This window comes from Pseudomonas khavaziana, assembly GCF_019145205.1.
GTDB classification, from domain to species: domain Bacteria; phylum Pseudomonadota; class Gammaproteobacteria; order Pseudomonadales; family Pseudomonadaceae; genus Aquipseudomonas; species Aquipseudomonas khavaziana.
In genome coordinates this window covers 1-56,519 of record NZ_JAHSTT010000005.1, presented here as the reverse complement: position 1 = coordinate 56,519, position 56,519 = coordinate 1, and the positions used below count along the sequence as shown (strand labels likewise).

52 protein-coding genes and 1 pseudogene (1 of these 53 running past the window's edge) are annotated in these 56,519 nt (G+C 60.2%); 18 read left to right on the top strand and 35 right to left on the bottom strand.

The genetic code is table 11. The features are described from left to right. Window positions 1–315, top strand: the end of a protein-coding gene (locus tag KVH01_RS13780; protein ID WP_217881811.1) for a glycosyltransferase family 4 protein. The gene continues 864 nt to the left of window position 1, outside the view; the window shows 315 of its 1,179 coding nt (coding positions 865–1,179); the start codon falls outside the window, past its left edge; the stop codon is at window positions 313–315. Between the two features lie 154 nt (window positions 316–469). Next, on the top strand, window positions 470–649 hold the full coding sequence (locus tag KVH01_RS13775) for a hypothetical protein (RefSeq protein ID WP_217881810.1): 180 nt from the start codon (window positions 470–472) through the stop codon (window positions 647–649). A gap of 49 nt (window positions 650–698) precedes the next feature. Here the strand turns inward: KVH01_RS13775 and KVH01_RS13770 are convergent, their stop codons facing one another. From KVH01_RS13770 to rplU, 7 genes are all read right to left on the bottom strand, one after another. Beyond that, a complete protein-coding gene (locus KVH01_RS13770) occupies window positions 699–1,802 on the bottom strand; it encodes an NADH:flavin oxidoreductase (protein WP_217881809.1) in 1,104 nt (367 codons plus the stop codon). Window positions 1,803–2,022: 220 nt separating this feature from the next. Then, window positions 2,023–2,505 carry a glutathione peroxidase gene (locus KVH01_RS13765; RefSeq protein WP_217881808.1) on the bottom strand — a complete coding sequence of 161 codons (483 nt, stop codon included), beginning with the start codon at window positions 2,503–2,505 and terminating at the stop codon, window positions 2,023–2,025. A 101-nt stretch (window positions 2,506–2,606) separates the two neighbouring features. Next, a complete protein-coding gene (locus tag KVH01_RS13760; RefSeq protein WP_043046770.1) occupies window positions 2,607–3,071 on the bottom strand; it encodes a CreA family protein in 465 nt (154 codons plus the stop codon). Between the two features lie 15 nt (window positions 3,072–3,086). Next, window positions 3,087–4,205: a glutamate 5-kinase gene (gene proB, locus KVH01_RS13755; protein WP_043046769.1), complete on the bottom strand. Its 1,119-nt coding sequence runs from the start codon at window positions 4,203–4,205 to the stop codon at window positions 3,087–3,089. A gap of 109 nt (window positions 4,206–4,314) precedes the next feature. Further along, complete coding sequence (cgtA, locus tag KVH01_RS13750) at window positions 4,315–5,538, bottom strand: Obg family GTPase CgtA (protein WP_005791308.1); 1,224 nt, start codon at window positions 5,536–5,538, stop codon at window positions 4,315–4,317. A gap of 194 nt (window positions 5,539–5,732) precedes the next feature. Then, window positions 5,733–5,990 carry a 50S ribosomal protein L27 gene (gene rpmA / locus KVH01_RS13745; protein ID WP_003176049.1) on the bottom strand — a complete coding sequence of 86 codons (258 nt, stop codon included), beginning with the start codon at window positions 5,988–5,990 and terminating at the stop codon, window positions 5,733–5,735. 34 nt (window positions 5,991–6,024) lie between these two features. Continuing rightward, window positions 6,025–6,339: a 50S ribosomal protein L21 gene (gene rplU / locus KVH01_RS13740; protein ID WP_003176051.1), complete on the bottom strand. Its 315-nt coding sequence runs from the start codon at window positions 6,337–6,339 to the stop codon at window positions 6,025–6,027. 239 nt (window positions 6,340–6,578) lie between these two features. On the opposite strand from rplU, the gene KVH01_RS13735 reads away from it, so the two are divergent. From KVH01_RS13735 to KVH01_RS13725, 3 genes are all read left to right on the top strand, one after another. Continuing rightward, entirely contained in the window at window positions 6,579–7,547 is a 969-nt protein-coding gene (locus KVH01_RS13735; protein WP_043046768.1) for a polyprenyl synthetase family protein, read from the top strand. A gap of 221 nt (window positions 7,548–7,768) precedes the next feature. Then, window positions 7,769–8,110 (top strand): zinc ribbon domain-containing protein YjdM, encoded by a 342-nt coding sequence (locus KVH01_RS13730; protein ID WP_046069494.1) that lies wholly within the window; start codon window positions 7,769–7,771, stop codon window positions 8,108–8,110. Between the two features lie 158 nt (window positions 8,111–8,268). Then, window positions 8,269–8,526, top strand: coding sequence for a PA4570 family protein (locus tag KVH01_RS13725; RefSeq protein WP_043046766.1), 258 nt, complete (start codon window positions 8,269–8,271; stop codon window positions 8,524–8,526). Window positions 8,527–8,589: 63 nt separating this feature from the next. Here the strand turns inward: KVH01_RS13725 and KVH01_RS13720 are convergent, their stop codons facing one another. Further along, complete coding sequence (locus KVH01_RS13720) at window positions 8,590–9,207, bottom strand: FKBP-type peptidyl-prolyl cis-trans isomerase (protein ID WP_003194089.1); 618 nt, start codon at window positions 9,205–9,207, stop codon at window positions 8,590–8,592. Between the two features lie 84 nt (window positions 9,208–9,291). Here KVH01_RS13720 and KVH01_RS30580 point away from each other — a divergent pair. Together KVH01_RS30580 and KVH01_RS30575 are read left to right on the top strand one after the other, a co-directional pair. Beyond that, window positions 9,292–10,551 (top strand): annotated as a pseudogene (locus KVH01_RS30580) (methyl-accepting chemotaxis protein); the annotation flags it as partial. Continuing rightward, entirely contained in the window at window positions 10,543–11,406 is an 864-nt protein-coding gene (locus KVH01_RS30575; protein ID WP_371851119.1) for a methyl-accepting chemotaxis protein, read from the top strand. The pseudogene KVH01_RS30580 and the gene KVH01_RS30575, both read left to right, overlap by 9 nt. 640 nt (window positions 11,407–12,046) lie before the next feature. Here the strand turns inward: KVH01_RS30575 and KVH01_RS13710 are convergent. From KVH01_RS13710 to KVH01_RS13695, 4 genes are read right to left on the bottom strand one after another with little or no spacing between them, the layout of a single operon-like run. After that, window positions 12,047–12,415 carry a glyoxalase superfamily protein gene (locus KVH01_RS13710; protein WP_217881806.1) on the bottom strand — a complete coding sequence of 123 codons (369 nt, stop codon included), beginning with the start codon at window positions 12,413–12,415 and terminating at the stop codon, window positions 12,047–12,049. A 29-nt stretch (window positions 12,416–12,444) separates the two neighbouring features. Beyond that, window positions 12,445–13,908, bottom strand: a complete 1,464-nt coding sequence (locus KVH01_RS13705; RefSeq protein WP_217881805.1) for an N-acyl-D-amino-acid deacylase family protein — start codon at window positions 13,906–13,908, stop codon at window positions 12,445–12,447. A 1-nt stretch (window position 13,909) separates the two neighbouring features. Further along, the gene (locus KVH01_RS13700) at window positions 13,910–14,770 is read right to left on the bottom strand and encodes a MurR/RpiR family transcriptional regulator (RefSeq protein ID WP_217881804.1); all 861 of its coding nucleotides are present in this window, start codon (window positions 14,768–14,770) and stop codon (window positions 13,910–13,912) included. Between the two features lie 26 nt (window positions 14,771–14,796). Continuing rightward, window positions 14,797–16,146 (bottom strand): GntT/GntP/DsdX family permease, encoded by a 1,350-nt coding sequence (locus tag KVH01_RS13695; protein WP_068967798.1) that lies wholly within the window; start codon window positions 16,144–16,146, stop codon window positions 14,797–14,799. Window positions 16,147–16,392: 246 nt separating this feature from the next. Between KVH01_RS13695 and KVH01_RS13690 the strand changes: the two genes are divergently transcribed. Continuing rightward, on the top strand, window positions 16,393–16,773 hold the full coding sequence (locus tag KVH01_RS13690; RefSeq protein ID WP_217881803.1) for a lysozyme inhibitor LprI family protein: 381 nt from the start codon (window positions 16,393–16,395) through the stop codon (window positions 16,771–16,773). 141 nt (window positions 16,774–16,914) lie between these two features. Here KVH01_RS13690 and KVH01_RS13685 read toward each other — a convergent pair whose 3' ends face one another. The 4 genes from KVH01_RS13685 to KVH01_RS13670 form a co-directional block, all read right to left on the bottom strand. After that, window positions 16,915–18,360, bottom strand: coding sequence for a SulP family inorganic anion transporter (locus KVH01_RS13685; protein ID WP_217881802.1), 1,446 nt, complete (start codon window positions 18,358–18,360; stop codon window positions 16,915–16,917). 193 nt (window positions 18,361–18,553) lie between these two features. Then, the gene (locus KVH01_RS13680; RefSeq protein WP_217881801.1) at window positions 18,554–19,447 is read right to left on the bottom strand and encodes an NAD-dependent epimerase/dehydratase family protein; all 894 of its coding nucleotides are present in this window, start codon (window positions 19,445–19,447) and stop codon (window positions 18,554–18,556) included. Window positions 19,448–19,550: 103 nt separating this feature from the next. Next, complete coding sequence (locus KVH01_RS13675) at window positions 19,551–20,447, bottom strand: LysR substrate-binding domain-containing protein (RefSeq protein ID WP_217881800.1); 897 nt, start codon at window positions 20,445–20,447, stop codon at window positions 19,551–19,553. Window positions 20,448–20,498: 51 nt separating this feature from the next. Continuing rightward, the gene (locus tag KVH01_RS13670) at window positions 20,499–21,263 is read right to left on the bottom strand and encodes a sulfite exporter TauE/SafE family protein (RefSeq protein ID WP_217881799.1); all 765 of its coding nucleotides are present in this window, start codon (window positions 21,261–21,263) and stop codon (window positions 20,499–20,501) included. Window positions 21,264–21,346: 83 nt separating this feature from the next. Here KVH01_RS13670 and KVH01_RS13665 point away from each other — a divergent pair, with 83 nt between their 5' ends. Beyond that, window positions 21,347–22,237, top strand: a complete 891-nt coding sequence (locus tag KVH01_RS13665) for a LysR substrate-binding domain-containing protein (RefSeq protein ID WP_217882025.1) — start codon at window positions 21,347–21,349, stop codon at window positions 22,235–22,237. Here KVH01_RS13665 and KVH01_RS13660 read toward each other — a convergent pair. Beyond that, window positions 22,183–23,589 (bottom strand): amino acid permease, encoded by a 1,407-nt coding sequence (locus tag KVH01_RS13660; RefSeq protein ID WP_217881798.1) that lies wholly within the window; start codon window positions 23,587–23,589, stop codon window positions 22,183–22,185. The genes KVH01_RS13665 and KVH01_RS13660 overlap by 55 nt on opposite strands. 155 nt (window positions 23,590–23,744) lie before the next feature. Continuing rightward, a complete protein-coding gene (gene kynU, locus KVH01_RS13655; RefSeq protein ID WP_217881797.1) occupies window positions 23,745–24,995 on the bottom strand; it encodes a kynureninase in 1,251 nt (416 codons plus the stop codon). Between the two features lie 144 nt (window positions 24,996–25,139). Between kynU and KVH01_RS13650 the strand changes: the two genes are divergently transcribed. Beyond that, window positions 25,140–25,613 carry an Lrp/AsnC family transcriptional regulator gene (locus KVH01_RS13650; RefSeq protein WP_003176072.1) on the top strand — a complete coding sequence of 158 codons (474 nt, stop codon included), beginning with the start codon at window positions 25,140–25,142 and terminating at the stop codon, window positions 25,611–25,613. A 155-nt stretch (window positions 25,614–25,768) separates the two neighbouring features. Here the strand turns inward: KVH01_RS13650 and catA are convergent, their stop codons facing one another. The 3 genes from catA to KVH01_RS13635 are packed head-to-tail and all read right to left on the bottom strand — an operon-like array spanning window position 25,769 to window position 28,172. Continuing rightward, window positions 25,769–26,698 (bottom strand): catechol 1,2-dioxygenase, encoded by a 930-nt coding sequence (gene catA, locus KVH01_RS13645; RefSeq protein WP_217881796.1) that lies wholly within the window; start codon window positions 26,696–26,698, stop codon window positions 25,769–25,771. A gap of 43 nt (window positions 26,699–26,741) precedes the next feature. Then, on the bottom strand, window positions 26,742–27,032 hold the full coding sequence (gene catC, locus KVH01_RS13640) for a muconolactone Delta-isomerase (protein WP_043046752.1): 291 nt from the start codon (window positions 27,030–27,032) through the stop codon (window positions 26,742–26,744). Window positions 27,033–27,044: 12 nt separating this feature from the next. Then, window positions 27,045–28,172: a muconate cycloisomerase family protein gene (locus tag KVH01_RS13635; RefSeq protein ID WP_217882024.1), complete on the bottom strand. Its 1,128-nt coding sequence runs from the start codon at window positions 28,170–28,172 to the stop codon at window positions 27,045–27,047. A gap of 114 nt (window positions 28,173–28,286) precedes the next feature. On the opposite strand from KVH01_RS13635, the gene KVH01_RS13630 reads away from it, so the two are divergent. Next, entirely contained in the window at window positions 28,287–29,162 is an 876-nt protein-coding gene (locus tag KVH01_RS13630; RefSeq protein WP_217881795.1) for a LysR family transcriptional regulator, read from the top strand. A gap of 133 nt (window positions 29,163–29,295) precedes the next feature. Here KVH01_RS13630 and KVH01_RS13625 read toward each other — a convergent pair whose 3' ends face one another. Continuing rightward, window positions 29,296–30,288, bottom strand: coding sequence for an AraC family transcriptional regulator (locus tag KVH01_RS13625; RefSeq protein ID WP_217881794.1), 993 nt, complete (start codon window positions 30,286–30,288; stop codon window positions 29,296–29,298). A 310-nt stretch (window positions 30,289–30,598) separates the two neighbouring features. Between KVH01_RS13625 and antA the strand changes: the two genes are divergently transcribed. The 4 genes from antA (at window position 30,599) to KVH01_RS13605 (ending at window position 35,108) form a co-directional block, all read left to right on the top strand. Next, the gene (gene antA, locus KVH01_RS13620) at window positions 30,599–31,990 is read left to right on the top strand and encodes an anthranilate 1,2-dioxygenase large subunit (protein WP_217881793.1); all 1,392 of its coding nucleotides are present in this window, start codon (window positions 30,599–30,601) and stop codon (window positions 31,988–31,990) included. Next, complete coding sequence (gene antB / locus KVH01_RS13615; RefSeq protein ID WP_056845953.1) at window positions 31,990–32,481, top strand: anthranilate 1,2-dioxygenase small subunit; 492 nt, start codon at window positions 31,990–31,992, stop codon at window positions 32,479–32,481. The genes antA and antB overlap by 1 nt, the downstream gene beginning before the upstream one ends. Before the next feature lie 147 nt (window positions 32,482–32,628). After that, window positions 32,629–33,636, top strand: coding sequence for an anthranilate 1,2-dioxygenase electron transfer component AntC (gene antC, locus KVH01_RS13610; RefSeq protein ID WP_217881792.1), 1,008 nt, complete (start codon window positions 32,629–32,631; stop codon window positions 33,634–33,636). Window positions 33,637–33,707: 71 nt separating this feature from the next. Then, complete coding sequence (locus KVH01_RS13605) at window positions 33,708–35,108, top strand: amino acid permease (protein ID WP_043046746.1); 1,401 nt, start codon at window positions 33,708–33,710, stop codon at window positions 35,106–35,108. Window positions 35,109–35,252: 144 nt separating this feature from the next. Here KVH01_RS13605 and kynA read toward each other — a convergent pair whose 3' ends face one another. Further along, entirely contained in the window at window positions 35,253–36,110 is an 858-nt protein-coding gene (gene kynA / locus KVH01_RS13600; RefSeq protein ID WP_046069513.1) for a tryptophan 2,3-dioxygenase, read from the bottom strand. Further along, complete coding sequence (gene kynB / locus KVH01_RS13595) at window positions 36,107–36,757, bottom strand: arylformamidase (protein WP_217881791.1); 651 nt, start codon at window positions 36,755–36,757, stop codon at window positions 36,107–36,109. The genes kynA and kynB overlap by 4 nt, the downstream gene beginning before the upstream one ends. A 329-nt stretch (window positions 36,758–37,086) precedes the next feature. On the opposite strand from kynB, the gene KVH01_RS13590 reads away from it, so the two are divergent. Continuing rightward, complete coding sequence (locus KVH01_RS13590; protein ID WP_003230905.1) at window positions 37,087–37,431, top strand: cupin domain-containing protein; 345 nt, start codon at window positions 37,087–37,089, stop codon at window positions 37,429–37,431. A gap of 45 nt (window positions 37,432–37,476) precedes the next feature. Here the strand turns inward: KVH01_RS13590 and mmsB are convergent, their stop codons facing one another. Then, a complete protein-coding gene (gene mmsB, locus KVH01_RS13585) occupies window positions 37,477–38,364 on the bottom strand; it encodes a 3-hydroxyisobutyrate dehydrogenase (protein ID WP_043046742.1) in 888 nt (295 codons plus the stop codon). Between the two features lie 15 nt (window positions 38,365–38,379). Next, on the bottom strand, window positions 38,380–39,897 hold the full coding sequence (locus tag KVH01_RS13580) for a CoA-acylating methylmalonate-semialdehyde dehydrogenase (protein ID WP_217881790.1): 1,518 nt from the start codon (window positions 39,895–39,897) through the stop codon (window positions 38,380–38,382). 133 nt (window positions 39,898–40,030) lie between these two features. Here KVH01_RS13580 and KVH01_RS13575 point away from each other — a divergent pair, with 133 nt between their 5' ends. Beyond that, window positions 40,031–40,978, top strand: a complete 948-nt coding sequence (locus KVH01_RS13575; RefSeq protein WP_043046740.1) for a LysR family transcriptional regulator — start codon at window positions 40,031–40,033, stop codon at window positions 40,976–40,978. Between the two features lie 331 nt (window positions 40,979–41,309). Then, window positions 41,310–41,600, top strand: coding sequence for a DUF3077 domain-containing protein (locus KVH01_RS13570; protein ID WP_217881789.1), 291 nt, complete (start codon window positions 41,310–41,312; stop codon window positions 41,598–41,600). 45 nt (window positions 41,601–41,645) lie between these two features. On the opposite strand, the gene KVH01_RS13565 is transcribed toward KVH01_RS13570, so the two are convergent. From KVH01_RS13565 to recC, 9 genes are all read right to left on the bottom strand, one after another. After that, on the bottom strand, window positions 41,646–42,593 hold the full coding sequence (locus KVH01_RS13565; protein ID WP_217881788.1) for a LysR substrate-binding domain-containing protein: 948 nt from the start codon (window positions 42,591–42,593) through the stop codon (window positions 41,646–41,648). Next, window positions 42,593–43,441: an EamA family transporter gene (locus KVH01_RS13560; protein ID WP_043046737.1), complete on the bottom strand. Its 849-nt coding sequence runs from the start codon at window positions 43,439–43,441 to the stop codon at window positions 42,593–42,595. The genes KVH01_RS13565 and KVH01_RS13560 overlap by 1 nt, the downstream gene beginning before the upstream one ends. 52 nt (window positions 43,442–43,493) lie before the next feature. Then, window positions 43,494–44,246, bottom strand: coding sequence for a TauD/TfdA family dioxygenase (locus KVH01_RS13555; RefSeq protein WP_225924196.1), 753 nt, complete (start codon window positions 44,244–44,246; stop codon window positions 43,494–43,496). A 541-nt stretch (window positions 44,247–44,787) separates the two neighbouring features. Next, entirely contained in the window at window positions 44,788–45,279 is a 492-nt protein-coding gene (locus tag KVH01_RS13550; RefSeq protein WP_043046736.1) for an OmpA family protein, read from the bottom strand. A gap of 5 nt (window positions 45,280–45,284) precedes the next feature. After that, window positions 45,285–46,547 carry a diguanylate cyclase domain-containing protein gene (locus tag KVH01_RS13545; RefSeq protein ID WP_217881787.1) on the bottom strand — a complete coding sequence of 421 codons (1,263 nt, stop codon included), beginning with the start codon at window positions 46,545–46,547 and terminating at the stop codon, window positions 45,285–45,287. Beyond that, window positions 46,544–47,110: a YfiR family protein gene (locus KVH01_RS13540; protein WP_043046734.1), complete on the bottom strand. Its 567-nt coding sequence runs from the start codon at window positions 47,108–47,110 to the stop codon at window positions 46,544–46,546. Before KVH01_RS13540 ends, KVH01_RS13545 begins: the two co-directional genes overlap by 4 nt. Window positions 47,111–47,252: 142 nt before the next feature. Next, window positions 47,253–49,322, bottom strand: a complete 2,070-nt coding sequence (gene recD, locus KVH01_RS13535) for an exodeoxyribonuclease V subunit alpha (RefSeq protein ID WP_217881786.1) — start codon at window positions 49,320–49,322, stop codon at window positions 47,253–47,255. After that, window positions 49,319–52,990, bottom strand: coding sequence for an exodeoxyribonuclease V subunit beta (recB, locus tag KVH01_RS13530; protein ID WP_217881785.1), 3,672 nt, complete (start codon window positions 52,988–52,990; stop codon window positions 49,319–49,321). The genes recD and recB overlap by 4 nt, the downstream gene beginning before the upstream one ends. Next, window positions 52,987–56,439 (bottom strand): exodeoxyribonuclease V subunit gamma, encoded by a 3,453-nt coding sequence (gene recC / locus KVH01_RS13525; RefSeq protein ID WP_217881784.1) that lies wholly within the window; start codon window positions 56,437–56,439, stop codon window positions 52,987–52,989. Before recC ends, recB begins: the two co-directional genes overlap by 4 nt. Window positions 56,440–56,519: the final 80 nt, after the last annotated feature.

Here is a 56,519-nt window from a genome sequence, read left to right as displayed (position 1 = left end):
GAAACCTTCGGCAACGTGGTACTGGAAGCCATGGCCTCGGGGCTGGGTGTGGTGGCCTACGACCAGGCAGCCGCTACCCAGCACATTCGTCACGGCTATAACGGCGTGCTGGCGATGCCAGGGGATGAAGATGCGTTTTGCGAGGCGGCCAACTGGCTGCTGGAGGATACGGAGAGTTTAAGGCGCATGCGCTTGAATGCTCGCCAACATGCCAGCCGCCAAGGCTGGGCAGCGATTATCGAGCAATTCGAGCATCACTTGCGTCGGGTGTGCGGGGAGCGTTTCGCCCTTGCGCCGCAACCTTATGTGCGCTGAGCAATCTGCCGTTTACGTGAAAACCGCGATGAGCCTGCAGCAGGCCACTCAAGTTTTGCCTGGTATTTAAAAGGGGAACCCATGGGCCACGAAACGCCAACCATTGATACCTGCCGGTCAAGCAGGCCCTTTTAAATAATGGAGATATTGAACAATGCCGATTTATGGAATGGGTGTACGCAATGGCGTCAATATGCCAACCGCGGAATGGACACGCCAGCAACAATGGCTGGATCAATCTCGCGCAGAACCGCCAACCTATGGTCAGCCTGGGCATAAAGATGCGATCAAGGCTGACCACCACAAAGAGCTGAATAAGCGTCCAGAGTATTAATCACTAGAGCCGCAAAACTCCCTGTGGTTATCACAGGGAGTCCAGTCTCTTATACCAGCGTCGTCAACGCCTCGCGGCTGAAGGGCAGGATGTCGCCCTCGCGCCCTTCGCGCACCTTCACAGCCCAGTCCGGGTCAACCAGCAGCGCACGGCCCACCGCCACCAAGTCAAACTCATCATCGTTCAGGCGCTGCAGCAGGTTTTCCAGGCTGGCGGGCTGCGCAATCTTGTCAGTGTTGACCATAAACTGCAGGAACTCGCCGTCCAGGCCGACGCTGCCTACGGTGATCGTCGGCTTACCGGTGAGCTGGCGCGTCCAGCCGGCCAGGTTGAGATCGGAGCCTTCGAATTCCGGCTCCCAGAAACGACGGGTGGAGCAGTGGAAAATATCAACGCCAGCGTCAGCCAACGGCGTGAGAAATTCACTCAACGCCTGCGGTGTTTGTACCAGGCGCGCCGTATAGTCTTGCTGCTTCCACTGGGAGAAACGCAGGATGATCGGAAAATCCGGGCCCACTGCGGCGCGGGTCGCCTGGATCAACTCGATGGCAAAGCGCGAACGGTTGGCCTGGCTACCGCCGTATTCGTCGGTGCGCTGGTTGCTACCCTCCCAGAAAAACTGGTCTACCAGGTAACCGTGGGCGCCGTGGATTTCTACACCGTCCATGCCGATGGCCTGGGCGTCCTTGGCGGCTTGGGCGAAGGCATTGACCACGTCCTTGATGTCCTGGGCCGTCATGCCGTGAACCATCACCTTGCCGTCCTTGAGTTTTTCCATCGGGCCGTAGGCCGGCACGCTGGCGTCAGGCTCGGTGCCGATGCGGCGCACACTGCCCACATGCCACAGCTGTGGCACGATCTTGCCGCCTTCGGCGTGTACCGCGTCGACCACTTTCTTCCAACCGGCCAAGGCGGCTTCACCGTAGAAATGCGGGACGTTGGGGTAGCCGTTGGACGCCGGGTGGTCGACCACGGTGCCTTCAGTGATGATCAGGCCCACACCGGCAGCGGCGCGACGGCGGTAGTATTCGATGACTTTGGAGTTGGGTACGCCCCCCGGGGAGAACGAACGGGTCATGGGGGCCATGACCACGCGGGTAGACAGTTGCAATGCACCGAGCTGGAAAGGTTTGAACAAGGCTTGGACCGGCATGGCAGCACTCCACCGCAAAGAAATTTATGATGCGGATAATATGGGCAGTGCAGCGTGCCGAATAGCACTATTGATCTGGGTGATTAAGGGGATAAAAGTAGCCGAATACTTGTAGGAGCGAGTTTGCTCGCGAAGAACCCAAACACACGCGTTAAGTCAGGATAAACGCGTTACCGTTGGCGATCTTCGCGAGCAAGCTCGCGCCTACAGTGGGTGTGTTTCAGCTCAGGGCTTTTTCGATGGCCTGCACGATTGTCGGGTCGTCCGGAGCGGTACGCGGCGAGAAGCGCGCCAATACCCGGCCGTCTTTACCCAACAGGAACTTCTCGAAGTTCCAAGTGATATCCCCCGGAAACTCTGCACCCTCGCCCGCCAATAGACGGTACAACTGGTGACGGTCAGGACCGTTCACCTCGAGCTTGCTGCCCAGGGGAAAGGTCACGCCGTAGTTCAGGCTGCAGAACTCGCGGATCTCTTCCTCGGAGCCCGGCTCCTGGCCTGCAAACTGGTTGCACGGCAAGCCAAGCACCGAAAACCCCTGGTTTTTGTATTGCTGGTAGAGGCTTTCCAATGCCGCATATTGCGGGGTCAAACCACATTTGGACGCCACATTGACCACCAGCACAACCTGGCCCTTAAAGGGCGCCAGCGGCAGCTCTTGTCCGTCCAAGGCTTTGAGTTTCAGATCGTGGAAAGCACTCATGACGAACTCCAGATATCCCATGTTCTTTGCATTGCAGCCCTTGGAGCTTACAACCCGCAAGACTGCAATCATAGACGTCGGTGACGAAACACGCTTGCCGGTTACTGAGCGGTCGGCCACGGCAAGATTGGAATCGCCGTCACCGCATTCTGCGGGCTGCCTTCGATCAGACGGTCGCTGTAGACCAGGTACACCAGGGTATTGCGCTTCTTGTCGAGAAAACGCACCACCTGCATGGTCTTGAATACCAGGGAGGTGCGCTCCTTGAACACTTCGTCACCGTCCTTGAGCTCGCCCTTGAAGCGGATCGGGCCGACCTGGCGACAAGCAATCGAGGCTTCGGCGCGGTCTTCGGCCAGACCCAGGCCGCCTTTGACGCCGCCGGTCTTGGCGCGGGAGAGGTAGCAGGTCACGCCATCGACCTTGGGGTCGTCAAACGCTTCGACCACGATCCGGTCGTTGGGGCCGACAAACTTGAACACTGTCGAGACCTGGGCAATCTCTTCGGCCGAGGCCAGTAGTGGCATGGCGAGCAACAGGCCAAGCAATCCCTTCATTACGCGCATCAGGTATTCCTTCGTTTAAACCAGAATGAGGTTATCGCGGTGCACCAGTTCCGGTTCCGCCATATAGCCCAAGAGTCCGACAATGGCGTCAGACGATTGTCCAATAATCTTCTGCGCTTCAAGGGCGCTGTAGTTGGCCAGGCCACGGGCGATCTCGCGCCCGTCCGGTGCCACGCACACCACCATCTCGCCACGGCGGAAGCTGCCCTGCACCAATTTGACGCCCACCGGCAGCAGGCTCTTGTTGCCCTGGGACAACGCCGACACCGCACCCGCGTCCAGCACCAGGGTGCCACGGGTTTGCAGGTGCCCGGCCAGCCACTGCTTGCGCGCAGCCAGCATGCCGCGCTCCGGCGACAGCAGCGTACCGATGCGCTCACCGGCCTTGAGACGGTCCAGCACGCGTTCCAGGCGCCCACCGACGATGATGGTGTGAGCACCGGAACGCGCGGCCAGCCGAGCGGCGCGCAGCTTGGTCTGCATGCCGCCGCGGCCCAGCGCACCACCGACACTGCCGGCGACTGCATCCAGCGCCGGATCATCGGCGCGGGCTTCGTAGATCAACTGGGCATCGGGGTTATTGCGCGGGTCGGCGTCGAACATGCCATCGCGATCGGTGAGGATCACCAGCAGGTCGGCTTCCACCAAATTGGCCACCAGGGCGGCCAGGGTGTCATTGTCGCCGAAGCGGATTTCGTCGGTGACCACCGTATCGTTTTCGTTAATCACGGGAATGACCTTGAGCTCCACCAAGGCGCGCAAGGTGCTGCGGGCGTTGAGGTAGCGCTTGCGGTCGGACAGGTCGTCGTGGGTCAACAGGATTTGCGCGGTATGGCGACCGTGCTCGGCAAAGCTGGACTCCCAGGCTTGCACCAGGCCCATCTGGCCGATGGCGGCGGCAGCTTGCAGTTCGTGCATCGCGCTGGGTCGCGCGGTCCAGCCGAGGCGGCTCATTCCGGCGGCAACGGCCCCGGAGGAGACAAGCACCAACTCGACGCCTGCTTCATGCAAGGCCACCATCTGCTCGACCCAGACGCCCATGGCTGCGCGATCCAGACCTTTGCCATCCGCCGTCAGCAGCGCACTTCCGATCTTCACGACCCAGCGCTGCGCACCTGTCACTTTGCTCCGCATCATCTTCAACCTTAGAGTGAGGGCCGCGCGACCCAGCGCCGCCCATAACGTTATACCCGGATACCAAAACGCCGCTCCTGGGAGCGGCGTTCAAGTTTATCGCAACGGATCAGTCGCGCACGTAAATGATTTCGGGGCCATCTTCATCATCCACGTCTTCTTCGTCCCAGTCATCGTCGCCGATGTCATGGACCGACTTCACGCCGCTGCGGCGCAGGGCACGCTGGTCGTCCAGGGCCTGCAACTGGGCGCGGGCCTCGTCTTCGATCTGCTGGTCGAGCTCGGCAAGCTCGGCCTTGAATACCGGGTCGGCCGCCAGGCGGTCGGCGCGGTCTTCCAGGTAACGCATGATGTCGCGGGTCAGGCGCTCGGTGCCTTCTTTGGCAATCGCCGAGATCACGTAGACCGGACCTTCCCACTCCAGGCGATCAACGATTTCCTTGACACGTTCTTCGTGCTCTTCCTCGAGGATCTGGTCGCACTTGTTCAGTACCAGCCAGCGATCACGCTCGGCCAGGGCAGGGCTGAACTTGGTCAGCTCGCTGACGATCACTTCGGCGGCGTCTGCAGCACTGGTGTCATCCAACGGCGCCATGTCGACCAGATGCAACAGCAAACGGGTGCGGGACAAGTGCTTGAGGAAGCGAATCCCCAGGCCTGCGCCATCGGAGGCACCTTCGATCAGGCCGGGAATATCGGCGACTACAAAGCTTTTCCAGCGGTCGACGCTGACCACGCCCAGGTTTGGCACCAGGGTAGTGAACGGGTAGTCGGCGACCTTCGGCTTGGCGGCCGATACCGAGCGGATAAAGGTACTTTTGCCGGCGTTCGGCAGGCCCAGCAGGCCCACGTCGGCGAGTACCTTCATTTCCAGCTTCAGGTCACGCTGCTCGCCCGGCTTGCCCGGCGTGGTCTGGCGCGGCGCACGGTTGGTACTGGACTTGAATCGGGTGTTACCCAGACCGTGCCAGCCGCCCTGCACAACCATCAGCTTCTGGCCGGCCTTGGTCAGGTCGCCAATCACTTCCTGGGTCGCAGAGTCGATGATAGTTGTACCGACCGGTACGCGCAGTACCAGGTCTTCACCTTTTTTACCGGTGCAGTCGGTGCTGCCGCCGTTGGAGCCACGCTCGGCATCGAAGTGCCGGGTGTAACGGTAGTCGACCAGGGTGTTGAGGTTTTCGTCGGCCATCATGTAGATGGAACCGCCGTCACCGCCATCACCGCCGTTAGGGCCACCGTTCTCGATGAATTTTTCGCGACGGAAACTCATGCAACCGTTACCGCCGTCACCTGCTTTTACTCGGATGGAAACTTCATCAACGAACTTCATAACAAAACGCCTCTCGCCGCATGGGCGAGCTTAAGAAACCAAGACATAAGACTCTTGCAAAAATGAGCGCAGCGACCTCAAGCAACGACCGCAAATCCTGCTGCCCTCGCCCATTACAAACAGCTTTGCAAGAGACTCACTCCACAAACGAAAAAGCCCCGTCGCAAGACAGGGCTTTTCCAGCGATCTCGCAATTAAGCTGCGACAACGCTCACGTAACGGCGGTTGAACGCGCCCTTTACTTCGAACTTGATCACGCCTTCGATTTTCGCGAAGAGGGTGTGATCTTTACCCATGCCTACACCGTAACCGGCGTGGAATTGGGTGCCGCGCTGACGCACGATGATGTTGCCCGGAATGATTTTCTGGCCGCCATACATCTTCACGCCAAGGCGTTTGGCTTCTGAGTCGCGACCGTTACGGGTACTACCACCAGCTTTTTTGTGTGCCATGAGTCAATTCTCCTAGTGAGGAATTAGGCTGAAATTAAGCCTGAATACCGGTGATTTTGATCTCGGTGTACCACTGGCGGTGGCCCATACGCTTCATGTGGTGCTTACGACGACGGAACTTGATGATGCGGACTTTATCGTGACGACCTTGGGAGATCACTTCAGCCACAACGGTAGCGCCAGCAACGACTGGAGCGCCGATGTTCACGTCATCGCCATTGGCGACCAACAGAACGCGATCAAAAGTAACGGATTCGCCGGTAGCGATTTCCAGTTTTTCGATCTTCAGGTATTCACCTGGGGCGACCTTGTATTGCTTGCCACCAGTAACAATTACTGCGTACGACATGGTATTTCTCCGATAATCCTGCTCACCCAGCGCTTTATAAGAAGAGGTATTGGCTGGCATGGCTGCATGGGATGGACGTCCCGAATGCAATTGCGTAAGGCAGGTGCTGCCCAGGAAGTTCAGGGTGCGCGATTGTACGCAAGCTATGGGAGGCTTGCAAGGGGCCGTCTATCGCGCCTTGACACCCGGGGGTCAGGGTCCTAGCATGCCGCGCAACCCTTCTGGAGCGACTGTCGCTGATGCAACCCCAAGCTTTCTACCGCGCGGTCGCGGACGATTTTAGCGCCGTCGACGGCATCATCAAGCAGCAGCTGACGTCTAACGTGCCGCTGGTCTCCAAAATTGGCGACTACATTACGTCGGCGGGCGGCAAACGCCTGCGTCCTTTATTAGTGTTGCTGTGTGGCAAGGCCCTGGGCCGCGAAGGCGATGACCTGCGCCTGTTGGCCGCCACCATTGAGTTCCTGCACACCGCCACCCTGCTGCATGACGATGTGGTCGACATGTCCGGCATGCGCCGTGGTCGCGAGACCGCCAATGCCATGTGGGGCAACGCGCCGAGCGTGCTGGTGGGCGACTTCCTGTATTCGCGCTCGTTCGAAATGATGGTCGAGCTGGGCTCGATGCCGGTGATGAAGATCCTTTCACAGGCCACGCGCATCATCGCCGAAGGCGAAGTGTTGCAGCTGTCTAAAGTCCGCGACGCCAGCACCACCGAAGAAACCTATATGGAAGTGATTCGCGGCAAAACCGCGATGCTCTTCGAAGCGTCCACTCACAGTGCCGCCGCGCTGTGTGGCGCTACCGCCGAACAGGCCGAAGCCCTGCGCACTTTTGGTGATCACCTGGGCGTGGCGTTCCAACTGGTAGACGACCTGCTCGACTACAAGGGCGACGCCGAGACCCTGGGCAAGAACGTCGGTGATGACCTGGCCGAGGGCAAGCCGACCTTGCCGCTGATCTACACCATGCGCGAAGGCACGCCGGAACAGGCCGCCCTGGTGCGCAAGGCGATCCAGAAAGGCGGGATCGAAGACTTGGAGGCCATCCGCGCTGCCGTGGAAGCGTCCGGTTCCCTGGAGTACACCGCGCAACTGGCGCGTGACTATGTGGCCCGTGCGATCCAGTGCCTGGAAGCCTTGCCGGCCAGTGAATACCGGGATGCATTGGTTGAGCTGAGCGAGTTTGCGGTCGCCCGCACTCACTAAAATCACCAGCAGACGCAGGACAATGTGGGAGGGGCGTGCGACGATTCGACTTGCTCCCGATAGCAGTAGGTCAGCCAATATATAAGGTGGCTGATACACCGCCATCGGGAGCAAGCCCCCTCCCACATTTGGAATCCATTGCCAATTCAAGATCCCGCCCGCGCTACAAAACCCTATATAATGTGCGACTTTTAGTCATCCCTGAACCTCAAGGAGCTTTAGTGAGCACGTTGCCACCCTGCCCGAAATGCAATTCCGAATACACCTACGAAGACGGCACCCAACTGGTCTGCCCGGAATGCGCCCATGAGTGGTCCGCCACTGGCGAGGCCGAAGTGGCCGGCGATGAAACCGTGAAGAAAGACTCTGTGGGTAACGTCCTGCAGGACGGCGACACCATCACCGTGATCAAGGACCTCAAGGTCAAGGGCACCTCCCTGGTGGTCAAGGTCGGTACCAAGGTCAAGAACATCCGCCTGTGCGACGGTGACCACGATATCGACTGCAAGATCGACGGTATCGGCCCGATGAAACTCAAGTCCGAGTTCGTGCGCAAGGTCTGATCCTGCTGCATCCATCCCGCGCCAGCCGCGGGATGGCGTTTCGCCCTCCCGATTGATCGATAACAATATCCACACAAAAAAACCCGGAAACCGCCAATAGATACTTGCTATTCTACGAATAAGAATTATTCTCATTGAACCCATCAAGGAGAACGACCATGACTTATTTGATAGATGCCTGGCTGGATCGCCCACACCCTTACCTGCGAATCCTGCATCGGGAAACCGGCGAAGTCTGTGCGGTGCTCGAGGAAGACGCGCTGAACGAATTGCAGGACCAGGGAGACCTCGACGTCAATGGCCTGAGTTCCAGTGAGCCTGGAGTACTGAAGGAAGTGGTAAGGAATCTGTTTCTGTTCTGCTATGCCCGAGCGTTGCGCCCGGCGACGGATCTGAATGGCAAGTTCCACCCATGAACAAACTGGCAAATCCCTGTTGGGGCGAACGCGTTCGCCCCAACAGGTAATCGGCTACAGGTCTTACAGAACGTCGAGCAGTTCGACGTCGAATACCAGAACGCTGTGCGGCGGGATGCTGCCAACGCCTTGAGCGCCGTAAGCCAGTTCGCTCGGCACGTACAGACGCCATTTGCTGCCGGCATTCATCAGTTGCAGGGCTTCGGTCCAGCCAGCGATTACGCCGCCAACCGGGAATTCTGCAGGCTGGCCACGCTCGTAGGAGCTGTCGAATACAGTGCCGTCGATCAGGGTGCCGTGGTAGTGAGTACGCACTTGATCTTCACGGGTCGGCTTGGCGCCGGTACCGGCTGTCAGCACTTCAAATTGCAGGCCGGAAGCCAGGGTGGTGATGCCATCGCGCTTCGCGTTTTCAGCCAGGAATGCCAGGCCGGCGCCAGCGGCTGCTTCAGCCTTGGCAGCCGCTTCGGCTTGCATGATTTCGCGGATCACTTTGAAACTGGCAGCCATTTGCTCCTGGTCAACACGGCTTGGCTTGCCCGCGAACGCGTCGGTCAGGCCGGCCAGGATCGCGTCCAGGCTCACACCCGGTGGCGGGTTGTCGCGCAGTTGGTCGCCCAACTGACGGCCGATACCGTAGCTGACGCGGGTTTCGTCGGTGGACAGATTGACTTCGGACATGAAGAGGCTCCGCTATAGGACAACACGGTTTCCCGCGCCGCCCAGAACTAAAAGGGCCCGCAGACTAGCACACAAGGGCGGCCCATGATCAGCCCCCTCCCCCGGCCATCAGAGCGCCAGGTGGTAGGTCAGGTACAGCCGAATGACACCTCTTCGTCGCCCGGCAAGAAAAGTATTTCAGAATTGTCCATTGCCGCCGATACAGCCCTACACATCTTGGCTGGCTCAAACAACAACACACCGTCCAGCAGACAGACATCACTCTTCAAGGAGCTTTCGATGAACAGCTGGTTCGGTAACATCAGCGTCAATCTCAAACTCGGCCTGGGCTTTGGCCTGGTGCTGGTCCTCACCTCGATCCTGGCACTCACCGGCTGGACCAGCCTGGGCGGCCTGATCGACCGTAGTAACTGGATGAGCGACATCACCCAGCTCAACGCCTCGTTGACCAAGCTGCGGATCGTGCGCTTGCAATACATGCTGGCCAACGGCGACGAAGCCGTGGCGCAGAACGTGCAGACCAGCCTCGAGGCCTTCGCCGCCCAGCAACAGAAGCTGCTGGACAGCTTCAAGAGCCCGGAAAACCTCAAGCTGCTCAATGAGCAGAAAGCCGTCATTACCGCTTACCGCCAGTCCCTGAACAAGATGCGCGAGGCCTACCGGAATGGCAACGCCGCGCGCGACGTCATGGGCGCCAAGGCCGACATCGCCAATGCGCAGATCAATGCGCTGGAAACCAGCGTGCAGCAAGCGCCCGATAGTCCGGAGCGCTTCACTCAATTTTCGGCCGTGACCCAAGCCAAGAACGAGTTCCAGCAAGCTCGCTACGAAGTGCGTGGCTATACCAATAGCCCCAGCGCAGAAAACGAAGCCCGCGCCGCTGCACAAATCGAAAAAGCCGTCGCTGGTTTGAAAACCCTCAGCGCCGTATTCGGTACTGGCCAGCAAACCGCATTGACCGCACTGGAAACCGCGCTGAGTGACTATCGCAGCGCTGTGCAAAGCTACAAGGCGGCGAACGCCAACATCGTTACCGCCCGCGCCGAAATGACCACCCAAGGCGCCGATATCGTGACGATCAGCGACAAGCTGTACGACATCCAGTTGGAACGTCGCGACGCTGAAAGCACCCAGGCCCGTAGCCTGCAATTGATCAGCACCTTGCTGGCCCTGCTGGTCGGCGTCATCGCGGCGTGGGTCATCACCCGCCAGATCACGCGCCCGATCCAAGACACCCTGGCCGTGGTCGAGCGCATCGCTTCCGGCGACCTGAGCCACAACATCCAGGTGACCCGTCGTGATGAACTGGGCGTGTTGCAACAAGGCATCCAGCGTATGGGCACGACCCTGCGTGAACTGATCAGCGGCATTCGCGATGGCGTGACTCAGATCGCCAGCGCCGCCGAAGAACTGTCGGCCGTGACCGAACAGACCAGCGCCGGCGTGAACAGCCAGAAGATCGAGACCGATCAGGTCGCCACCGCCATGCATGAAATGACCGCCACCGTGCAGGAGGTCGCGCGCAATGCCGAGCAAGCTTCCCAGGCGGCTTCCGACGCCGACGGCCAGGCCCGTGAAGGCGACAAGGTGGTGGCCGAAGCCATCGCCCAGATCGAACGCCTGGCCGCCGAAGTGGCACGCTCCACCGACGCCATGACGCACCTGCAGCAAGAGAGCAACAAGATCGGCAGTGTGATGGACGTGATCAAGGCAGTGGCCGAACAAACCAACCTGCTGGCCCTCAACGCCGCCATTGAAGCGGCGCGTGCCGGTGAAGCCGGCCGTGGCTTTGCCGTGGTCGCCGACGAAGTGCGTGGCCTGGCCCAGCGTACGCAGAAATCCACCGAAGAAATCGAAGGCCTGGTGGCCGGCTTGCAGAACGGCACCCAGCAAGTAGCCAACGTGATGAACAACAGCCGCAGCCTCACCGACAGCAGTGTTGAACTGACGCGCAAGGCCGGCGTGTCACTGGAAAACATCACCCGTACGGTGTCGAATATCCAGTCGATGAACCAGCAGATTGCAGCGGCCGCCGAGCAGCAGAGCGCCGTAGCGGAAGAGATCAGCCGCAGTATCGTGAATGTGCGGGATGTGTCTGAGCAGACGGCGACGGCCAGTGATGAGACAGCCAAGTCGAGTGTGGAACTGGCTCGGCTGGGTAGCCAGTTGCAGCAAATGGTCAGTCATTTCCGGGTTTAAAAAACCAAAAAAGCCGCCTCGATTTAAGCTGAGGCGGCTCCACTTCTCAGACCTTACAGGCCATCAAAGCTGTCCCGCAGGAATGTCCACACGTGATAAACACGTAGGGCATTCACTACGAGGTTCCACGTACGTCGTGCAAACTTAGACATACTCGGCCCTCCTTGAGTTGGGCCTTACCTCCAGCGCACTTACCGGAACACGTGAGCCTTTGGACGCGGGTCAATGCGTCCTTTGAGGTGGCCGGGCTAGTGGTCCTTCCGCATCAATCCGGCACGGATTACTAGCCCGTGGCGGTCGGTCCAGAATTCGCGCGCATACCCGGCCCACCCAAAAGCGACAAACGCAGAACGGGGAAGATCCTAACCAACATTCCCGTCTAAGGTGTGTCCAATAGTGGTCAAATATCCAGTATCGTCCGATAGATTCATTGCAAGCTTTTGCAGTCAACTCAGACAAGAGAAAGATGCCTAAAGTATCCATGCCGGCCATCGTTCCGTCTTGCGTGACGACGTGACCGGCGGTAGTATCCACCTGCGGGTCAATGCGTCCTTTGAGATAGCAAACCCCAGCCACTCACTGGGTTTGCAATAAAAAACCGCCCTACTAAGGCGGTTTTTTATTGCCTGCCATTTACCCATCAGCCCTCGCTGTCCTCGGCAAACACCAGCCGATTCCCAAACGGATCACTGATGCTCATCTCCCGCGAGCCCCAAGGCGTTTCCTCAACCCCGGGCTTGGCATAACGGTAATCTTTGGCCAGCAACTGCTGCTGATACGCGTCCACTTCTGTCGCCTGAATCCGCACCGTCGACCCCGGCGAAGCATCGCCATGGTGCTCGGACAAATGCAGCACGCATTCGCCCAGCGACACTTGCAGGTACAACGGAAAATTCGCCTCGAACCGATGCTGCCAATCGACCTTGAACCCCAGGAAGTCGACGTAGAACTCCAACGCCTTGGTCTCGTCGAAAATCCGCAGGATGGGGGTGACTTTTCCTAAGTTCATTGCAACCGCTCCGTGTATGAGAACGCCCACTATAGAGACGAAAACCCGTCACGCAAATCCCCACTGCGCGCCAGGAATCGTCCTGGCCGCTGGCCGTTGGCCTGCCCATCGCTGTAGCTCAGTACGCCGTTGACCCACACGCCATCAATCCCCTCTGCTGCGCGCTGCGGTGCCTTGAAGTCCGCCACATCACGCACCCGCAACGGATCGAACAACACCAGGTCAGCCCAGTACCCTTCGCGGATTTCGCCACGCTCGGATAAGCCAAAGCGCGCTGCCGAAAGGCCAGTCATCTTGTGCACCGCCGTGTGCAACGGGAACAAGCCGACATCGCGGCTGAAGTGCCCCAGCACCCGTGGAAATGCGCCCCACAAACGCGGGTGGGGGAACGGGTCTTCGGGCAAACCATCGGAGCCCACCATCGACAACGGATGGGCGAGGATGCGCCGCACATCGTCTTCGTCCATCCCGTAGTACACCGCCCCCGCCGGTTGCAGGCGACGCGCGGCGTCCATTAGCGAAACGCCCCACTCGGCAGCGATAGCCTGCAAATCACGCCCACCCATTTCGGGGTGCGGCGTCGACCAGGTGATGGTGATCCGGAACGCGTCAGTGACTTGCTTGAGGTCCAGGGTCGAGGAGCTGGCGGCATAGGGATAGCAATCACAGCCCACCGGATGGTTTTTCGCCGCGGCTTCCAGTGACGCCAACAACTGCGGACTACGCCCCCAATTACCAGCACCGGCGCATTTAAGATGGGAAATAATCACCGGCACCTTGGCATGACGACCGATCAGAAACGCCTCCTCCATCGCCTCCAGTACCGGCTCGAATTCGCTGCGTAAGTGGGTGGTGTACACCGCACCGTAGGCCGTCAACTCTTCGGTGAGCTGCAACACTTCATCGGTTTCGGCATTGAACGCACTGGCGTAGGCCAAGCCTGTGGATAAGCCCAGGGCACCGGCTTCCAGGCTCTCTTGCAGCTGTACACGCATCGCCGTGATTTCACCGGGCGAGGCAGTACGGTACAGGTCATCCATATGATTGCTGCGTAACGCCGTGTGGCCGATTAACGCGGCGACGTTTACCGCCGGATGGGCGTCCTGCACTGCGTTGCGATAGTCGCTGAACCGCGGATAGCAGAACGCCTCACGGCCGCCCAGCAAGTTCATCGGGTCTGGCGGGGCACCACGCAAACTCACCGGCGAGGCACTGATTCCACAGTTGCCGACAATCACCGTGGTCACGCCCTGGCTGAGCTTGGGCAGCATCTGTGGGTGGCGGATCACCATGGTGTCATCGTGGGTGTGCACGTCGATAAAACCCGGTGCCAATACGCGCCCATGTGCCTCGATAACATGCTCGGCCTTGGCTGTGGATAAGTCGCCAATCGTCTGGATTCGGCCACCGCGCAATCCCACATCAGCAAGATAACCCGGGGTGTTGCTGCCATCGATGATCAGCGCCTGGCGTATCAGCGTGTCGTACTTCATATCAGTCTCCAAGCGGCAGGCTGTCAGGGCCGCCGCGGTAATCGTCGAGGGCCAGTTTGATCCGGCGCAGGCGCTCCTGGTTATCGTCCGGCAGGGCCAGCGCCAGCTCGGTGGCGAGCAGGTCGATGGCCAGCAGCATGCCGTAGCGGGCTGCGGTGGGCTTGTAGATAAAACTGGTTTCCGCCGGTTGCAGCGGCAGCAACACATCCGCCAACTGCGCCAGGGGCGAATCGGCGAGCGTGATGGCGACGATGCGGGCGTCGTAGCTGCGCGCCAGCTGCACCACCTCCAATAGCTCGGGGGTCAGTCCAGTGAGGGAGCAGACGATCAACGCGTGCTCCGGTCCCAATGTGGCCGCCGTGACCCGCATCATCACCGGGTCATGACTGGCGGCAATCGAGTAGCCCAGCCGCACCAGGCGTACCTGCAATTCATCACTGCACAGGCTTGACGGGCCGCCCATGCCGAATGCATGGATCATCCGCGCCTTGCCCAACAGATTGACCGCATCGACGAAACTGTGTTGATTGAACCCCGACAGGTGCTGACGCAGCGTCGCCTCGATATCGCCGAGGATCTGCCGATGAAACGCCGATTGTTCCGGCAACCCCGCAGGGTCCAAAAAGCGGCTGCCCACACCACTGGCCTGGGCCAATTGCAGGCGCAAATCGCGCAAGTCGCGGCAGCCGACGCTACGGGCAAAGCGTGACAAGGTGGCGGTACTGACCTCGGCCCGCTGGGACAATGCTTCCAGGCTGGCCGAGGCGGCAAAGCCCACATCCTCAAGCATCAGCTTGGCGATACGCCCTTCGCCGGCGCTGAAAGAGTCCTGGCGGGCGCGGATCTGGTAAAGGATGTCCATGGGGGCTCCGGGTTACAGGATGAGGCTCATAAAACCAGTGACAGGCCGTAGGTGAGACCGAAGGCGACCAGCGATATCAGGGTCTCCAGCACGGTCCAGGTCTTGAAAGTCTGGATCACTGTCATATTGAAGTATTCCTTGATCAGCCAGAAGCCGCCGTCATTAACGTGTGAAAAGATCACCGAACCCGCGCCGGTCGCCAGTACCAGCAATTCGGGGTGTGGATAACCCAGGCCCAGGGCGACGGGAGCGACTACGCCGGACGCAGTGGTCATGGCGACCGTGGCCGAGCCGGTGGCGATACGCATCAGGGCGGCGAACAGCCAGCCCATTACCAGTGGCGACAAGTGGAACGCATGGGCCAGGCCGAGGATTTCATTGGTCACACCGGCGTCCACCAGAATGCGATTCAAACCACCGCCCGCCCCCACCAGCAAGGTGATACTGGCCGTCGGCGCCAGGCATTCGTTGGTGAACTTGAGAATCGACTCACGGTTGAAGCCCTGGGCCAGGCCCAGGGTCCAGAAGCTCACCAGGGTCGCCACCAGCAGGGCAATCACAGAGTTGCCGATAAACAGCAGGAACTGGTTGAAGCCGGTGCCTGGGGTGGAAATCACGTTAGCCCAACCACCGATCATCATCAGCACCACCGGCAACAGGATGGTGCCCATGGTCAACGCGAAGCTGGGCAGGCGGGTACGCGGTTCGCGCTCGATGAACTGGCGCTCCAACGGGTTTTCCGCCGGCAGGTGGATATGCGGCACGATGAACTTGGCATAGACGGGGCCGGCGATGATCGCCGTGGGGATACCGATCAAAATCGCATACAGCACTGTCTGGCCGACCGAAGCGTTGTAGGCCAGCACCGCCATCATCGCCGCCGGGTGCGGCGGCACCAGCGCATGCACCACCGACAGGCCGGCGACCATCGGCAGGCCGACCATCAGGATCGATACGCCCACGCGCCGCGCCACGGTAAAGGCGATCGGCACCAGCAGCACAAACCCGACCTCGAAAAACAGCGGCAGCCCCACCAGGAACGCAATGCACACCATCGCCCAGTGGGCATTGCGCTCACCGAAGCGGTTGATCAGCGTGCGCGCCACCTGCTCGGCGCCACCGGATTCGGCCATCATCTTGCCGAGCATGGTGCCCAGCGCCACCACCAGAGCGATGTGCCCCAGGGTTTTACCCACGCCCGCCTCATAGGACCCCATGATGGTGTCGGCCGGCATGCCGGCCATCAGCGCCAGGCCGATAGACACCAGGGTGATGACAATAAACGGGTTGAGTCGGTAACGTGCAATCAGCACGATCAATGCAATGATGGCAATGGCAGCGTATGCCAATAGCCCGAAGCCCGGTGATGCGGCCATGCGGTACTCCTCGGAAAGGGTCACGTCGAATTGGTTGTGAAACTCATAAATCATTACCGAAGAGCATTTTCAATTTTTATGAAAGTAATTTTCGCCCACAGATAAGCGCTGTCGCTTGGGGATATGTCCAGCGCCAGCCCATGAAAATTCGGGGTGTGTTCTTACATGAAGATCAGAGGATGTCGGAAACTCAAGCGCCGCCCTCGAGTCATAGAATGCGCCCTCACTCTGTTCAGGAAACCGCTCATGATTCGCACCACAATCGCCGCCAGCGCCCTGCTTCTGTCCCTATGCGGCAGCGCATTTGCCGCTGACAATGCCGCATTGAAGAAATGCATGGACAGCGCCAACACCACGGTGGACATGGTCAACTGCAACGCCAAGCAAACCAAGGTGCAGGACGAACGCCTGAACCGTGCCTACAAGACCGCTATCGCCGCCCAGGACGGCGCGCGCAAGCAGCAACTGCAAGATGTGCAGCGCCTGTGGATCAAGTACCGCGACGCCAATTGCGCCTTTGCCGGCAGTGCCACCGGCGGCACTATTGATCAGGTCAACGGTTCCGGCTGCGTGCTGGACATGACCCAGAACCGCGCCCAGGAGCTCGAAGACCTGGTCGGGCCCTAATAACTACCCTGTCACCTGTAGGAGCGAGGGGGACGCCTAGTTCTTGCTCGCGAAAAACTCGAGAACGCCGCGTAGAGTCAGCAGGGCCGCGTCATCGTTGGCGATTTTCGCGAGCAAGCTCGCTCCTACAGCGGCAGGTGTTCAGTCGTGGTGAACCTTCGCACGCTTGAGCAGCTTCTTGCAGCGCTCGGATAAATGCAGTACCCGCAGGTGCTTGCCGGCCTTGGAGTAGCGTTCACGCAGGGTCATCAGCGCGGCAATCGCCGAATAGTCGACAAAGCTCAGGTGACGGCAATCCAGCGTGACCTGGGCCGGGTCGTTGGCCGGGTCGAATTGATTCAGGAACGGCGTGGTCGAGGCAAAGAACAAGGTGCCATGCAGGCGGTAAAGCTTGCTGCCGTCAGCCTCCAGGTGTTCATCCGCGTACAGCTCCCGCGCCTGCTGCCAGGCGAAGTTCAGCGCCGCGATGACGATACCGCACAACACCGCGGTGGCCAGGTCGGTAAACACCGTGATGATCGTCACCGTCATGATCACCAGCACGTCATTGAGCGGCACCTTGTTGATCACCCGCAGCGACGCCCAGGCGAAGGTCTGCTGCGACACCACGAACATCACGCCCACCAGCGCCGCCAGCGGAATTCGCTCGATCAGCGGTGACAGAAACAGAATGAACAACAGGATCATTACCCCGGCAAATACCCCGGAGAAACGCCCGCGCCCGCCGGAGCTGAGGTTGATCACGGTTTGCCCGATCATCGCGCAACCACCCATGCCACCGAACAGGCCCGAAACCATGTTCGCTGCGCCCAGGGCCACGCTTTCGCGGTCGGGGTAGCCACGGGTCTCGGTGATTTCATCGGTGAGGTTGAGGGTCAGCAGGGTTTCCAACAGGCCGACCATCGCCATCAGGAACGCGTAGGGCGCGATGATGCCGAGGGTTTCCAGGGTCCAGGGGATCTGCGGCAGGGCGAAGGTTGGCAAGCCACCGGCGATATGCGCCATATCGCCCAAGGTGCGGGTCGGCAGGCCAAGCAGGTAGACCGCCAGGCCAACCCCCAGGATCGCCACCAGCGCGGGGGGCACGGCACGGGTCAAGCGCGGCAGCAGGTAGACAATCGCCATGGTCACCACCACCAGGCCGGTCATCACATACAACGGCGTGCCACTGAGCCAGTGTTCGCCGCTCTTGAAATGCTCGAGTTGAGCCAGCGCAATGATGATCGCCAGGCCGTTGACGAAACCGAGCATCACCGAGTGCGGCACCATGCGTACCAGCTTGCCCAGGCGCAGCAGGCCGAACGCGACCATGATCAGCCCGCCCAGCAGCACCGTCGCCAGCAGATACTCCACCCCGTGTTGCACCACCAGCGCGACGATCACCACCGCCATCGAACCGGCCGCGCCCGAGACCATGCCCGGGCGACCGCCGAACAACGCAGTCAGGGTGCAGATGATAAAGGCGCCGTAGAGCCCCATCAGCGGGTTGAGGTGCGCCACCAGGGCAAAGGCGATGCATTCTGGCAGCAGCGCGAAAGACGTGGTGAGGCCGGCCAGGGCATCGGCGCGCAGACGGGTGAATTTCATGGAGTACCAAGGAGTTGCGGGAGATAAGGCGGGGAATGGTACGGAATTGCGGCGGGTGGGGCTAGCCTCCAGAACTGAGTGGCCCCAATCGGGAGCAAGCCCCCTCCCACACTTGAATGCATTCCAAAGTTGGAAATCGGTCAAATGTGGGAGGGGGCTTGCTCCCGATAGCTACACCCAGGCCTCAAGCGAATCAGACCATCTCGTCGCGAATCCACTCCACCACCGACGTACGCTTGGGCACCCAGCCCAGCAACTCACGGGCATGCTTGCCACGCACCCGGCTGTTGGAACCCAGCCCGTAGTTGGCCATTTCATAACCCCATTCGGCCTCAGCCTCGGCCAATGGCCAATCCTGCGGCTCACTCAGGTTCAGTGCTTGGGCAATGGCCTTGGTCATGTCGATAAACGCTGCTTCGCCGCTCTCCACAAAATAGAACGTGCCGGGCACGTTTTTGGTCAGCGCCAGCTGGTACAGGGCCACCACGTCTTCGATATGCACGTTGGACCAGATGTTCTGCCCCGGGCCCACATGGCGCACCACACCACTTTTGCGCGCCTGCTTGAGCAAGCGCGGCAATTGCACGCTGTCACGCTTCACGCCCAGGCTGTGGCCGTAGATCAGGGTGTTGCAGATCACCGCCGAATTGACCCCGTCGTTGGCGGCCGCGAGGATCAGGTTGTCGATCGCCACTCGCGCGGCCTTGTCGACGGTCGGCTCCGGCAGGTTGTCTTCGAAGTAGATGACATCGCTGGCCTTGCCGCCCGACGCATCGCCGACAATGCTCGAACCGCTGGTGTGCAGGAACGGCTTGTTCGAGCCTTTCAACGCGGCCAGCAGGATTTCCACGGCGGCGCGATGGTCGCTGCTGGCGGCATTGATCACTGCATCGGCCTTGTGCGCCTGTTCGGTCAACACGGCGGCGTCGTCAAGGGTGCCGATCACCGGGGTGACACCCAGTGCGGTCATCTCGGCAGCTTGCTCGACGCTGCGCACCAGGCCGATGACGTGGTAGCCGGCCTTGACCAGACCGGTGGCGATGGAACCGCCGATAAACCCTGCGGCGCCGGTAACGAATACGTTCATGGAGATTGCTCCTGACTGGGTAAGTGATGGGGCCAGTATCAAGCACCCTTCCCAGCCGAATAAGCCCGTATCGCCCAATTCACTCTTGCGTGCAGGTCACGAATCAGCGGGCATACCGCGCCAGTTTGGCCTGAATAAAATCGAGGAAACACTGGATGCGCAACGCCAATTGCGAGTTGCGGTAGAACACCGCGTGGATGGGCTGGCGATAGCCGCTGTTGAACGCCTCCAGCATCGGCACCAGGCGCCCGGTGTCGATGTCGTCGATAGTCATGAAGTTCGACAGGCAGCAAATGCCCTGCCCCTCCAGCGCTAATTGCCGCACCGTTTCGCCACTGGAGGCGCTGACGCTGGGCTGGATCAGCCAGCGATCACCGTCCACATGGCGCAGCGGCCAGTGGTTGAGGGTTTCGGTGTGGGTGAAGCCAAGCAGTGTGTGACCGGCCAACTCGGCGACCGTCGTCGGCGTGCCGTACCGCTTGAGATAGTCGGGGCTGGCAAGGATATGCAGCGGGGTCGAACCCAGGAAACGCGCATGCAGGGTCGAATCGGCCAGGGCGCCGATGCGAATGGCGATGTCGGTGCTTTGCTCGAGCAGGTCGATGATCAGGTCATCGCTGTTGAGCTCCAGCTGGATATCCGGGTAGAGGCTGCGGAATTCGGCGATGTACGGCACGATCCCGTGCAGCATGAACGGCACGGCGGCGTTGATACGCAGGCGGCCGGCCGGTTTTTTCTGGCGCGACGACAGGCGCTCTTCCAGTTCATCCATCTGTGCCAGGATCACCTTGGCCTGCTCGAAGAAATACTTGCCTTCCTCGGTCAGGTCCATGCGCCGGGTGGTGCGGTTGATCAAGGTGGTGTCGAGCTTGGCCTCCAGGCGCGACAAGGTGCGACTGACTGCCGAAGGGGTCTGTCCGACCTGCTCCGCCGCGGCGGAAATCGAACCGCACTCAATCACGCTGACGAAAATCTGTAGCTCATCGGATCGGGCTTTCACAGGCGCTCCTCGTAATCGGTTCAGCGCAGCTTACACCGAGCGGTTGGCGACTCAGCCACTGATCAACAGGTGGGTCCCCAACAGCGCCATGCCGATAAAGAAAACGCGCTTGAACAACACTGCGCTGATGCGCTGGCGCAGCGCCTGGCCCAGCCACATGCCCAGCAGCGCCGGCAGCAGTGCCAACATTGAAGCGCTGATCTCACCGCCGCCCAAGGCGCCCCGCCACGCCAGGCCTGCGGCGAGCGCCAGGGTCGATACGCTGAACGACAGGCCCAGTGCCTGCACCAACTGATCGCGATTCAAACCCAAGGCTTGCAGATAGGGCACAGCGGGAATCACGAACACGCCGGTCGCCGAGGTGATAAGGCCAGTGACGGCGCCGCACAACGGCCCCAGCCAATGCTCGGTGGCCGGGTCTACCCGCAATGTCGGCAGGAACAGCCCGCTCAACGCATACATCAGCAACGCCGCACCCAACCCACGCACCACCCAAGTCCCGCTCCCCATGCCCAGCCACACACTGCCAAGCCCGGTGCCGAGGAAAATCAACAACAGCATCGGCCACAAGCGTTTGACCAAGGCGTTCAAATGGCCGCCAAACGCCAGTTGCCAGAGGTTGGTCACTGTCGAAGGAATGATCAGCAAGGCTGCAGCCTGCGCCGGCAACATAGCCAGGCCGAGCATGCCCATGGCCACGGTGGGCAGGCCCAGGCCAATGATGCCCTTGACCGTGCCGGCCAGCAGGAAGGTGCCGATCACCAGCAACGTCAAGGCAGGACCAAGGTTTTGATAGAACGCGAGAAAGGTATTCATGCGCGTCATTGTGGGAGCTTTCGATGAATTCGAAAATTCGCCATATACTGAGCCTGACTCTTGATTTGCCTGAGGCTGACGCCATGCACTTTGATCTGATCGACCTGCGCCTCTACCTGCACATCCTCGATACCGGCAATATCACCGCTGGCGCGGCTCGCAGTCATTTGTCCCTGGCTGCCGCCAGCGCACGCATCCGGGCGATGGAGTCTTCACTGGGCATCGCGTTTCTCGACCGTGGCCGCCGTGGCGTCACCCCAACCCCTGCGGGCAAAGCCTTGGCCCGGCACGCTCGCCTGCTGTTGCAACAGGCCGAACACCTGCGACAGGACCTGGCCGAATACGCCAATGGCGTCAAAGGCCAGGTCCGCCTGTTGTGCAACACCACCGCCCTCAGTGAATACCTGCCTGAACTGCTCGCCGGCTTTCTGCGTGAATACCCCAACCTCGATATCGACTTGCAGGAACTGCCCAGCCTGCGCATTACCCAAGCCTTGCGCCAGGGCACAGCCGACCTGGGAATTATTTCCGATGCGGTGGACACCCACGGCTTGCAAACCTTGCCGTTTCGCGATGATCCGTTGGTGCTGATCGTGCCCCTTGATCATCCGCTGACCACAGCCAGTTTCATCGACAGCTTGCAGTACGACTACGTAGGCTTGGCGGCCAACAGTGCGCTGGCGGTGTATCTGGAGGAGCAGGCATTGCACGCAGGCTTTCGTCTGCAAACCCGCATCCGCGCAGACGGATTTGATGGCTTGATTCGCATGGTTGCCGGCGGCGCCGGCCTGGGCATCGTGCCTCAGGCCGCCCTGCAACGCTGGCCGTCGGAGCGCCGCTTCAAGGCCCACCCCCTGCGCGAAGAGTGGGCCTGTCGCAAGCTGCTGTTATGCGCACGCGACTTCGAACAACTGCCGGGTTACGCCAGGGCTTTGTTCGTGGCCTTGGCCCTGCCCTTGCGGAAAAACCCGTAATACACCGCCGACAGTATCAGCAGGAACGGCACGCCAAACACCAGGGTCATCTTGAACGCCTCGGTGAAATAGGTGGTGATCATCACCGCTCCCATCAGCACCAGCCCCAACAGCGTGCTGTAGGGAAACAAGCGCAGCTGGAATGACAACTTCGCCCCGCCATGGCGCTTGCGATAGCGGCGGAAAAACAGGTGCGTGAGGAAGATCATGAACCAGGTGAAGATCGCGCCGAACATCGAGATCGCCATCATCAGGGTGAACGAGCTTTCCGGGTACACCACATTAAGTAAGGTCGCCAAGGCGATGCCCGAACTGGACAGCAACAGGGCATTGAGCGGGATGCCGCTCTTGCTCAAAGCGCCCATGACCTTGGGCGCAAAGCCTGCGCGAGACAGGCTGAACATCATGCGCGTGGTGATGTAGAGCTGGCTGTTCATCGCCGACAGCGCCGCGATCAGGATCACGAAGTTCATCACCCCGGTGGCGCCGGGAATGCCGATGGTCTGCATCACCGTGACGAATGGGCTCTGGGTCTGGCCCGCCTGGTTCCACGGCACGATGGCAAGCATCAGCGCCAGGGTCAGCAGGTAGAACACCACCAGGCGCACAATGGTGGCGCGAAAGGCTTTCTTCACCGCCTGTTCCGGATCGGCGGCTTCACCGGCGGCCACGGCGATCATCTCGACACTGAGGTAACTGAAGATCGACACAATCACCGCGATCCACATGCCGCTCAAGCCATGGGGGAAAAACCCGTCGTGGGCCGTGTAGTTCTGCACCCCGTAGTCGGGACTGCCGGAGCCGAACACCACATACACGGCGAGGATGATGAAACCGACGATGGCGCTGATCTTGATCGTCGAGAACCAGTATTCGAAGTTACCGAAGGTCTTCACGCTGATGGCATTGAGCAGGATCAGCACGCTGGAAAACGACACGATCCACACCCACTCCGGCACGTTGGCAAACCAATACTTCATGTACATCGCCACCGCCGTGACCTCGGCGCCTACGGCCAGCACAATCGCCGCCCAGTAGGCATAGCGCACCAGGAAGCCGGCCAGTGGGCTGATGTAGAACTCGGCATAGGCGCCAAAGGAGCCGGAGGTGGAATGGGCCACCGTCATCTCCGCCAGGCAGCCCATCAGCAACAAGGTGATCAATGCGCCGATGGCGTAGCTCACCAGCACGCTCGGCCCGGCATAGCCGATGGCATAGGCGCTGCCCATGAACAGCCCGGTACCGATGGCACCACCGATGGCGATCATGCTCATCTGGCCGGAAGTGAGCTGGCGCCTCAGGCCCAGTTCACGTTGGGTGATCTCTGCAAAGCCGTTGTCTGGCGTGGTCACTGGAGTGCCCCTTTTATTATTGTGATGGTTGCTTGACTGTTGTCACAGTTCCCCTGTGGGAGGGGGCTTGCTCCCGATAGCGATGTGGCAGTAGACACATCAGTGACTGACACACTGTTATCGGGGGCAAGCCCCACATTGGGTCTGTGGTGCTATCAGGTGACGCTGTTGCGCACTTTGAATTGCGGCTGGTCCCAGGTGGTGTTGTCGAGAATTTCACCGAGAATTTCCACGGCGTCCCACACCTCGGTAAAGCTTGTGTACAACGGCGTGAAACCAAAACGCATAATCCGCGGCTCGCGGTAATCACCGATCACGCCCCGGGCGATCAGGGCCTGGATCACGGCGTAACCTTCGGGGTGTTCGAAACTGACGTGGCTGCCACGCCGGGCGTGTTCGCGCGGGGTGACCAGGGTCAGGCCATGGGCGGCGCAACGGCTTTCGACCAGCGCAATAAACAGGTCGGTCAATGCCAGGGATTTAGTCCGCAGGCTGGCCATATCGGTCTGGGCAAAAATCTCCAGGCCGCACTCCACCATGGCCAACGAGGTGATCGGCTGGGTGCCGCACAGGTAGCGCGCAATGCCGGTGCTGGGTGCGTAGGTGGATTCCATGGCGAACTGGCGGGTGTGCCCGAACCAGCCCGACAACGGCTGGCGCACCACGTCCACCAACTTCGGGTTGACCCACACGAACGCCTGGGACCCCGGGCCGCCGTTGAGGTATTTGTAGGTGCAGCCGATCGCATAATCAGCGCCGGCCCGATGCAGGTCGACCGGCACCGCGCCCGCCGAATGCGCCAGGTCCCAGATGCTCAGCGCGCCGCACTCGTGGCTCAAGGCGGTAAGCGCCTGCATGTCGTACATGTAGCCGGTCTTGTAGTTGACGTGGGTAAGCATCACCACCGCCACGTCCTGATCGATTGCCTGCGGCAGCTCGTCGGGGCTGTTGACCAACTGCAGGGAATAACCCTGTTGCAGCAATTGCGCCAAGCCCTGCGCGATATACAGATCGGTGGGAAAGTTGCTCGCCTCACTGACGATCACCTTGCGCCCAGGCGCACGTTGGCGCTGCACACTCAACGCCGCACTGAGCACCTTGAACAGGTTGATCGAGGTGGTATCGGTGATCACCACTTCACCGTCCCGCGCACCGATCAATGGCGCCAGGCGATTACCCAGGCGCAGGGACAAATCCGCCCAGCCGGCGCTGTTCCAGCTGCGGATCAAACCAGTGCCCCACTCCTCGGCAATCACCTGCCGGGCCCGCTCCAGCGACGCCACCGGGCGGGCGCCGAGGGAGTTGCCGTCGAGGTAGATCACCCCCTCGGGCAAGGCGAACTGGGCGCGCAGTGGCGCCAACGGGTCCTGGGCGTCGAGGGCGTGGCAATGGCTTCGAGTGGTCATGGGTCGTCCTGGTTTTTATCAGTGAAGATGCAGCAAATAATGAACGAGGTTTTAGAGAATTTTCGTGCAAAGTGGTGGGTAACAGGCTAATTAAGCTGTAGGAAATTCGAATTTAACCTCTAAACACGCGGATTTATTCTAAGCATGATTCTCGACGCTACCGACCTGCGCCTCCTGCATTTCCTGCAACAGGATGGCCGTATCAGCAACCAGGAACTGGCGGAAAAAGTCGCGCTTTCGCCATCCGCCTGCCTGCGCCGTTTGCGCCTGTTGGAGAGCGAGGGCATCATCAGCGGTTACCGTGCGGTATTGAATGCCGAGCAGTTGGGGATCGAGCTGGAAGCCATCGTGCACCTGTCGTTGCGCCAGGATGTAGAAGACTGGCATGAGACCTTTATCAAGAAAGTCCAAGGCTGGCCGGAGGTGGCAAGCGCCTATGTGATCACCGGCGCCAGCAACTATGTGCTGCGGGTGCAGGCGCGCAATCTCAAGCACTTTTCGGACTTTATCGTGAACCACCTGAACCGCACGGCGGGTGTGATGGATATCAGGTCGGAGATTGTGCTGCAGAAGATCAAGGACCGGGATGAAGTGTTGGATCTGGTCGTGCGCAAATAGCACCAACACCACAAATCAAATGTGGGAGGGGCGGTGCGACGATTCGACTTGCTCCCGATAGCAGAGTGTCAGTCACCTATTTACTCACTGACCCACCGCTATCGGGAGCAAGTCGAATCGTCGCACCGCCCCTCCCACATTTTTGACCGCGTTGATCAGTCTTCCAGGGCACGGACTCGCTGCATGCGCTGCTGCTCTACCGGCGCCGCCGCAGGCTGCAACTCAAAGTCAAAATCAATCTGCGCAAACCGCCCTTGCACACCAAACTCCCGTGCCAGCTGCGGATCGTCACTGAAGCGAATCTCGGCAATCAGTTCATCGCGCGTGGCATAGGCAAAGTCATCATGCAGGTACGGGTCATCGGACAGGTTGATCTGCGTGGTCAGGTGCCGGTGCCCGGGCGCCGAGATGAAGAAGTGGATATGCGCAGGGCGTTGTCCATGGCGCCCCAGTTGGTCGAGCAATTGCTGCGTCGGCCCGGTGGGCGGGCAGCCATAGCCGGAGGGCACGATGCTGCGAAAACGGTAATTGCCCTGGGCGTCGGTCTCGATGCGTCGGCGCAGGTTAAATGCCGATTGACTCGGATCGAACCATGAATAGGTACCGCCCGTATTGGCCTGCCATACATCGACAATCGCCCCCGCCAGTGGCTTGCCATCGGTATCGCGCACTTGCCCGCGCATGAACAACGGTACCGCGTCATCCTGGCCATCATCCAACCGCGCTTCGTACTTCGACAACGGCGCGCCGGCTACGTACAAAGGGCCTTCGATGGTGCGCGGTGTGCCGCCGGACTTGCCGGCCTGTTCATCGGCGGCGTCCATCAGCAGGTCGAGGTAATGCTCCAGGCCCAGGCCTGCGGCGAGCAGGCCGGCTTCCTGGTTCTTGCCCAGTTCATTGAGGTAGTTGACCGCCTTCCAGAATTCTTCCGGGGTCACTTCCAGGTCTTCGATGATGTTCACGGTATCGCGCAGGATCCGGTACATCAGCGCCTTGGCGCGCGGGTTGCCGGCGTCATTGAGGTTACCGCTGGCTTCTTCGAGAAACCGTTGGGCGTGAGCAGTCTGGGACAGGCGGATGGTCATGGTGCATTCCTCATCTTGTCATTATTAGTTTTTCAAAAGGCGCTTAGCGGTCGTCTGCATGGATCGACGACGGGTGCCGGCACAGCGCATTCACTTCGATGGCCATGTAGGGAAACAGCGGCAGTTGCATCAGCAGGTCGTGCAGGTCCTGCACGCTGTCGACATCGAACACGCTGTAGTTGGCGTAGTGCCCGGCGATGCGCCACAGGTGGCGCCATTTGCCCTCTTGCTGCAGGCGCTGGGCCAGGGCTTTCTCTTCGGCCTTGAGGCTGTCGGCGCGCTCGGGGTGCATGTCGAGGGGCAGGTTTACGGTCATCTTTACGTGAAACAACATGGCAGGCGCCTCTTAGTGTTTGTCACGGCGGAAGAACGCCAGGCGCTCTTCATCGAGCGCCAGGCCCAGGCCCGGCGCAGTGGAAACATGCAGCTGGAAATCGCGGTATACCGGCGGCTCGGTGAGAATGTCCTCGGTCAGCAACAGCGGGCCGAACAGCTCGGTGTCCCACGCCAGTTTGCTCAGGGTGAGGAATGCATGGGCCGAGGTCAGGGTGCCGATGCCACCTTCGAGCATGGTGCCGCCGTACAGGCCAATGCCGGCCGCTTCGGCAATCGCCGCCGTGCGCAACACGGCACGGGGGCCGCCGTTCTTGGCGATCTTGAGGGCGAACACCGAGGCCGCGCCTTCGCGGGCCAGGTTGAAGGCGTCCTCGACACACTCGATGGACTCATCGGCCATGATCGGCACCGGGCTCGACAGGTTCAGCCGGGCCATACCGCCGCGGTTATTGCGCGAGATCGGTTGCTCGATCAAGTCTATGCCGTTGTCGCCAAGCACTTGGCATGCCCGCAGGGCCACGGCTTCATCCCAGGCCTGATTGACGTCGACACGCACACTGGCACGCTCGCCCAGGGCCTTCTTGATCGCGATCACATGGGTCAGGTCACGGCTGATTTCACCGGCGCCGATCTTCAACTTGAAAATACGGTGACGGCGCAGGTCGAGCATCTTCTCGGCCTCGCCGATGTCTTGTTCGGTGTTGCCGCTGGCCAGGGTCCACGCCACCGGCAGCGCATCGCGTACACGCCCGCCGAGCAGTTCGCTGACCGGCAGGCCCCGGCGTTTGCCGAGGGCGTCGAGCAAGGCGCTTTCGATGCCGGACTTGGCAAAGGAATTGCCGCGAATACTGCGTTCCAAGCGCAACATGGCGGCGTTGATATTGTTGGCGTCCTGGCCAATCAACAGCGGCGTGAAATGGCGGTCGATGTTGACTTTGATGCTGTCGGGGCTCTCGTTGCCATAGCTCAGGCCGCCGATGGTGGTGGCTTCGCCGATGCCTTCGATGCCGTCGGCGCAACGCAGGCGGATGACCACCAAGGTCTGGTTTTGCATGGTGTGCATCGCCAGCTTGTGCGGGCGAATGGTGGGGAGGTCGACGATGATGGTTTCGATCGACTCGATGGCGCAGGTCAGCATGGCAATACCCATTGGGTTCTTTATAGGTTTTTGCCGATTCTGTGCCGTATTTTTTCGGGGTTCCAATATAGAATTGGTCTGATTCAATACCCTTAAGGTATGAAAGGAACTGATATGGAACTGCGACACTTACGCTATTTCCAAGTGCTGGGCGAGACCCTCAACTTCACCCGCGCCGCCGAACGCCTGCACATCGCCCAGCCGCCCTTGAGCCGACAGATCCAACAGTTGGAGGATGAGCTGGGGGTCATTCTGCTGGAGCGTAGCCGCCCTTTGCGCCTGACCGAGGCCGGGCGATTTTTCTATGAGCATGCCAATGTGTTGCTCGAACAATTGGGCAAGGTCTGCGACAACACCCGGCGCATCGGCCTGGGCGAAAAGACCTGGTTGGGCATCGGCTTTGCGCCCTCGACCTTGTACGGCGTGCTGCCGGAATTGATTCGGCGCCTGCGCAACCATGAGGCCCTGGAGCTGGAGCTGGGCTTGTCGGAAATGACCACCCTGCAGCAGGTCGACGCGCTCAAGGCCGGGCGCATCGATGTGGGCTTCGGACGGATTCGCATCGACGACCCGGCCATTGTCCAGCGGGTATTGGTGGAGGATCGCCTGGTAGCCGTGCTGCCCAGTGGTCACCCCTTGCTGGACGCCCCCGCCACCCTCGCCCAGTTGGCCACCGAACCCTTTGTGCTCTACCCCGGCAACCCGCGCCCCAGTTATGCCGACCATGTGATCGCATTGTTCGACGCCCATGGCTTGAGCCTGAAGGTGGCGCAGTGGACCAACGAGTTGCAGACCGCTATCGGCCTGGTGGGTGCCGGGATGGGTGTGACATTGGTGCCGGCGTCGGTGCAGGTGCTGCATCGGGCGGATATTGGCTATACACCGGTAGCGGAAGCTACTGCGACCTCGCCGATCATTCTCAGCCGGCGGGTAAATGATCAGTCGCCGGGGCTGAGTCATTGCCTGCAACTGGTGGAAGAGTTGATCTGAGATTCCATATGCACCACAAATCCAGTGTGGGAGGGGGCTTGCTCCCGATAGCGGTGTGTCAGTCAATGGATGTACTGGCTGACACGCCGCTATCGGGAGCAAGCCCCCTCCCACAGTTTGATCCTCATCGTTTTCAAAGGCTGCGCAGGCGCTTGCGTTGCAGGGTTTGGCTGGGGGATTCATCAAACTGCTTGCGGTACTCCGCCGAAAACCGTCCCAAGTGAGTAAACCCCCAACCCAACGCAATTTCCGAGATGGTACGCACCGAGCCCTGCTCAAGAATCTCCTGACGCACAGCCCCCAGCCGATGCTTCTTCAGATAAGCCATGGGCGAGAGCGCAAAGTACTTGCGAAACGCATCGAACAGCTTGAACCGCGACACCCCCGCCGCCGCCTCCAGATCTTCCAGGTGCACGGCTTCGCGGGCGTTGTCGTGGATGTACTGGCGCGCCCGGGTCAGGTAATGCGGCAGTTTTACGCCCAGCACGTCACGCAGCTCTTCGGAGTAGTTATTCGGCTGGGCCAGGATCAGGCCCTTGATCAGTGAGCTTTCCAGGTCGCGGGTGAACGCCGCCTGCTCGTACAACTCGCTGCGGCATTCCAGCTCGGCGATGAAGTAACGCGCCATGCGCCACCACGCAGCCGGGGCGCCCTCCACCGCATCCATCACCGATTCAAAGCGCAGCGGCGCGTCGATGGGCCGTTGCAACAAACCTTCCAGCGATTCACTCATGGCCGCGCGGGTAATCACCACCTGCAACTTGCGGCAGTCACCGGAAATCGCCAGCACCTGATGTTCATTGGGGGAAATGATCACGCCCTGGTCGCGGTTGGAACTGAGGCGTTCACCGTTCTTGCTCAGTTCTTGTTCGCCCACCAATGGCAGGCTAAGGCTGTAGCTGCGAAAGTGCTCGGCATCTTCGATATCGATAGTCACATCGGTGCCGTATTCGATAACGCCCAGGGTGGTGGCGCGAGATTTGAACACATTGGCACTGTGGTGAAAACGCAGGCGCTCGGGCGTCGCCGTAGCCAGGCGATGAGGCCCGCAGATGCCGGACATCCAGCTGCGGGCCCCCTCCAGGTCGAAGCGTTGGATATGAATATCGCGTGTCTGGCTACTCATCGGGCTGCACCCACGGCGGTTAGGCGTTTGCGCGCTCTGGCGGCGCGTCGTTGAACATCGACAGCAAGTTCCAAGCCACGCCAGCGCGGTCACCACTGGGTGGATAGCAAAGGTCGACTATGTGGATAAAGCCCAGCCTTTTGCGACCTTCGCCTGCAATCACAGTAGCGCATGCTGTCACTTGCGCGCACCGCCGTGGGTATTTGCTGCCCAACTTTGCGGCCCAGCTTCCCCCATTAAGCGGATAGCCCGCCACCACCTCACAGGCTCTTAATGGCTCACCGTTTAGCCATGATCAAAGGTGCCTCCCATGAGTGGTGCAAGAAGCGTCGAGCAGTGGAAGATTTTTATCGAAAGCTGCCTGGATTTTCGCCCGGCCGATGCGGTGTTTCGCATCGCCCGCGACATGTTCACCGAGCCTGAGTTGTTCGAGCTGGAGATGGAACTGATCTTCGAAAAGAACTGGATCTACGCCTGCCACGAAAGCGAGCTGGCGAACAACCACGACTTCGTGACGATGCGCGCCGGGCGCCAACCAATGATCATCACCCGCGATGGCGAAGGCCGGCTCAACGCGTTGATCAATGCCTGCCAACATCGCGGCACCACCCTCACCCGGGTGGGCAAGGGCAACCAGTCCACCTTTACCTGCCCGTTCCACGCCTGGTGCTACAAGAGCGACGGCCGGCTGGTGAAGGTCAAGGCACCCGGGGAATATCCGGAAGGGTTTGACAAAGCCACCCGAGGCCTGAAAAAAGCCCGCATCGACAGCTACAAGGGCTTTGTGTTTATCAGCCTCGACGTGCAGGGCACGGACAGCCTCGAAGACTTCCTCGGCGACGCCAAAGTGTTTTTCGACATGATGGTGGCGCAATCCGCCACGGGGGAGCTGGAGGTGCTGCCGGGCAAGTCCGCCTACACCTATGACGGCAACTGGAAACTGCAAAACGAAAACGGCCTGGACGGTTATCACGTCAGCACCGTGCACTACAACTACGTGGCCACGGTGCAGCATCGCCAGCAGGTCAATACGGAGAACGGCACAGATTCCAGCACGACCTTGGACTACAGCAAGCTCGGCGCCGGTGACGCCAATACCGACGACGGCTGGTTCGCCTTCAACAACGGCCACAGCGTGTTGTTCAGCGACATGCCCAACCCCAGCGTGCGCTCCGGCTACGCCACCATCATGCCGCGCCTGGTGCAAGAGCACGGCCAGCAAAAGGCCGAGTGGATGATGCACCGCCTGCGCAACCTGAACATCTACCCCAGCCTGTTCTTCCTCGACCAGATCAGCTCACAGCTGCGCATCATCCGCCCTGTGGCCTGGAACAAGACCGAGATCATCAGCCAGTGCCTGGGTGTGAAGGGTGAGTCCGATGCAGATCGCGAAAACCGCATTCGCCAATTCGAGGATTTCTTCAACGTCTCGGGCATGGGTACGCCGGACGACCTGGTGGAATTTCGCGAAGCCCAGCGCGGTTTCCAGGGCCGCCTGGAGCGCTGGAGCGATATCTCACGGGGCAGCCACCGCTGGGAAACCGGACCTACTCCCAACAGCGAAGCCATTGGCATCCAACCAGCCATGACCGGCACCGAGTTCACCCACGAAGGCCTGTACGTCAACCAGCATCGCAACTGGCAGCAGTTCCTGCTCAAGGGCCTGGACCGGCAAGCGCTGACACTGCGGGAGGTGAAGTGATGAATGCGCAATTGCAGTACCAGATCGAGCAGTTTTTCTACCGAAAATCCGAACTGTGCGACGCCCAGGACTGGGATGCCTATGTGCAGTTGTTCGACCCGCAGAGTGAATTCCACCTGCCGCAGTGGGACTCGGAACACGTCTACACCCGCGACCCCAAGCGTGAGATGTCGTTGATCTACTACGCCAACCGTTCGGGCCTGGAAGACCGCGTGTTCCGTCTGCGCACCGGCAAGGCCGCCTCAGCCACACCGATGCCGCGCACCTTGCACCTGATCAATAACGTACGCATTGCCGAACAAAGCGACGGCACCTTGGAGGTGCGCTTGAACTGGCACACGCTGTTTTATCGGCTGGCTACGTCCGAGCAGTTCTATGGGCACGCAACCTATCGCCTCAAGCCCGAGGGCGACAGCTGGCTGATCACCCGCAAGCACGCCTTGCTGCTCAACGACACCATCAATTCGGTGCTGGATTTCTATCACCTGTAACAGTTGGGCATTCCCCTGTAGGAGCGAGCTTGCTCGCGAAAAACTCAAGCACACCGCGTGCATCAGGCTACCCGGCGTCATCGTTGAAGTTCTTCGCGAGCAAGCTCGCTCCTACAGGTGTTCATACCTATCCACGGAGTCATGTGAATGAATCACAAAGTGGCCTTCAGTTTTGCCGATGGCAAAACCCTGTTCTTTCCGGTCGGCGCCAATGAAATCCTCTTGGATGCGGCCCTGCGCAACGGCATCAAGATCCCGCTGGATTGCCGCGAAGGCGTGTGCGGTACCTGCCAGGGCCGTTGCGAATCGGGGGATTACACCCAGGACTATGTAGACGACGAAGCGCTCTCCAGCCTCGACCTGCAACAACGCAAGATGCTCAGTTGCCAGACCCGGGTGCAGTCCGACGCCACCTTCTACTTCGACTTCGATTCAAGCCTGTGCAATGCGTCCGGGCCAGTGCAAGTACGCGGCACAGTGAGCGCGGTGAAGCAAATATCGACCAGCACGGCGATCTTGCAGGTGCAACTGGAGCAGCCACTGGATTTCCTGCCCGGCCAATACGCTCGCCTCGCGGTGCCCGGCACCGACAGTTGGCGCTCCTACTCCTTCGCTAATCGGCCGGGCAACCCACTGCAATTCCTGGTGCGCCTGCTGCCGGATGGGGTGATGAGCAACTATTTGCGCGAGCGCTGCCAGGTGGGCGACGAGATGCTGCTGGAGGCGCCATTGGGTGCGTTCTACCTGCGCCATGTCACCCAGCCGCTGGTGCTGGTGGCGGGCGGCACCGGCTTGTCGGCGTTGCTGGGCATGCTCGATGAGCTGGCGGCCAACGGCTGTGCGCAACCGGTGCACCTGTACTACGGCGTGCGCGGTGCCGAGGATTTATGCGAAGCGGCGCGTATCCAGGACTACGCGGGGAAAATCCCGGGCTTTCGCTACACCGAAGTGCTCAGCGAGCCCTCCGATGACTGGCCCGGCAAGCGCGGTTACCTTACCGAGCATTTTGACCTGGCCGAATTGCGGGACAGATCGGCGGATATGTACCTGTGCGGTCCCCCGCCAATGGTCGAATCCATCCAACAATGGCTGGCGGATCAGGCACTTGATGGCGTTCAGCTGTATTACGAAAAGTTTACGCAGAGTAATATCTGACCCTCAGCAGTTCTGAGGGGCCGATGCGGCGTGCAATCACCCTTGAGAAAAACAAGTAGAAGGGAATGTTAATGGCGGATGACATGGTTAACCCGGTGGGCCTCAAGCGAGGCCTGAAGAACCGGCACATTCAGCTGATCGCCTTGGGAGGTGCGATTGGTACAGGCTTGTTCCTCGGCTCGGCCGGGGTGCTCAAGTCGGCGGGGCCGTCGATGATCCTGGGCTATGCAGTGGCCGGGTTTATCGCGTTCCTGATCATGCGCCAGCTCGGCGAGATGATCGTCGAGGAACCGGTGGCCGGCTCCTTCAGCCACTTCGCGCACAAGTACTGGGGCGGCTACGCGGGCTTTTTGGCGGGCTGGAACTACTGGGTGCTGTATGTGCTGGTGGGCATGGCCGAACTGACGGCCGTGGGCAAGTACATCCAATTCTGGTGGCCGGAGATTCCGACCTGGGTCAGCGCCCTGGTGTTCTTTGTCGCGGTGAACCTGATCAACACCCTGAACGTGAAGTTCTTCGGCGAAGCCGAGTTCTGGTTTGCGATCATCAAGGTGGTGGCGATTGTCGGCATGATCGTGCTCGGCTGCTACCTGTTGTTCAGCGGCACTGGTGGCCCGCAAGCCTCGGTCAGCAACCTGTGGAGCCATGGCGGGTTCTTCCCCAATGGCGGCATGGGGCTGTTGATGTCCATGGCCTTCATCATGTTCTCGTTCGGTGGGCTGGAACTGGTCGGCATCACCGCCGCCGAGGCCAGCGAGCCGCGCAAAGTGATCCCCAAGGCGATCAACCAGGTGGTGTACCGCATCCTGATTTTCTACGTCGGCGCGCTGACCGTGCTGTTGTCGCTGTACCCGTGGGATCAACTGCTGCAGACCCTCGGCGCGTCCGGCGATGCCTACAGCGGCAGCCCGTTTGTGCAGATCTTCTCGCTGATCGGCAACGACACCGCCGCCCACATCCTCAACTTCGTGGTGCTGACCGCGGCGTTGTCGGTGTACAACAGCGGCGTGTACTGCAACAGCCGCATGCTGTTCGGCCTGGCCGAGCAAGGTGACGCGCCCAAGGCGCTGATGAAGCTCAACAAGCAAGGCGTGCCGCTGCGGGCCTTGGCGATTTCGGCGTTGGTGACGATGCTGTGCGTGGTGGTCAACTATGTCGCGCCGCAGAGTGCCCTGGAGTTGCTGTTTGCGCTGGTGGTTGCTTCGCTGATGATCAACTGGGCGCTGATCAGCATCACCCATATCAAGTTCCGCAAGGCCATGGGCCAGCAAGGCGTGACGCCGTCGTTCAAGACCTTCTGGTTCCCGTTCAGCAATTACCTGTGCCTGGCGTTCATGCTGATGATCATCAGCGTAATGCTCGCAATCCCTGGAATTCGCGAGTCGGTGTATGCAATGCCGGTGTGGGTGGGGATTATCTATGTGGCCTATCGGTTGCGGATGAGAAACACGACGGTTGCAGTAACGCAATAACCCATGTGGGAGGGGGCTTGCTCCCGATGACAGTGTGTCAGCCAGCACATCCAGTGGCTGACACACTGCCATCGGGAGCAAGCCCCCTCCCACATTTTTAACTGCACTCCAAATGAAAAGCCCCGGTAATCCGGGGCTTTTTGTTTAGAGGGTCGAGCGTACTCGCCAAAGTTCGGGAAACAATACTGTGTCGAGCATCTTGCGCAGGTAACCCACGCCTTCGGTGCCACCGGTGCCCGGCTGAAAACCAATGATCCGCTCCACCGTGGTCACATGCCGGAAGCGCCATTGCCGGAACGAATCCTCCAGGTCGATGAACTTCTCGGCCAACTGATACAAATCCCAATACCGGCTCGGGTCGCGATACACCTCACGCCACGCCGCCTCCACCGACTCATCGTGCACTGTGGCCGCCGTCGGGTCGCGCTCGGCGCGCTGGGGATCAATCGCCAGCCCCGCCTTGATCATCAGGTTGATCGCCTCGTCATATAGCGACGGCGTGGCAATCGCCACCTGAAGTTCCTGCAACAATTGCGGCCGATGGGCATGGGGGCGCAGCAATGCCGGGCTCTTGTTGCCGAGGATGAATTCAATCTCGCGGTACTGGAACGACTGGAACCCCGACGACTGCCCCAGGAACGGGCGAATTGCCTTGTACTCCGACGGCGTCATGGTCGCCAGCACCGCCCAGGCGTGCACCAGTTGGTCGAAGATCCGCGAGACTCGCGCCAGCATCTTGAACGCCGGCGGCAACTCACCCAGGCGCACGTGTTCGCGGGCGGCCTTGAGTTCGTGGAGCATCAGTTTCATCCACAGCTCCGAAGTCTGGTGCTGGATGATGAAGAGCATTTCGTTATGGTCCGGCGACAGCGGGTGCTGGGCACTGAGGACTTTGCCCAGGTCCAGGTAGTCGCCATAGCTCATGGACTCGGAAAAATTCAGTTCGGCGTTATGCCATTCTTCCGGTGGCTGGTAATCGGCAGAGAAGGGACATTGGCTCATCGCGTGGGCTCCTTGAGCGGGCGCAGGATTGCGCGGACCGGGCTGGCATCGAGGTTGGCAAAGCGCAGCGGCAGTGCGATCAGCTCATAGTCGCCCTCCGGTACCTCATCGAGCACGATGCCTTCGAGGATCGCCATGCCGTGACGGGCTACGGCGTTGTGGGAATCCATGGTCTTGGACTGTTGCGGGTCCAGGGACGGCGTGTCGATACCGATCAGGCGCACACCCAGGCTGGCGAGCAGTTCAATGGTTTGTGGGGCGATGGCGGTGAAATTCGCATCCCATTCGCTGAGCGGCGCTTGTGGATAAGTGCGCAGCAGCACGCGCTCCGGCAGGTTATCCACACGGCCTTGCAACTGGTGTGGCTGCACCAACGCGCCGCTGCCCAGGCAATGCAGCACCCGGCACGGGCCCATGTACACGTCCAACGACACCTCGCCAATCGGCGCACCGTCGGCACTGTAATGCAGCGGAGCATCCACATGGGCGCCAGTGTGCGGCGACAAGGTCACGCGCCCCACATTCACCGGGCACTCCGGGCCGAACTGCCACACGCGCTCTTCCTGGAACGGCGTATCGCCCGGCCAGGTCGGGGTCGCCGTGCTCAAGGGCGGGCTGATATCCCACCACGTTTTTATTGGGTTCATTGCAAGGCTCTCACGGGGTACTGGGGTGAATGATACGAGGGCCAGCTGTGAATTTTCTTGCGAATTCTGGCGTTATGGGCGAATTCTTTCGCAGTTACTGCGATAAAAAGACAAATTACCGAACAATTCACACAGATCCAATGTGGGAGGGGGCTTGCTCCCGATAGTGGTGTGTCAGTAGCCATAGCGGTGACTGACACACTGCTATCGGGAGCAGGCCCCCTCCCACATTAACTGCGCTTCTGGGCATACCGATGTCGAGTCCAGACCACCAGCCCCAGCCGCGACGCTATAGGGTTCGATTCTTCTACCCTTGCCTCGGAGGCATCATGTCCAAGCCCATCACCGTACTGCGCGACACCCACCCACTGCCGGTCCTGGATGCCTGCAAATGGGAAAAGCTCGAAGGCGACCCGCACACCGTCAACCTCAACGCCTACACCAGCGAAGACGGCAGCAAGATCATGGGCACCTGGATCTGCACGCCGGGCAAGTGGTATGTCGAATACGTGAAGTGGGAATACTGCCATTTCCAGGAAGGCTACTGCGTGATCACGCCGGAAGGCATGGAGCCGATTCATTTGCGCGCTGGGGATATCTTTGTGGTGGAACCGGGGATGAAGGGCACTTGGGAAGTGGTCGAGACGGTGCGTAAGTATTTTGTGTTTGCCTGACCCGCAAAACCGGGAGCCAGCTGTTTGCTGGCCCCGGAAACCGCCCTATTTAGGCTTGCGATAGCTGTTGATGATCGCCGAGAAGTCCTTACCCCCTTCCCCACGCTGGCTCATCGATTGATAGAGCTGCTGGGCCACCGCACCGAGGATCACCGGCTGGTGTGCCTGACGTGCCGCTTCAGTGGCCAGGCCCAAATCCTTGAGCATCAGATCGGCACCAAAACCACCGGTGTAACCACGCGATGACGGCGCAGTTTCGATCACGCCGGGCCAAGGGTTGTAGGTGTCCGAACTCCAGCAGCGCCCGGTGGAACTGTTGATGATGCCGGCCAGCACTTGCGTATCAATGCCGAGCGCATCCCCCAGGGCCATGGCTTCGCTGACGCCGACCATGCTGATACCCAACAGCAGGTTGTTGCAGATCTTGGCGATTTGCCCGGTGCCGACATCACCGCAGTGCACGATATTGCGGCCCATCTGCGCCAATACCGGCTGCAGGGTGGCGAACAGTTCCGGGTTGGCGCCGACCATGAAGGTCAGCGTCCCGGCTTGTGCGCCGCCAGTGCCGCCGGAAACCGGTGCATCGGCCACGGCCACGCCCTGTTTTGCCGCCGCTGCCGCGACATCACGGATGGTCTGCGGGTCGATGGTGCTGCAATCCACCGCTGGCACGCCTTTGCCGATGCCTGCGAGCACGCCGTCTTCATTAAGCCAGACGCTGCGCACGTGGGCGGCGGCCGGCAGCATGGTAATCACCAGTTCCGCGCCTTGGGCCGCATCACGGGGCGAGCTGCTGATGGTGCCGCCCAATTCGGCGAGTTCCTTGAGCACGGTCTGGTTCAGGTCGAACAGGTTCAGCGCGTGCCCGGCCTTGATCAGGTTACGGGCCATGGGTGCGCCCATGTTGCCCAGGCCGATAAATGCAATCTTCATGGTCGTCTCCCAGGTTCAGCGCAGGTTGATGGTGGTGTTGACGCCATCGTTGACGGTGTCGTCATCGAACCAGCGGCTGGTGACGGTTTTGGTCTGGGTGTAGAACTGCACCACTTGCTTGCCATACGGGCCGAGGTCGCCGAGCTTGGAGCCACGGGAGCCGGTGAAGCTGAAGAACGGTACTGGCACCGGGATCGGGATGTTGATACCGACCTGGCCCACGTCGATTTCGCTCTGGAACTTGCGCGCCGCCGCACCGCTCTGGGTGAACAGGCCAGTGCCGTTGCCGAACGGGTTGGCGTTGACCAGGGCTATGGCTTGATCGAGGGTGTCGACTTCCAGCACCACCAGCACCGGCCCGAAGATTTCCTCGGTGTAGATGCGCATGTCGGTGGTGACGCCCGAGAACAGGGTCGGGCCGACAAAGTTACCTTGTTCGAAGCCCGGCACCTTGATATCGCGGCCATCCAGTTCCAGCTTGGCGCCTTCCTTCACGCCGCTTTCGATCAGCTCCAGGATGCGTGCCTTGGCGCGCTTGGAGATCACCGGGCCGACGTCGGTGCCGGCTTCGCTGCCGGCGTTGACCTTGAGCTTCTGCGCCAGGGCCTTGAGGTCCGGCAGCCACTGCTTGGCCGCCCCCACCAGCACCACCACCGAAGTGGCCATGCAACGCTGGCCCGCCGCGCCGAAACCGGCGCCGACGAGGGCATTGAGGGTGTGTTCGCGGTTGGCATCCGGCAGCACAACGGCGTGGTTCTTGGCGCCCATCATCGACTGCACACGCTTGCCGTGCTTGCCGGCCAGGTCGTAGACATGGGTGCCCACGGCGGTCGAACCGACGAAGGATACGGCCTTGATGTCTTTGTGGGTGCAGAGTGCATCCACCACGTCCTTGCCGCCATGCACCACGTTGAGTACGCCAGCCGGTACCCCGGCTTCCAGCGCCAGCTCTACCAGCAGCATGGTCGACAGCGGGTCCTGCTCGGATGGCTTGAGGACGAAGGTGTTCCCGCAGGCGATGGCCATCGGGAACATCCACAGCGGAATCATCGCCGGGAAGTTGAATGGGGTGATGCCGGCGCACACGCCGATAGGCTGGCGCAGGGTGTAGGTGTCGACGCCACCGGCTACATTCTCGGCGAACTCGCCCATTTGCAAGGTGCCGATGGAGCAGGCGTGCTCGACCACTTCCAGGCCACGGAAAATATCACCTTCGGCATCGGCAATGGTCTTGCCCTGCTCATTGCTGAGGACCACGGCGATACGCTTGGAATGTTCACGGATCAAGGCTTGCAGCTTGAGCATGATGCGCATGCGCGCGCCGATAGGCGTCAGCTTCCAGGTCTGGAAGGCACGATAGGCGGCGTCGATGGCAGCGTTGACTTCATCGGCAGTGGCGAATGGGACTTTGGCCAGCACCTGCTGGGTGGCCGGGTTGACGATGTCTTGCCACTGCGTGGTCTTGGACTCGACCCACTCGCCGTTGATCAGCAACTTGACCTGTTGCACGGAAATATCGGCAGATGCGTTCATGTGGTCTCCAGAATCTTGTATTTATGCAGAGAACCAAGGCGTTGAATCGCCTTGAAGAATGAGGCGTTCGGACTGTTTTTGGAGTATAGATGTGCAAACTTCTAATAAGAACGCACATAAAAGCCGGTCCAATATGCAAAAAAACATCACCTCCCTGGGCACCCTGAACTGGGATGACCTGAAGTTTTTCCTCGAAGTGGCCCGCACCCGCAAGGCCAGCGTGGCTGCCAAGCGCCTGGCAGTGGACTACACCACCGTGTCGCGGCGCATCAGCTCATTAGAAGTGTCGCTCGGTACCCTGCTGTTCGAAAAATCCCGGACCAACGGCTTTGTCCTCACCACCGAGGGCCAACGGCTGCTGGGCTACGCGGAGACCATCGAAAGCACCTTGCACATGGCCTGCGAACAAGTCTCCGGCTCCGGCGTGGCGCTGTCCGGCCACGTGCGCATGGGCTGCACCGAAGGGTTTGGCAGCTTCTTCGTCACCCCGCAATTGAGCCATTTCGTCGACACCTATCCTGCGATCTCGGTGGATATCCTGCCGCTGCCGCACTTCATCAGCCTGTCCAAGCGCGAAGCCGACATCGTCATCGCCCTGGAACGCCCGGAGCACGGGCCCTATGTGTGCTGCAAACTGTGTGACTACAAATTGCAGTTGTATGCGACCCAGGACTACCTCGACCAACACCCGCCGATCCGCAAACCTGCGGATTTGGCCGAGCATCCGTTTATCAGTTATGTGGATGACCTGGCGTTCAGCTCGGAGCTGTTGTACCTGGCGAATGTGGTGCCCGGTGCCAGCGCCAGCCTGCGCAGTACCAGCGTGATCGCGCAGTACGTGGCGGCGCAGCAGGGAAGGTCGATGGCGATACTGCCGTGCTTTCTGGCGGCGCAGGATCCGCGGCTGTTGCCGGTGCTGGGGGAGCAGATTGCGATTACGCGGCAGTTCTGGATGTATTGCCGGGAAGATTTGCGCAAGTTGAAGCGGATTACGTTGTTGTGGGATTACATCAGGGAGGTGACTGAGCAGAATCAGGGGTTGTTGATGGGGGAGACGCGGGAGATCAGGTTTGCGGATTAAAGCGCCAGCAACGACGATTCTCTTTAAATTGCAGGACGTTTCCTAGAGAATCCTTGGCCTATTGCGCTGTAGCGTTTGGATCACTAGCCTCCCTGGGTCGCTGCACATCAGCGATCGGGTTTAGCGATCCGGGTTTCGAGCGTGACACTGCCCCAAACAGTATTAGCTGGCGTCCGTCAGCTTTTAGCGTTTTATGGCGGCTGTGTGCGGGAGACTTTCGAGTCTACCCGGGATGCGCTCTGGCCCGGATCGCTAACCTGCACACAGCTGCCACCCTCTTCATGTTTAGCGATGTGATGTGGCGGCTCTAACTCAACAGAGAGCAATCACCATGAGCAAAATCATTCCCGACCCACCGCTTTCCTCCATCATCACCCTCGGCGTCGTCACCTTCGGCGATTACGGCGAAAACCAAAAACCGTTGTTCCGCGTCAATGCCGGCATGCCGATTGAGGAAGCCTTGGAACACGCCTCCACCCTGCTTTTTTACTCAAAGAAACTCGCGATGGAAGCCGCCATGGATGTACGCGGCGAGCAATATGCATGGGCCGCGCATTATCTGTGTGGAATGGGTAAGGCCGTGGTGGATGACTTGACGCAGGCGATGACGCCGGGAAGTTAAACGAACACCGCCCGAATGTGGGAGGAGCCTTGCTCCCTCCCATATTTAAACCCCACCAGCCCCGGCTATCTGCGGATACCGAGCCCGAACTTCGCTCAGAAACTCACCTGCACTGCTCTTGAGCCATTCAATCAGCCGAGCAATATCCGGCTCCGACTGACGCCCGTTTTGACAAATGATGTAGTAGGCCGCTGGAGACATCATCACGGGACTATTCAACGCAACTAACGCACCATCGTCCAATTGGTCATACACTAATGCAGTCCTGCCCAGCGCTATCCCTCCCCCCTTCACCGCCAGACTGATCGCGAGGCTCGAATCCGGAAATCTCGGCCCGTGGTGATAAGGCGGCGCCGCCAGCCCCTGAAACGCAAACCAGCTTTCCCACCCCGGACACACCTGATCGTCCACCCGATGAATCAGCGGATACCGGGCGACATCCGCCAGTGCAATATCACCCTTCAACCGCAGAAACTCCGGCGAACAAACCGGGAACACCGCATCGCGCATCAGTAATTCGACGTGATGATCCGGGTAATTACCATACCCCATCACCACTGCGACATCGTATTGATGAGCCTCCAGGCTAGCGCGGTTCATGTCGGCGCTGGTCAACACCAGATCTAAGTTGAATGAAGCCTCAGTGTGAGAACCGTGCATCCTGGGGATCAGCCATGTCGAACATAGAGAAGACGTGCAGGAGAGGTACAACGGTTGGGATTTACCGGGGTTGAGTGAATGCAGCACCCCATCCAGCGATTTGAAGAAACCATCGGTAACCGGCAACAAAGCCTGCCCTGCCACCGTCAGTTTGACGCCACGCGAGTGCCGCTCAAACAACGACACGCCCCACCACTCCTCCAAGCCCGCAATTTGATGGCTAATGGCACTGGCGGTGAGGTTAAGCTCAGACGCTGCACGCGCAAAGCTACCGGTTTGCGCAGCGCTGACGAACGCTTGAAGCATAGGTGTGGGTGGCGGGCGCTGGGCCATCAGGTGCTCACTTTGATCAAGATGATCCCGCAAACAATGACGAACGCCGAAAGCATCCGTCGCCAACCGAACCGTTCATGAAAGAACAGCGCGGCAATAATGGCGCCGATAATAACACTGGTTTCCCGCAGAGCTGAGACCTTGGCCACCGCGTCCAGCGACAACGCAAACAACACCAATCCGTAAGACGCCAGGTAAAAAACACCGCCTAATAGCCCGACTCGCCAATGCCCACGTATCGCACGAGCCAAGGCTGAACGCTCTTTGGAAAACGCCAGCATCGGGATCGGAATACTTTGGAACACTGTCAGGTAGATGATGTACTGCAGCACCGTCTCACTGGCTCTTACACCTTTGGCATCCACCACCGTGTAAGACGCAATAAACGCACCGGCGCACACCGCCATCAGGATCGGCTTGAACATCTGCGCCGTCATCCTGCGCACAAAGGTCAGGCTGATAATCCCCACACAAATCAGCAACACTCCCGTCAACGCCTGGCATGACAACTGTTCATGCAGCAGAAAGTAAGAAAACAGCGCGACCAACACGGGTGGCACCCCACGCATCACCGGGTAAACCTGACCAAAGTCACCCGTTTCGTACGCTTTAATCAAAAATAGCCGGTAGACCGTATTGAGCACCACGGAGACGAGTATATAGCCCCATACCTCTAAGCCAGGCACGCTGACAAACGGCAACGCCAGCAGGCATATCACTAGCGCGGTGCCATCGACCATGGCCAAGGTCATGAAGCGACTACTACCGGCGCGAACTACGGCATTCCAAGTGGCGTGCATAAAGGCAGAGATCAAAACCAACGTGATCGCTATATCGGAATTTTCCATGGGCTCGGCTTATGGCGAATATTAGAGGACTTACGTTATGAACACGGATGCATCATTGTTTGCGTAACCAAATCCGTAGCATATAACGATTCAGATCACTCAAACGCTCCGCTTCATTGATCTCGGAACGTGGAGCATTCATATCAATGAAGTGCGTGCGGGTATGCAGAAACTTGTTATCGGCTGAAATAAGCACTTGCTCTGGCTCCAGCAGTACTCGATGCTGAACCGATGACTGATTGAGAACAGTATCCAGAAAGTCCAGCGCCTGGGTTTGAGCTGCTGTTAAAGGCACTCCTGCCTTAAGGTGAGCTGACTCAATGTAGACTCGAAAGTATCTTATCAGTGGAATACCTTCACTGGAAAAGCTGAGGATGGGGGCTTTAAACAGTTGCTCATCCTCTGACATGCCACGATTCTCAAAAAAGAAGTCGCATTTGAGCTCTTCCAATACTTCTGGGAACGCCATTAGCTCCGCGTATACCGCGCTTGCATCGATGAGAATGCTTTCACCTCCTAAAAGTGCTTTCTGTCCACAAGCCAGGATTAAGTAATCGATAGGCAGCGGGTCGCTTACACCATCGTTATGTACGTAGGCGCCCTGACGGGTTTGATGGTATCTCGAACCTTCCTCAATGCTTTCGCCGCCTCGGTCATAAACCTCAATAACTTTATGACCAAGATGATTCTGCACCATTGGCACACCGAGCAAGGAAGCGAATGTCCATACCAGAGATTTGAAATTTGAAAGTTTATCCACCTTAAAGCCATCGAGAATCAAGACATGACTTTCATGATCGATCATATTTCATATTCTATTCAGCTCCTCGCTCAGCACGCTTGACTGTAGAGGATTGATGTAAGCGACCTTGGTATCGAATCTAACACCTTGACTTCCAATCTCGAATAATTCTCTTACCGTCAATAGCTCTGCAAATGCAACTTTCGAAAGCCTGACTTTAGATACTTCCTGGCGAAAATTACTGACATTTATATTCATCGCAATCCTTTACGGTAGTTATTTATAGCGTCCATTTAACTAGGCCCACCACTTGCGAAAAAGCGAAACTTCATCAGCTCAGCCATTAAAATTCGTCATGACAGGCTTTTCCTACAGAGAAAACTCCTAATGGTCGTTGGTAGGTTTTCGCATCGAGCAATACACTCCCGCGAGCACACCGCAAAACAAATGTGGGAGGGGCGGTGCGACGATTCGACTTGCTCCCGATGCGGCGCGTCAGTCACCGGATATACTGGCTGACACACCGCTATCGGGAGCAAGTCGAATCGTCGCACCGCCCCTCCCACATTTTGAATGTATTTCAGGTTGAGGCCGGTGAGTTGCCTTAGTCCGCGATTACTACGATCGACACCCGGCGATTCTCGGTTCGGCCTGCCGTTGTTGTATTCGATGCCACCGGCTCGCTGCTGCCCAGGCCGCGTAGTTGGATATTTTCTTCTTTCATACCCACGCGGGTCAGCACCTTGCCGACGCTTTTGGCGCGGCGCAGGGAGAGCGCCACGTTGTAGGGTTCTTTGCCGGAAGCATCGGTGTGGCCGTCAACGCGCACGCGCTCGATGCCCGCGCCAACCAAGGCGCTACCGATGCGCTCAACGATGTCGGTGCTGGGTTTGTTGAGGGTTTCGACGTCGCTGCCAAACAGGACCTTGCCGGACAGGCCGAAGGCCCAGCCCTCGTCGGTCAGCTCGAAGCCTTGTTGTTTGAGCACCGCGACTTGCGCCGGGGTCAGGCCCTTGGGCGGTGGCGTCTGGCAGCCGCTGAGGGCCAGGAAGGCAACGAGTAAAGAAATAAACAAAACGCGCGTGTTAGCGAACAAGGGAATCAACTCCTGTGTTGAACGTTGACGACGGGGCGCTCCGACTCCGCCGTTTGCTGGCCGCCCGAGGACAGTCGTTTGGCCTGGTACATCGCCGTATCGGCGGCGTTGAGCAAGGTGCCGGGAGTGGCGCCATGATCGGGATAAATGGCAATGCCGATACTGAGGGAGGTCAATACCTGGGTGTTCCCTGGCAGTGGGATCGGCACGTCCATGCTGGCAATGATCTTGTCGGCGATGCGCTGGGCGTCTTCGGCCTTGTGCAGGGGCGCCAGCAATACCGCAAATTCATCGCCGCCCAGGCGCGCCACCAGGTCATCCTCGCGCAGTTGCGCACGCACGCGGTCGGCAACGGCTACCAGTACGGCATCGCCGGCGGCGTGGCCGAAGCTGTCGTTGATGTCTTTGAAGCGGTCGCTGTCGAGAAACAGCACCGCCACTTGCTCGTTGACCTTGGCTGCGCTGCGCAAGGCACGGATCAACCGGCCTTCGAAGAACGCGCGGTTGGGCAGGCCGGTGAGGCTGTCGTGGCTGGCCTGGTGAGCCAGGGTTTCGTTCTCGCTTTGCAGGTGGCTCTGCCAGGCTTCCATCTCGCCGAGCAGGGCATTGAAGTCGCTGCCCAGGCTGTCGAGTTCGGCGATCTGCGCGGAGGGAACGCGGCGGTCGAAGTCACGCTCGCTGCGGGCGGCGTGGGCCACGGCGGCCAGGCGTTGCAGTGGCACGGTGATGCCATTCAACAGACGCCGCGACAAGTGCAAGGCCACCCAGGCGCTGAGAGCGGTGCAGATCAGAATTCCGACCAGACCGCTGAGCAAGAAGCGCAACAGACTGCCACCGTGGCCGACCAGGTGGATGCTGCCCACGGTTTGTCCTTGGCGCAGGATCGGTTGACTGATGGGCTGTTCAAGCAGGGCGTGCGCTATCTGCAGCTCGACCCGTGACAACATGCCGGTTTCCGGGCGTACCCAGCGCGCCAGCAACTTGCCGTTGATATCGAAAACTTCCGCCTGAGCCACTTCCTCGGTGGAGGCAATCAGGCTCAGGGCTTCGGTGGCCGCCGCGCTGTCGTTGAACACCACCGCCGCTTCCACGGTGTAGTTGATGGAACGGGCGATCAGGTGCAGGTTGTGCTCGGCATAAACCCGCAGGGCAAGTACGCCGAGCAGGGTCAGGGACACACTGGCCAGGGTGACTGCCACCAGGGCCAGGATCATATGCCCACGGGCAATCACCGAGCGCAGGGTCGGCCGCACTTTAGTGCCGCTCATGAGCCAGGCGCTCGACGGCGAGATAACTGCAACACGCTGGGGTGGATGCGCACGCCGCTGCGGGCGACGGAATCCAGATTGACCTCGAACGACACTTGCTCATCGCTCACTCGCAGGCAGAACAGACTGCCCACCGTGCATTGGTCGCCACCTTCGCTGATGCTGAGTACGGGGTGGCCAATCAGCGAGGTGAACAAGCGGCTGCGTTCGTCCGCGGTGAGCTTGCCGATGTAGACGGCGTCGCAGGCGTTGACGATGTCGGGATGATCGACCAGCAGGCGCCGCACCAGCACCGGACGGCCGGTAGCCTGGGTGGTGCCTTTGACCAGGTCGTCTGTGTATTGCGTCGGCCCGACAACGCACAGTCGCAACTGCGCAGGCTCTACCGGCCATCGGGCGTAGCTGAGGATACCGAGCACCACTTGGGTGACCGCCTGGGCACGCTGTTCGGCAAGGCTTTGGGTCTGTGCCGACAGAGGCGTCACGAGCAGGCACAGAACCGCCACCAGTAACATGCGTCTCCAGCTCAAACTACGCTCTGTGGGCGAGCCAGCCACGTTCATGCAGCAATTCTCTCAGGTGTTTTCCAAGGTGATGCCGCAACGATAGCACAGCGGCGGAAAACCCCACGAAACACGCTTTGCGCGGGGCGCACTATTTTTTCAGAAAAATCAGACAGCTGAATCAGAAATATTGTATGACCTATCAGTCAGTTTCTTCAGGCACGGCGTCCAATTCCAGCATCAGCCCGCTCAAGCGTTTGACCTTGCGGCGCACGGCCTCCTCAAACACGCCGCTGCGCGGCTCGATCAGGCTGAACCAGCGCTTGGCGCGGGTAATACCGGTATAGATCAACTCTTTGGTCAGCACCGGATTGAGCGCATCCGGCAAGATCAGTGCGGTATGGGTGAACTCAGAGCCTTGGGATTTGTGCACGGTCATTGCGTACACGGTTTCCACGTCATTGAGCCGACTGGGCAACACAAAGCGCACACCGCCCTGGCCATCGTTACGCGGGAAGGCCACGCGCAGCACCTGGGGACCACCGTCGCTTTCGGGCAATTTCAGCGCGATGCCAATGTCGCCGTTCATCAGGCCAAGGCCGTAATCGTTACGGGTCATCAGCACCGGGCGGCCTTCGTACCACTGCTCATCGCCTTCGATCAGGCGCACTTTGCGCAGCGCCGCGGTGATGCGCAGGTTCAGCCCTTCGACGCCCCAAGGGCCCTTGCGTACGGCGCAAAGCAGCTGGAACGCGTCGAAGGCTTGCAGCAACTGTTGCGCCCAATGGGTCCAGGCAGGGTCGTCCCGCCGCGTATCCAGCGATGGACGTGCCGATTGCAGCAGGTTCAGGTAGTAGCGATAACCTTGGGCGCCGTCGCCCTGACCGTCCAGCACCAGGCGCTCAAGTGCATGGTCATGCTCGCCCTTGAGGCTGAGGCAAAACAGGTCGTCATAGCGGCGTGCAGCCAACAGCTGGCGAGCCTCTTCGGCATTTTGCTGGTTGACCCAACGCGCCAGTTGGCCGATACCGCTGCCCTCACCGAAGCGGCGCGAATAGCGCAGCATCACGACTTGCTGGGCCAGGGGGTGGCTGCCGTCGAGGTCTTCTTGCAGGCCACTGGTACTGAGGTCTTCACCGCTGACCGCTTGCAACCATTGACGCGTGTGCGGGCTGTACCAGCCGGCTTCGGCATCGCGGCACAAGTCGCCGAGTACGGCTCCCGCTTCCACCGATGCCAGTTGGTCCTTGTCGCCCAGCAGTATCAAGCGTGCATGGCCCGGCAAAGCGTCGAGCAGGTTGGCCATCATTTCCAGGTCGATCATCGAGGCTTCATCCACCACCAGCACATCCAGAGGTAACGGGTTACCCAGGTGATGACGGAAATGTCGGGTTCCCGGGCGGCTGCCCAGCAGACGGTGGACAGTGGTGACCTGAGTGGGGATTTTTTCCCGCACGTCGTCGGCCACTGTCAGCGACAGCACTTGCTGGCTGATGGATTCGGTCAGGCGCGCGGCGGCTTTACCGGTCGGCGCTGCCAGGCGGATACGCAACGGGCTGCCGGACTCCACGGCGGGCGCTTGCAACAGCGCGAGCAGGCGCACCACCGTGGTGGTCTTGCCGGTGCCGGGGCCGCCGGTGACGATACTGAATGCGCCGCGGGTCGCCAGCGCACAGGCGAGTTTTTGCCAGTCGATCACGCCATCCGGCGCCGGTTGATCGAACAGGCGATTGAGGCGTTGCGGCAAATCGTCGGCAACGCTCTCCACGCTCGCAAGACGCTGGCGCAAGGCACTGTCGATACGCCGTTCGTAGGCCCAGTAGCGGCGCAGGTACAAGCGCTTGCCGCACAACACCAACGGTCGGCTCTGGGCGGCTGCGCTGCCATCGACCGCCAGCGCGACCAGTTGGCTGGACGCCAGGGCATGACACCAATGGGCACCGTCCAGGCCATGCAGCAGCTGCGACGGCAGCAGCATGACGCCGGTGTGCTGGTCCCCCTCGGGCGGCAGTGACAGGGCGAAGTCCGGGGCCTTGAGGGTTTCGAACAGGTCCAGGCAGACGTGACCATGGCCCAACTGATGACTGGTCAAGGCCGCCGCCAACAGCACCAAAGGATCGGCCTGGGGATCAAGCTCATGCAGGAAGCCGACGAAGGCTTTGTCCAAGGCGCGCAGCCAGCCACGGTCGACCCAACGCTCCAGCAGTTGCAGCAGGTCGGCGGCGCGACTCAGGGGCGCCAACTCTTCCAGCGGTAACGGCGACAGGTTCATAGCAGCACTCCTTGTTCCCAGGCGGGCTCAACCTTGGGCGGGATGGGCTTGCCCTGGAACAGCAGGTCCAGCCCCTCGATCAGCTCACGGGGGGGCCGGGTGAAATACGCGCCCTGGCTCACCGACTGGGTACCGCGAAGGAACAGGTACAGAGCGCCGCCGACGTGCTGGTCGTAATCGTAATCCGGCAGGCGTGCCTTGAGCTGACGATGCAGGGCCAGCAGGTAAAGTACGTATTGCAGGTCGTACCGATGCTCGAGGATCGAATGCTCCATGGCATCAAAGGTGTAGGCTGAATCGTCAGGGCCGAGCCAGTTGGACTTGTAGTCCGCCACGTAATAGCGGCCATCGTGCTCGAACGTCAGGTCGATAAAACCCTTGAACATACCGTTGAGCAACACCGGTTCAGCGGCCACGCGGGACACACCGCCGTGTGTGTGCTGGCACACCAGCTTGTCGAGGGCGAGCACATCGACCTTGTGGCTGGCGAACCAGAACTCCATTTCGATCTGGTACTGCTTCAGGCCACTGAGGGTGACGTGGTCGTTGCACAGGGGCAGCGGTGTTTGCAGCAGATGACCCAGCCAGCCGCTGAGGGTGACGATCCAGCCCTCCCAGTTGCGGCGATTACAGCGTGCGCCCACGGCTTTTTCGATCGCCTCAGGCGTCACGTTGAAACCCTCTTCACCGGCCCACTCCAATAACCCGTGAAGAAAGGTGCCTGGATTAGGGCCGCGTGGAAAACGGTGAATGTCACCGCCGGACGCCACCACTTCCCGTGGTGCATCCGGGTCGAGGCGTTCGTCGTCGAACAGCTTCTGGGCCTGCGGGCTTTCCGGTGCCTCCAGGCTGGCGGCGCTCATGCTGTCGCCAATGCGCAAGGCGCTGTAGGACGCGATCCACCAGTTTTCCGCAGCCTTGCGTTTGGGCAGCAACGGCGCCAGCAGGGTCGCTTCATTGCGTGGCGGGTGGAACAGGATGTCTTGCGCATCTGGCACCGGTGCATAACTGATGGCCGAGCAGCCTTGCTGCAAGTCCAACAGCCAGCGCGCCAGATCGGCGGATTCGCCTAGCGACGCACCGGCTCCCAGCAGATAGCCCAAGGCCGAAAGGTGCAAAACCGAACTGCTGTTATTGCCGCGCTTGAGGTCGGCGATGCCCAGCCAGCATGCGTGTTTGGCACGGGTCAACGCCACGTAGAACAAACGCAGGTCTTCGGCCAGGCGCTCATCATCGGCCTGGGCAATCAGCTCGGCCGTCGGCCGCAGGCTCACTTGGGACTTACCCTGTTCATCGTGGTAATGCAGCGGCAAGCGACTGCCATCCACCGGTTTGGCCGAGCAGATGAACGGCAGGAACACCAAGTCGTATTCCAGGCCTTTGGATTTGTGGATGGTCACCACCTTGACCAGTTGTTCATCGCTTTCCAGCCGCAGGATCTGCTCTTCGCCAGCCTGGCCCGACAGCGCCAAGTGTTCGGCCAGATGACGGATCAGCGCCTGCTCGCCATCGAGTTCCGATGCGGCTTGTTGCAGCAACTCACTGAGATGCAACAGGTTGGTCAGCACACGCTCGCCATCACTGCGGGCGATGAGGGTTTGCGGCAGTTTGAAGTCGTGGAGCAGGCGGCGCAGCATCGGCAGCACGCCTTGGGTACGCCAGATCGAGCGGTAACCCCGGAACTGCATGACGCGGGATTCCCACGCCAGTTCGTCCTGGTTCAGACGCTCCAGTTCCGCCAACGACAGGTTCAAGGTGACGCACGCCAGGGCCGCGCGTAGCGGTCGCTCGACATCCGGCTCTGCACACGCCTTGAGCCAGGTCAACAGGTCGTGGGCTTCCTGGGCGGCGAACACCGAGTCTTTATCCGAAAGGTACACACTGCGCACGCCACGGCTGGCCAGTTCGGCGCGCACGGCCTGGGCTTCCTTGCCGTCACGCACGAGGATGGCGATGTTTGAGGGCAGCACCGCTGTGAAGCTGTCTTTCGTGACAAACCCCGCCGTGCCTTGCTGCCCGCCATTGAGCAGCGCGACGATTTGCGTGGCACAGGCAGCAGCCAGTTGTTGACGATAAAGCGCGTTGGAAATCGGCTGGTCGGTGGGCAGGTGCCAAAGGTTCATGGCCGGCAGCGGCTGGCCATCGACCTGCAGTTGCTCTCTGCGGCCTTGGGAAAGTACCGGGTGGAACGGCACCGGGTTCTCGCCATTAGGCTCACGAAAAAGGAACGCCCCCCGGCCGGTTTCAGCCCGCTGGAACACATGGTTCACCGCCTCGACCATCGCATGGCTGGAACGGAAATTGGTGCCCAGGGTGTGATGGCGGCCGGTGGTGGACTGCCGGGCGCGCAGGTAGGTGTAGATGTCGGCGCCGCGAAAGGCGTAGATCGCCTGCTTGGGGTCGCCGATCAGGAACAGCCCACTGTCGAGGTGGTTTTCCTCGATGCGGTAGATGCTGTCGAAGATGCGGTATTGCACAGGGTCGGTGTCTTGGAATTCATCAATCAGCGCCACCGGAAATTGCTCACGGATCACACTGGCCAGGCGCTCGCCCCCGTCGGCTTGAAGGGCCGCATTGAGGCGGATCAGCATGTCGTCGAAGCCCATCTCTGCGCGGCGACGCTTTTCTTCTTCGAAGCGTTTGCCGACCCAGCCGGCAGCATGTTGCAACACCGCTGCGTCTGGTGTTGGCAAGGCGTCAAGGCTGGCTTTGAGGCCGGCCATGGCCTCGATCCCTGGGTGCTGCGGCGGCTCACCTTTCCAGGCTTCGGCCATGCCGTCGGGCGTCAGGCGCGTGAAGCCGGTGCCGATGTCCAGTTGTTCCAGGGCTTCATCAGCGGCCCAGGCGCTGATTTTCTCGAACCAGGGTTCGAAGTAGCGCGCTTGCATCTTGCGACCATCGACCGCTTTGTCCGCAATAGCTTGCAGACAGATATCCCGCAGCTCGACGGCCCATTGTTGCCAAGGCGCCTTGAGGCTTACCAGCGCTGCGCGGCGTTCTTGCAGGCAGGCGTTGATCAGCTCCGCCGGCTCACGACTTTCATCGGTGGGCCGTTCGCTGCCGAACAGCGCACGCACTCGCGGCATCAGTGCAGCGGGGCCGCCCCAATGGCTGCGCACCCAGTTGAGCACGTCGTCGTGCATCGGGTAGCAGAACAGCCGCCAGTAGTCGCGCAGCACTTCGCCCAGCAGGTCGCTATGGTCGGTTTCCAGGGTCTGGGTGAACAGGCTGCCGCTGTCGAACGCATGTTCGCGCAGCATGCGCTGGCACCAGCTGTGGATAGTCGAGACGGCCGCTTCATCCATCCATTGCGCGGCGATGTCCAGGCGGTTGGCGCAAGCGGCCCACCGCTCCGGGGCGTACTGATCGCGCAGGTCGGCGATCAACGCATCGGGCTGCTCGATTTCGTCGCGAAAAAAACGCGCAGCTTCGGCCAGGCGGATACGGATACGTTCACGCAGTTCCTTGGTGGCGGCGTCGGTGAACGTCACCACGAGGATTTGCGGCGGCAGCAGTTCGCGCCCGAAACCGGACTCATCACCGCCGTGGCCGAGCACCAGGCGCAGATACAAGGCAGAGATGGTGAAGGTCTTGCCAGTGCCAGCACTGGCCTCGATCAACTGGCTGCCTTTGAGCGGGAATGCCAGGGCCAGGGGTTTGCCGATCATGCGCCGGCCTCCGCGCTGGAGAGTGATCGCCATGGGGCGTTGAGCAATGGGCGATACAGGGTTTCGCACCAGCCTTCGAACTCTTCACTGGCAACCAAGGCGGCGTAGTCGGGAAATTGCCGCGTGAGCGCGGGCGTCTCGCGGCGTTCACCGTCGGTGGTGATGCCGTCGCCTTCATAGGCCTTGCTGGCTGCGGCTTGGGCCTTGGCAGGATCGGTCTGGCCGAGCCAGGCAAAGGCGGTTTTCACCGCGACGGGCAGCGGCGTGCTCATGCCGGTATGCCAGGCCAGCAGCAGGTTGCCAAGGATTTCCTGTGCAGTGGACTTATCCAGCGGAGCCAGCAGCAAAGTGTCGTCACTTGCCACCAGGCCGGTGCTCAATGGCAGGCCGCAGGCGCAGGCCACCACATGATTGACCCAGGGTCGAATCAGGCGATGCCACTTGCGGGTCTTGATCGAGCCAATGCTGTTGGGGATGGTGGTGACGCTCAATAAGCCACCATCACCGCGTCGATGCAGGCCGCTGATCCAGCCTTCGAGCTGGATGCCCTGATACTCGAAACTGATCGGTTCAGCGCCGGTATGCGGGGTTGGCCAAAGGGCCAGAAGGTGTTGATAGCGCTGCACCAAATCAGGCAACGGCTCGATCAACTCCTTACGCAGGCACTCACCGAAACCGACCATCGGCAGCAGTCCGCTGCCTTGCAGGCGCAGCGCCTGGGCATTGAGGGCCTGGTCGAGGTGATCGGGCTGGGTCAGTGCAGCGCTCAACAGACTGTCGCTGAGGCTGTAGCGTTGCAGTGCGTCCAACACGAAGGGTTCTTCGTCGGCCAGGGGCACTTCGGCGGCTTCGAAGAACACTTTCAGTCGCTGGCTGAAGAAGTGTTTAACCGGGTTACGTAGGAAGTCCTGTAACTGGCCGAGGCTCAGGGGCTCTTCCTGCTGGTGTTGCACCAGCGTATCTACTGGGTTCACGGCGTCCTGGGCTTCATGCAGTAACTGCCATTCGCGGGCGTAGCTGAACAGCGAATCGCCTTCGTGGAAGTAGCGGGCACTGAAGGGCTGCAGAGGATGCTCCTGGGTCATTGCGTCTATCAGCGGTGGATCGGTTTTGGCGTGCTGCCAGCCGCTGGCGAGGTGATCGCGCAGTTGGCCAATCAACACCGAGGCTGGGCGATCACTGTTGTCGCGGATGCTGCGCCCTACCCAGCTGATATACAGCTGGTCGCGGGCCGACAGCAGCGCTTCGAGCAGTAAGTAGCGGTCGTCTTCGCGGCGTGAACGGTCGCCGGGGCGGTAGTCGCTGCCCATCAGGTCGAAGTCCAGGGGCGGTTGGGCCCGCGGGTAATCGCCATCATTCATGCCGAGCAGGCAGACCAGCTTGAACGGGATTGCACGCATGGGCATGAGGGTACAAAAATTGACAGCTCCCGCGAGGAAGCGCTGGGACAGGCGCCCCTGATCCAGTCCGGCCAACCACGCCTCACGCACCACGGTAAGCGGTAACTCGTCCTGCAAGCCGACGGACTCGCAAGTTTCCAGCCACGTCTCTCTTAATTGTTCGAGCTGGCCTAGCAGGTAGTCATCGTGCTCGCTACTAGGGAGGAAAAACAGCTGCATCAAGCGTTGTAGTCGTTCGCCCCAGGCTTGGGGGGAGGCGGGCTGGGATAACGCCTGGTGGGCATCGTTCAAGGCGTCGAGCAAGGCGACCAGCGGGCCGATCAGTGCAGCATCGAGGCCGCCGATTTCGTCGTAGGGCTCAATCCCGTTACAGGCCGTGCCAGTGCCGACAGCGTAGCCCAGCAGCATACGGCGCAAGCCGAATCGCCAGCTGTTTTGTTCCAGTTCTGTAGGCAGGCCTAAACCGGCGCGTTGCTCGGCATTCAGGCCCCAGCGGATGCCGGCGCCTTCGATCCAACGATGCAGGGTGGGCAAGTCGCGCTCTTTGATGGCGAAACGTTCGCGCAGGGCGGGCACGTCAAGCAGGTCGAGGATCTCGCTGACGGGAAAACGGCTGTCGGGAAGTTTCAGCAGGTGCTCGACGGCGATCAGCAGTGGGTCGCGGCCGCGCTGGCCTTGGTCAGTAAGGGTGAAAGGAATGAAGCGTGGGTCATTTCGTTCGAGCTGGCCGAAGACTGCGCGGATGTGCGGCGCGTAGCTGTCGACGTCGGGAACCATGACGATGATGTCCCGGGGGCGCAAAGTTGGGTCGGCGCTGAAGCGCTGGAGCAATTGGTCGTGGAGGATCTCCACTTCGCGCTGGGCGCTGTGGGCGATGTGGAAGCGAATCGAAGCATCATGCTCCAGGTCGACAGCAGGCCACAGCTCACGGGTTTCATTCAGCGGGCGCAGTTCGAGGATATCGTCCTGGAGCTGGTTGAGCAGCGTGGTGGGTTCACTGTCGCTGAACAGGTCGATGCGACCGTCACGGAATGCGGCGCGGTAGCTGTTGGGGTCATCGTAGCTGTCCAGCAGGCTGATGTAATCACGGCCTTGCTTGCCCCACGCGGCGAGCAACGGATGGGCGTGCTGGTGTAGGGTTTGGGGATCGATGATGACCGGCATACCGGTTTTGCGCGCCTGGCGTTTGTATTCGTTTCGCAGCAAGTCCTTGTCGGCGACAATGTCGGACCAGTGGTGGCGGCAAGGGTTATGCACGCAAAGCAGGACCTGGCTGAAACGGGCCAGACCCGCCAGCGCTTCCAATGCCTGGGCCGGGAGCGATGAAATGCCAAAGACAATCACCCGGGAAGGCAAGCCGGACGGCGCTTCTTCAAGGTTGTTGATACGTTCGATAAAGCGTTGGTGAACGCCGGCTCGACTTTGGGCCATACCCTCTGCTCCAACATCCAGCAACAACGCACGCCATAACTCGGCCTGCCAGCAATTGGCAGGGTCGAGCGGTTTGGATTCGCCTCGACCATTGCGTAGTTGGTGACGGCCTGCGGCCCAATCTTCCAGCCAATCAGCGCGGTAGACCTGGTATTGGTCGAACAAGTCAGCCAGGCGCTCGGCAAGTTGGTAGCGTTTGCGCAGGTCGGTGTCTTGGGTCAGGAAGCGTTGCAAAGGCTCGAAGTGCGGCTGGTCAATCAGCTCGGGTAACAGGCGCATGAGGCGCCAGGTCAGCGGGGCTTTATCGAGCAGGGATTTCGGCGGGATTTCGTCACGGCCCAGGACCATGCGGTAGAGCTGCCACATGAAGCTGCCAGGCAGCTGCACATCGATTGCAGCAGCAATGCCGCAACCGCCCATATCGTCTTCTTCCGGATCTTCGGCCAGGGCCAGCTTGAGCCACTGGGCGATACCGTTGCTTTGTACCAGGGCGATTTCGTTTTCCAAAGGCGCCAGTGGGTAGCGGCGCATCCAACTGACCACCAGGCTACGCAGTTCGTCCAGGCGATTGCCGTGGACCACCATGAATCCAGCGCTGAGGGACGTTGCGTCCGGCATAACGGTTTCCTTGGGAAAAGCAAAATCGAGGGGTGGACTTTAGCACTGTGGTGCACGGACCGGGCACATGGCTGACAGGT

What these genes read in the sequence shown, in the direction of transcription:
- antC (WP_217881792.1), top strand. Translation starts at nt 32,629, where the DNA reads ATGAATCACAAAGTGGCCTTCAGTTTTGCCGATGGCAAAACCCTGTTC.
- antA (WP_217881793.1), top strand. Translation starts at nt 30,599, where the DNA reads ATGAGTGGTGCAAGAAGCGTCGAGCAGTGGAAGATTTTTATCGAAAGC.
- KVH01_RS13560 (WP_043046737.1), bottom strand. Translation starts at nt 43,441, where the DNA reads ATGGAAAATTCCGATATAGCGATCACGTTGGTTTTGATCTCTGCCTTT.
- KVH01_RS13605 (WP_043046746.1), top strand. Translation starts at nt 33,708, where the DNA reads ATGGCGGATGACATGGTTAACCCGGTGGGCCTCAAGCGAGGCCTGAAG.
- recB (WP_217881785.1), bottom strand. Translation starts at nt 52,990, where the DNA reads ATGATCGGCAAACCCCTGGCCCTGGCATTCCCGCTCAAAGGCAGCCAG.
- KVH01_RS13770 (WP_217881809.1), bottom strand. Translation starts at nt 1,802, where the DNA reads ATGCCGGTCCAAGCCTTGTTCAAACCTTTCCAGCTCGGTGCATTGCAA.
- KVH01_RS13625 (WP_217881794.1), bottom strand. Translation starts at nt 30,288, where the DNA reads ATGAGTAGCCAGACACGCGATATTCATATCCAACGCTTCGACCTGGAG.
- KVH01_RS13700 (WP_217881804.1), bottom strand. Translation starts at nt 14,770, where the DNA reads ATGGACATCCTTTACCAGATCCGCGCCCGCCAGGACTCTTTCAGCGCC.
- KVH01_RS13545 (WP_217881787.1), bottom strand. Translation starts at nt 46,547, where the DNA reads ATGAGCGGCACTAAAGTGCGGCCGACCCTGCGCTCGGTGATTGCCCGT.
- recD (WP_217881786.1), bottom strand. Translation starts at nt 49,322, where the DNA reads ATGAACCTGTCGCCGTTACCGCTGGAAGAGTTGGCGCCCCTGAGTCGC.
- KVH01_RS13760 (WP_043046770.1), bottom strand. Translation starts at nt 3,071, where the DNA reads ATGCGCGTAATGAAGGGATTGCTTGGCCTGTTGCTCGCCATGCCACTA.
- KVH01_RS13670 (WP_217881799.1), bottom strand. Translation starts at nt 21,263, where the DNA reads ATGAATACCTTTCTCGCGTTCTATCAAAACCTTGGTCCTGCCTTGACG.
- KVH01_RS13575 (WP_043046740.1), top strand. Translation starts at nt 40,031, where the DNA reads ATGCAAAAAAACATCACCTCCCTGGGCACCCTGAACTGGGATGACCTG.
- KVH01_RS13765 (WP_217881808.1), bottom strand. Translation starts at nt 2,505, where the DNA reads ATGAGTGCTTTCCACGATCTGAAACTCAAAGCCTTGGACGGACAAGAG.
- KVH01_RS13710 (WP_217881806.1), bottom strand. Translation starts at nt 12,415, where the DNA reads ATGAACTTAGGAAAAGTCACCCCCATCCTGCGGATTTTCGACGAGACC.
- KVH01_RS13695 (WP_068967798.1), bottom strand. Translation starts at nt 16,146, where the DNA reads ATGGCCGCATCACCGGGCTTCGGGCTATTGGCATACGCTGCCATTGCC.
- KVH01_RS13705 (WP_217881805.1), bottom strand. Translation starts at nt 13,908, where the DNA reads ATGAAGTACGACACGCTGATACGCCAGGCGCTGATCATCGATGGCAGC.
- KVH01_RS13680 (WP_217881801.1), bottom strand. Translation starts at nt 19,447, where the DNA reads ATGAACGTATTCGTTACCGGCGCCGCAGGGTTTATCGGCGGTTCCATC.
- rpmA (WP_003176049.1), bottom strand. Translation starts at nt 5,990, where the DNA reads ATGGCACACAAAAAAGCTGGTGGTAGTACCCGTAACGGTCGCGACTCA.
- KVH01_RS13735 (WP_043046768.1), top strand. Translation starts at nt 6,579, where the DNA reads ATGCAACCCCAAGCTTTCTACCGCGCGGTCGCGGACGATTTTAGCGCC.
- KVH01_RS13665 (WP_217882025.1), top strand. Translation starts at nt 21,347, where the DNA reads ATGCACTTTGATCTGATCGACCTGCGCCTCTACCTGCACATCCTCGAT.
- KVH01_RS13685 (WP_217881802.1), bottom strand. Translation starts at nt 18,360, where the DNA reads ATGAAATTCACCCGTCTGCGCGCCGATGCCCTGGCCGGCCTCACCACG.
- KVH01_RS13540 (WP_043046734.1), bottom strand. Translation starts at nt 47,110, where the DNA reads ATGAACGTGGCTGGCTCGCCCACAGAGCGTAGTTTGAGCTGGAGACGC.
- KVH01_RS30575 (WP_371851119.1), top strand. Translation starts at nt 10,543, where the DNA reads ATGGGCACGACCCTGCGTGAACTGATCAGCGGCATTCGCGATGGCGTG.
- KVH01_RS13630 (WP_217881795.1), top strand. Translation starts at nt 28,287, where the DNA reads ATGGAACTGCGACACTTACGCTATTTCCAAGTGCTGGGCGAGACCCTC.
- KVH01_RS13590 (WP_003230905.1), top strand. Translation starts at nt 37,087, where the DNA reads ATGTCCAAGCCCATCACCGTACTGCGCGACACCCACCCACTGCCGGTC.
- KVH01_RS13565 (WP_217881788.1), bottom strand. Translation starts at nt 42,593, where the DNA reads ATGGCCCAGCGCCCGCCACCCACACCTATGCTTCAAGCGTTCGTCAGC.
- kynB (WP_217881791.1), bottom strand. Translation starts at nt 36,757, where the DNA reads ATGAACCCAATAAAAACGTGGTGGGATATCAGCCCGCCCTTGAGCACG.
- rplU (WP_003176051.1), bottom strand. Translation starts at nt 6,339, where the DNA reads ATGTCGTACGCAGTAATTGTTACTGGTGGCAAGCAATACAAGGTCGCC.
- antB (WP_056845953.1), top strand. Translation starts at nt 31,990, where the DNA reads ATGAATGCGCAATTGCAGTACCAGATCGAGCAGTTTTTCTACCGAAAA.
- KVH01_RS13725 (WP_043046766.1), top strand. Translation starts at nt 8,269, where the DNA reads ATGACTTATTTGATAGATGCCTGGCTGGATCGCCCACACCCTTACCTG.
- proB (WP_043046769.1), bottom strand. Translation starts at nt 4,205, where the DNA reads ATGCGGAGCAAAGTGACAGGTGCGCAGCGCTGGGTCGTGAAGATCGGA.
- KVH01_RS13775 (WP_217881810.1), top strand. Translation starts at nt 470, where the DNA reads ATGCCGATTTATGGAATGGGTGTACGCAATGGCGTCAATATGCCAACC.
- recC (WP_217881784.1), bottom strand. Translation starts at nt 56,439, where the DNA reads ATGCCGGACGCAACGTCCCTCAGCGCTGGATTCATGGTGGTCCACGGC.
- KVH01_RS13555 (WP_225924196.1), bottom strand. Translation starts at nt 44,246, where the DNA reads ATGATCGATCATGAAAGTCATGTCTTGATTCTCGATGGCTTTAAGGTG.
- catA (WP_217881796.1), bottom strand. Translation starts at nt 26,698, where the DNA reads ATGACCATCCGCCTGTCCCAGACTGCTCACGCCCAACGGTTTCTCGAA.
- KVH01_RS13690 (WP_217881803.1), top strand. Translation starts at nt 16,393, where the DNA reads ATGATTCGCACCACAATCGCCGCCAGCGCCCTGCTTCTGTCCCTATGC.
- KVH01_RS13580 (WP_217881790.1), bottom strand. Translation starts at nt 39,897, where the DNA reads ATGAACGCATCTGCCGATATTTCCGTGCAACAGGTCAAGTTGCTGATC.
- KVH01_RS13570 (WP_217881789.1), top strand. Translation starts at nt 41,310, where the DNA reads ATGAGCAAAATCATTCCCGACCCACCGCTTTCCTCCATCATCACCCTC.
- kynA (WP_046069513.1), bottom strand. Translation starts at nt 36,110, where the DNA reads ATGAGCCAATGTCCCTTCTCTGCCGATTACCAGCCACCGGAAGAATGG.
- KVH01_RS13635 (WP_217882024.1), bottom strand. Translation starts at nt 28,172, where the DNA reads ATGCTGACCTGCGCCATCGAGTCGATCGAAACCATCATCGTCGACCTC.
- mmsB (WP_043046742.1), bottom strand. Translation starts at nt 38,364, where the DNA reads ATGAAGATTGCATTTATCGGCCTGGGCAACATGGGCGCACCCATGGCC.
- KVH01_RS13650 (WP_003176072.1), top strand. Translation starts at nt 25,140, where the DNA reads ATGATTCTCGACGCTACCGACCTGCGCCTCCTGCATTTCCTGCAACAG.
- kynU (WP_217881797.1), bottom strand. Translation starts at nt 24,995, where the DNA reads ATGACCACTCGAAGCCATTGCCACGCCCTCGACGCCCAGGACCCGTTG.
- KVH01_RS13720 (WP_003194089.1), bottom strand. Translation starts at nt 9,207, where the DNA reads ATGTCCGAAGTCAATCTGTCCACCGACGAAACCCGCGTCAGCTACGGT.
- cgtA (WP_005791308.1), bottom strand. Translation starts at nt 5,538, where the DNA reads ATGAAGTTCGTTGATGAAGTTTCCATCCGAGTAAAAGCAGGTGACGGC.
- catC (WP_043046752.1), bottom strand. Translation starts at nt 27,032, where the DNA reads ATGTTGTTTCACGTAAAGATGACCGTAAACCTGCCCCTCGACATGCAC.